General features: G+C 41.2%; 40 protein-coding genes, 2 tRNA genes and 1 CRISPR repeat array. Of the genes, 26 read left to right on the forward strand and 16 right to left on the reverse strand.

Annotation, left to right across the window (positions count from 1 at the left end; translation table 11 throughout):
- The first annotated feature begins 286 nt into the window (after positions 1 to 286).
- On the forward strand, positions 287 to 706 hold the full coding sequence (locus RM049_RS24980; protein ID WP_322706076.1) for a hypothetical protein: 420 nt from the start codon (positions 287 to 289) through the stop codon (positions 704 to 706).
- 110 nt (positions 707 to 816) lie between these two features.
- Here the strand turns inward: RM049_RS24980 and RM049_RS24985 are convergent, their stop codons facing one another.
- Positions 817 to 2,046, reverse strand: coding sequence for a TetR family transcriptional regulator (locus RM049_RS24985; RefSeq protein ID WP_322706077.1), 1,230 nt, complete (start codon positions 2,044 to 2,046; stop codon positions 817 to 819).
- 227 nt (positions 2,047 to 2,273) lie between these two features.
- On the opposite strand from RM049_RS24985, the gene RM049_RS24990 reads away from it, so the two are divergent.
- The 4 genes from RM049_RS24990 to RM049_RS39390 all read left to right on the forward strand — a co-directional run bounded on the left by RM049_RS24990 (position 2,274) and on the right by RM049_RS39390 (position 5,981).
- The gene (locus RM049_RS24990; protein WP_322675601.1) at positions 2,274 to 3,155 is read left to right on the forward strand and encodes an acyl-CoA desaturase; all 882 of its coding nucleotides are present in this window, start codon (positions 2,274 to 2,276) and stop codon (positions 3,153 to 3,155) included.
- A gap of 125 nt (positions 3,156 to 3,280) precedes the next feature.
- The gene (locus tag RM049_RS24995; protein ID WP_322706078.1) at positions 3,281 to 4,114 is read left to right on the forward strand and encodes an Rpn family recombination-promoting nuclease/putative transposase; all 834 of its coding nucleotides are present in this window, start codon (positions 3,281 to 3,283) and stop codon (positions 4,112 to 4,114) included.
- Between the two features lie 187 nt (positions 4,115 to 4,301).
- A complete protein-coding gene (dusB, locus tag RM049_RS25000; RefSeq protein WP_322706079.1) occupies positions 4,302 to 5,357 on the forward strand; it encodes a tRNA dihydrouridine synthase DusB in 1,056 nt (351 codons plus the stop codon).
- Positions 5,358 to 5,507: 150 nt separating this feature from the next.
- The gene (locus tag RM049_RS39390) at positions 5,508 to 5,981 is read left to right on the forward strand and encodes a Uma2 family endonuclease (RefSeq protein ID WP_416212661.1); all 474 of its coding nucleotides are present in this window, start codon (positions 5,508 to 5,510) and stop codon (positions 5,979 to 5,981) included.
- Between the two features lie 54 nt (positions 5,982 to 6,035).
- Positions 6,036 to 7,507: direct repeats of the CRISPR family, unit length 37 nt; unit sequence GTTTCAATCCCTAATAGGGATTTTAGTTAATTGCAAT.
- Between the two features lie 305 nt (positions 7,508 to 7,812).
- Here the strand turns inward: RM049_RS39390 and ald are convergent.
- Entirely contained in the window at positions 7,813 to 8,904 is a 1,092-nt protein-coding gene (ald, locus tag RM049_RS25005; RefSeq protein ID WP_322706080.1) for an alanine dehydrogenase, read from the reverse strand.
- Positions 8,905 to 9,383: 479 nt separating this feature from the next.
- Between ald and RM049_RS25010 the strand changes: the two genes are divergently transcribed.
- The 6 genes from RM049_RS25010 (at position 9,384) to RM049_RS25035 (ending at position 15,607) form a co-directional block, all read left to right on the forward strand.
- Positions 9,384 to 9,554, forward strand: a complete 171-nt coding sequence (locus RM049_RS25010) for a hypothetical protein (protein WP_099099534.1) — start codon at positions 9,384 to 9,386, stop codon at positions 9,552 to 9,554.
- A gap of 365 nt (positions 9,555 to 9,919) precedes the next feature.
- On the forward strand, positions 9,920 to 10,213 hold the full coding sequence (locus RM049_RS25015; protein WP_322675596.1) for a hypothetical protein: 294 nt from the start codon (positions 9,920 to 9,922) through the stop codon (positions 10,211 to 10,213).
- 78 nt (positions 10,214 to 10,291) lie between these two features.
- Positions 10,292 to 11,362, forward strand: a complete 1,071-nt coding sequence (locus tag RM049_RS25020) for a WD40 repeat domain-containing protein (protein ID WP_322690262.1) — start codon at positions 10,292 to 10,294, stop codon at positions 11,360 to 11,362.
- Positions 11,363 to 12,046: 684 nt separating this feature from the next.
- A complete protein-coding gene (locus RM049_RS25025) occupies positions 12,047 to 13,099 on the forward strand; it encodes a permease (protein ID WP_322690263.1) in 1,053 nt (350 codons plus the stop codon).
- A gap of 115 nt (positions 13,100 to 13,214) precedes the next feature.
- Positions 13,215 to 13,988, forward strand: coding sequence for a TIGR03943 family putative permease subunit (locus RM049_RS25030; protein ID WP_322706081.1), 774 nt, complete (start codon positions 13,215 to 13,217; stop codon positions 13,986 to 13,988).
- Between the two features lie 122 nt (positions 13,989 to 14,110).
- Entirely contained in the window at positions 14,111 to 15,607 is a 1,497-nt protein-coding gene (locus RM049_RS25035) for an Ig-like domain-containing protein (protein ID WP_322706082.1), read from the forward strand.
- A gap of 66 nt (positions 15,608 to 15,673) precedes the next feature.
- Here RM049_RS25035 and RM049_RS25040 read toward each other — a convergent pair whose 3' ends face one another.
- The 4 genes from RM049_RS25040 to RM049_RS25055 form a co-directional block, all read right to left on the reverse strand.
- Positions 15,674 to 16,666 carry an RNA ligase (ATP) gene (locus RM049_RS25040; protein ID WP_322706083.1) on the reverse strand — a complete coding sequence of 331 codons (993 nt, stop codon included), beginning with the start codon at positions 16,664 to 16,666 and terminating at the stop codon, positions 15,674 to 15,676.
- A 295-nt stretch (positions 16,667 to 16,961) separates the two neighbouring features.
- Positions 16,962 to 17,753 carry a sulfite exporter TauE/SafE family protein gene (locus RM049_RS25045; protein WP_322690268.1) on the reverse strand — a complete coding sequence of 264 codons (792 nt, stop codon included), beginning with the start codon at positions 17,751 to 17,753 and terminating at the stop codon, positions 16,962 to 16,964.
- Between the two features lie 88 nt (positions 17,754 to 17,841).
- Positions 17,842 to 19,137, reverse strand: a complete 1,296-nt coding sequence (locus tag RM049_RS25050; protein ID WP_322706084.1) for a sulfite oxidase — start codon at positions 19,135 to 19,137, stop codon at positions 17,842 to 17,844.
- A 210-nt stretch (positions 19,138 to 19,347) separates the two neighbouring features.
- On the reverse strand, positions 19,348 to 20,802 hold the full coding sequence (locus RM049_RS25055) for an aminotransferase class V-fold PLP-dependent enzyme (RefSeq protein WP_322706085.1): 1,455 nt from the start codon (positions 20,800 to 20,802) through the stop codon (positions 19,348 to 19,350).
- A 1,018-nt stretch (positions 20,803 to 21,820) separates the two neighbouring features.
- Here RM049_RS25055 and RM049_RS25060 point away from each other — a divergent pair.
- Positions 21,821 to 23,344: a hypothetical protein gene (locus RM049_RS25060; protein ID WP_322706106.1), complete on the forward strand. Its 1,524-nt coding sequence runs from the start codon at positions 21,821 to 21,823 to the stop codon at positions 23,342 to 23,344.
- A 61-nt stretch (positions 23,345 to 23,405) separates the two neighbouring features.
- Here the strand turns inward: RM049_RS25060 and RM049_RS25065 are convergent, their stop codons facing one another.
- Complete coding sequence (locus RM049_RS25065) at positions 23,406 to 25,571, reverse strand: flavin-dependent dehydrogenase (RefSeq protein WP_322706086.1); 2,166 nt, start codon at positions 25,569 to 25,571, stop codon at positions 23,406 to 23,408.
- A gap of 160 nt (positions 25,572 to 25,731) precedes the next feature.
- On the opposite strand from RM049_RS25065, the gene RM049_RS25070 reads away from it, so the two are divergent.
- The 6 genes from RM049_RS25070 to RM049_RS25095 all read left to right on the forward strand — a co-directional run bounded on the left by RM049_RS25070 (position 25,732) and on the right by RM049_RS25095 (position 29,750).
- Positions 25,732 to 25,965 carry a hypothetical protein gene (locus RM049_RS25070; protein WP_322673625.1) on the forward strand — a complete coding sequence of 78 codons (234 nt, stop codon included), beginning with the start codon at positions 25,732 to 25,734 and terminating at the stop codon, positions 25,963 to 25,965.
- A gap of 564 nt (positions 25,966 to 26,529) precedes the next feature.
- Complete coding sequence (locus RM049_RS25075; protein ID WP_416212662.1) at positions 26,530 to 27,657, forward strand: alpha-hydroxy acid oxidase; 1,128 nt, start codon at positions 26,530 to 26,532, stop codon at positions 27,655 to 27,657.
- Between the two features lie 105 nt (positions 27,658 to 27,762).
- Positions 27,763 to 27,846 (forward strand) — tRNA-Leu (locus RM049_RS25080).
- 33 nt (positions 27,847 to 27,879) lie between these two features.
- Positions 27,880 to 28,137 (forward strand): hypothetical protein, encoded by a 258-nt coding sequence (locus RM049_RS25085; RefSeq protein WP_322700346.1) that lies wholly within the window; start codon positions 27,880 to 27,882, stop codon positions 28,135 to 28,137.
- Positions 28,138 to 28,629: 492 nt separating this feature from the next.
- Positions 28,630 to 29,427 carry a WecB/TagA/CpsF family glycosyltransferase gene (locus RM049_RS25090; protein WP_322673623.1) on the forward strand — a complete coding sequence of 266 codons (798 nt, stop codon included), beginning with the start codon at positions 28,630 to 28,632 and terminating at the stop codon, positions 29,425 to 29,427.
- Positions 29,428 to 29,678: 251 nt separating this feature from the next.
- Positions 29,679 to 29,750: transfer RNA gene (locus RM049_RS25095), tRNA-Gln, on the forward strand.
- A gap of 89 nt (positions 29,751 to 29,839) precedes the next feature.
- Here the strand turns inward: RM049_RS25095 and RM049_RS25100 are convergent.
- Positions 29,840 to 30,319 (reverse strand): hypothetical protein, encoded by a 480-nt coding sequence (locus RM049_RS25100; protein WP_322673622.1) that lies wholly within the window; start codon positions 30,317 to 30,319, stop codon positions 29,840 to 29,842.
- Between the two features lie 216 nt (positions 30,320 to 30,535).
- On the opposite strand from RM049_RS25100, the gene RM049_RS25105 reads away from it, so the two are divergent.
- Positions 30,536 to 31,834, forward strand: coding sequence for a hypothetical protein (locus RM049_RS25105; protein WP_322706087.1), 1,299 nt, complete (start codon positions 30,536 to 30,538; stop codon positions 31,832 to 31,834).
- Positions 31,835 to 32,055: 221 nt separating this feature from the next.
- Here the strand turns inward: RM049_RS25105 and RM049_RS25110 are convergent, their stop codons facing one another.
- The 4 genes from RM049_RS25110 to RM049_RS25125 all read right to left on the reverse strand — a co-directional run bounded on the left by RM049_RS25110 (position 32,056) and on the right by RM049_RS25125 (position 38,164).
- Positions 32,056 to 33,201, reverse strand: a complete 1,146-nt coding sequence (locus RM049_RS25110) for a SpoIID/LytB domain-containing protein (RefSeq protein WP_322706088.1) — start codon at positions 33,199 to 33,201, stop codon at positions 32,056 to 32,058.
- A 311-nt stretch (positions 33,202 to 33,512) separates the two neighbouring features.
- Positions 33,513 to 33,950 (reverse strand): hypothetical protein, encoded by a 438-nt coding sequence (locus tag RM049_RS25115; RefSeq protein WP_322706089.1) that lies wholly within the window; start codon positions 33,948 to 33,950, stop codon positions 33,513 to 33,515.
- Between the two features lie 320 nt (positions 33,951 to 34,270).
- A complete protein-coding gene (locus RM049_RS25120) occupies positions 34,271 to 36,463 on the reverse strand; it encodes a polysaccharide biosynthesis tyrosine autokinase (protein WP_322706090.1) in 2,193 nt (730 codons plus the stop codon).
- Positions 36,464 to 37,204: 741 nt separating this feature from the next.
- Positions 37,205 to 38,164, reverse strand: coding sequence for a ribonuclease Z (locus RM049_RS25125; RefSeq protein ID WP_322688814.1), 960 nt, complete (start codon positions 38,162 to 38,164; stop codon positions 37,205 to 37,207).
- A gap of 504 nt (positions 38,165 to 38,668) precedes the next feature.
- Here RM049_RS25125 and RM049_RS25130 point away from each other — a divergent pair.
- The gene (locus RM049_RS25130) at positions 38,669 to 40,417 is read left to right on the forward strand and encodes an endonuclease (RefSeq protein ID WP_322706091.1); all 1,749 of its coding nucleotides are present in this window, start codon (positions 38,669 to 38,671) and stop codon (positions 40,415 to 40,417) included.
- Between the two features lie 202 nt (positions 40,418 to 40,619).
- Here RM049_RS25130 and RM049_RS25135 read toward each other — a convergent pair whose 3' ends face one another.
- Positions 40,620 to 41,039 (reverse strand): hypothetical protein, encoded by a 420-nt coding sequence (locus RM049_RS25135; protein ID WP_322700350.1) that lies wholly within the window; start codon positions 41,037 to 41,039, stop codon positions 40,620 to 40,622.
- A gap of 52 nt (positions 41,040 to 41,091) precedes the next feature.
- The gene (gene cobU, locus RM049_RS25140) at positions 41,092 to 41,667 is read right to left on the reverse strand and encodes a bifunctional adenosylcobinamide kinase/adenosylcobinamide-phosphate guanylyltransferase (RefSeq protein WP_322700351.1); all 576 of its coding nucleotides are present in this window, start codon (positions 41,665 to 41,667) and stop codon (positions 41,092 to 41,094) included.
- A gap of 410 nt (positions 41,668 to 42,077) precedes the next feature.
- On the opposite strand from cobU, the gene RM049_RS25145 reads away from it, so the two are divergent.
- The 6 genes from RM049_RS25145 to RM049_RS25170 all read left to right on the forward strand — a co-directional run bounded on the left by RM049_RS25145 (position 42,078) and on the right by RM049_RS25170 (position 49,190).
- Entirely contained in the window at positions 42,078 to 42,905 is an 828-nt protein-coding gene (locus RM049_RS25145; protein ID WP_322659702.1) for a hypothetical protein, read from the forward strand.
- A 168-nt stretch (positions 42,906 to 43,073) separates the two neighbouring features.
- Positions 43,074 to 44,006, forward strand: coding sequence for a glycosyltransferase family A protein (locus RM049_RS25150; RefSeq protein ID WP_322706092.1), 933 nt, complete (start codon positions 43,074 to 43,076; stop codon positions 44,004 to 44,006).
- Between the two features lie 24 nt (positions 44,007 to 44,030).
- Positions 44,031 to 44,987: a glycosyltransferase family 2 protein gene (locus RM049_RS25155; RefSeq protein WP_322688810.1), complete on the forward strand. Its 957-nt coding sequence runs from the start codon at positions 44,031 to 44,033 to the stop codon at positions 44,985 to 44,987.
- A 2-nt stretch (positions 44,988 to 44,989) separates the two neighbouring features.
- Entirely contained in the window at positions 44,990 to 45,571 is a 582-nt protein-coding gene (gene hpsU / locus RM049_RS25160; RefSeq protein ID WP_322688809.1) for a hormogonium polysaccharide biosynthesis acetyltransferase HpsU, read from the forward strand.
- A gap of 627 nt (positions 45,572 to 46,198) precedes the next feature.
- Entirely contained in the window at positions 46,199 to 48,595 is a 2,397-nt protein-coding gene (locus RM049_RS25165) for a response regulator (RefSeq protein ID WP_322706093.1), read from the forward strand.
- 118 nt (positions 48,596 to 48,713) lie between these two features.
- Positions 48,714 to 49,190, forward strand: a complete 477-nt coding sequence (locus RM049_RS25170) for a hypothetical protein (RefSeq protein WP_322683541.1) — start codon at positions 48,714 to 48,716, stop codon at positions 49,188 to 49,190.
- A 36-nt stretch (positions 49,191 to 49,226) separates the two neighbouring features.
- Here the strand turns inward: RM049_RS25170 and RM049_RS25175 are convergent, their stop codons facing one another.
- Both RM049_RS25175 and RM049_RS25180 read right to left on the reverse strand, forming a co-directional pair.
- Positions 49,227 to 49,625 carry a nuclear transport factor 2 family protein gene (locus RM049_RS25175; protein WP_322706094.1) on the reverse strand — a complete coding sequence of 133 codons (399 nt, stop codon included), beginning with the start codon at positions 49,623 to 49,625 and terminating at the stop codon, positions 49,227 to 49,229.
- 340 nt (positions 49,626 to 49,965) lie between these two features.
- Positions 49,966 to 50,265, reverse strand: coding sequence for a protealysin inhibitor emfourin (locus RM049_RS25180; RefSeq protein WP_322673607.1), 300 nt, complete (start codon positions 50,263 to 50,265; stop codon positions 49,966 to 49,968).
- Between the last annotated feature and the right edge of the window lie 155 nt (positions 50,266 to 50,420).

The raw sequence follows: 50,420 nt of genomic DNA on the forward strand, positions 1-50,420 counted from the left end.
CAAAACGACTTTGGAGTACCTCAAAACGACTTTGAAGTACCTCAAAACGACTTTGAGGTACCTCAAAACGACTTTGAAGTACCTCAAAACGACTTTGAGGTACTTTTTGCTTATTTAATGTTACTTTTTTGACAAGTTTAATAAATACCTCAGTACAATCAACTAAAAATAATTAGGTCGATCTTAATTTGCTTTAATTTTTCCGAATTATCTCTCAGAGAAGTTTATTGTTGCATTGGCTAGAGTACATGCAGTAATCCTATAACTTCCTTCAGGAGCGCATTTTATGGCACGACTAAAACGCAGTTCACCCACTCTCGAAAACGCTCTCCGTCGAATTGCAGGAATGCGATCGATTAGCCCGACGCTAGAATTTGGCAACGGATTAAATTTGACAGACTACGACAGCCGCATCCAAAACTTGCAAACCCAGCTATCTACATACAACACTTTACTCTCTACCCTAGATGAAATGACAGGTCGCCTCTCTCTAATTGAAGAAGAATTGCGCAGCTACTCTGAAAAGATGTTAATGAGTGTGGCAACCCATTATGGCAAAGACAGTTTGCAATATATCCAAGCGGGAGGCAAGCCACGCAAGAAATTATCACGCCGTTCGAGCAACACCCAATCCCCATCTGAGAGTACAGCTACAACCTTGAATGGTGCAAACAATGGTAAAGGAACCTCTATTGTTTTACCTTAATCGTTTAACTGCATCTAATAAATTCTTAATTAAGAATTACGAATTACGAATTACGAATTACGAATTATTCCCTCACTGGCTCTGCGTCCGAGAACACGACCTGATACTCCCTATCCTGGCTTATGATCCAAACGGGTAGCTTGCTCTAGGGCGGCTTTTTCTTTGGCTCGGCGGACATAGGGTTGTAATTGGGTGCGATCGCAACCTGTTAAAATAATCAGGTTTTCTAAGGTAATCCCCCGCATTAACATTTCTACGCGCCAGGTTTGTTGTGCCTGAGCGATCGCTGGCGCTTGTGCTTGGGGAGTTAACAATCCCTCACTCCATACTTGCCAACGTGTCTCCAGTTCTGATTCTGAGATGGGTGTGCCTGTATCATTCAAAAACATGGCTGTTTGAGCATCCTTACGACTTTTCAGCCATTTAATTAAAGGATTATTAGTAAAGGAACCGTAGCGTTTGCCCAAAATCCACTGATTCACGGGTACTTGACGGACAAATCCGGGGATTGTGATTTGCAGGAAGTGCCCTTGACTATCGTAAATTTGGTGCGATCGCTCCAAGCTAGTTATTTCTGTAGCGGATAATCCAGCCCCAAATAATACGTAAGCTAAGGCATAATCTCGTACTCCAAATTTCCTGGCCTGTTGCAGAATTTCGTGAACCAAACTAGCTGGTAAATCAGCTATTTCTGTGGTGGTGAATCCTCCTTGTAAGGAGTTTATTGCTGATTCTGTTGAAGATGACATGGCTCCATGTAAAAACAACTCCACCAAATTTTCGAGAAAATCATCCCGATCCTCCCAAAGTTCGTGAAATTCGCTGGTGAACTCAATTACGGCATATCCCAAAATCATCCCATTTAGCAAACTGGCTAATTTCTCTGCCGGTAAGTAGGTATTTAGGTGTCCTTGCTGGATTACAGTAGCTAAATACTGAGCTACATAACGGTTTGCCTCTGTTACTCCCCTGCCTAGTGCGCGGCGATTTTCTGCCGGGAATTGGTCGGCTTCACCTACCACAGATCGGACGAACTCTGGTACTCGTTCTAATGCATGTAAGCTATCACTTGCATAATCTTTAAGAGCTTGGTAAACATTGCCGGGAGGTGTTGCCCGCCGTACCAGCGATTCACCTAAATCCTTGAAGGCTGCGGACTCTTCCAGCACAGCTAAAAGTAATCCATGCTTATTGCCAAAATTCCGAAATAGAGTCACTTCATTGACTTCGGCTTTTTCGGCAATTTGGCGGGTTGTGGTAGCGCTTACTCCCTGAGCAGAAAACAACTCAAGTGCAGCTTGAATCAGGCGTTGACGAGTGGAAATGAGTTGAGATGACATAGAAAAATGCAAGTGGCACTTGCAGGGGTATCAGAGTTCTGCTAGCATAACAAATGTAAGTGATACTTGCTTTACTCTACCCTACGGGTTCGCCAGTCGCTAATGGGGGAAACCCCCAAGACCGCGCTGGCTCACTGTAACTAACTAGTAAGAGGGTGGATAAATCCTTAGTCGGATTATGCCCAATAAAAAGTAAATCACTTCATCATCCATCAACAGGAATTTTTATGACCGCAAATTTTGGGGCGTTCGCCAAAGGTGTTGGCAAAGCCATCGCTCCTGAGAGAGGCAACTCACCTCAACTCAGTTGGACAAATGTGGTATTTTTTACTACATTTCATGCTTTAGCACTTCTGGCTCCTTGGTTTTTCTCCTGGCCAGCATTAGGTTTGCTAGTGTTTCTCCACTGGTTGTTCGGGAGTATTGGTATTTGCCTGGGATATCACCGACTACTGAGCCATAAAAGTTTCCAAGTTCCTAAGTGGTTAGAGTATGCGATCGCCCTAATTGGAGCGCTGGCTTTACAAGGCGGACCAATTTTTTGGGTAGGTGGACACCGCCAACATCACGCCCACACAGAAGATATCAATTTAGACCCCTACTCTGCCCAAAGAGGCTTTTGGTGGAGCCATATATTGTGGATTTTCTACCCACGTCCAGAATTTTTTGACTATGACACTTATAAAAAATATGCCCCTGACTTAGCCAAACAACCCTTTTATTGTTGGCTAGATCGTTACTTCTTGCTATTGCAAATACCCTTCGGTTTGCTGCTTTATGCATTAGGAGGATGGTCTTTTGTATTCTACGGAGTGTTTCTCAGATGTGTCTTGCTTTGGCATTCAACCTGGTTTGTAAATTCAGCATCACACCTGTGGGGTTATCGCACCTTTGATGCTAATGATGGCGCTCGTAATCTTTGGTGGGTATCCCTCGTCACTTATGGAGAAGGCTGGCACAACAACCATCATACTTATCCCCACATGGCGAAATCTGGGTTCTCTTGGTGGGAAATTGATGTTACTTGGTGGAGCATCTTAGTGTTGCAGACTTTGGGTTTAGCTAAAAAAGTTGTCTCGCGTCCTCCTCAAGGTGCAACTCACGGCTAAATTGCAACTAAACGATCGTGAATTTGTTTGTTATGCCGATTGCTTCTCGCAATCGGCTTACTAATTTTTATCAGTAGTGTTTCACGGTAAAATCTAACGAATTAAATCACCATAGTGCATTAAGTGTGAAAACTGATAGCATTTTTTATCGCCTTTTTCAAGAACTTCCTAGCATCTTTTTTGAATTAATTGGTAATCCACCCCAAACGGCAGAGACTTATCAATTCTCCTCAATTGAAATCAAGCAAACGGCATTTCGTATCGATGGTGTTTTTCTCCCAACACAAGGGGAAGAAAATCCGATTTACTTCGTTGAAGTCCAGTTCCAAGCTGATACAGAAATTTATTCACGCCTATTTTCAGAAATTTTTTTATACTTACACCAAAATAAACCGAAAAATTCTTGGCGAGGAGTAGTTATTTATCCCAATCGCAGTTTAGATACAGCAAATATCAAGAATTACAGTGAATTTTTCACTAGCCAGCGTATCAGTCGCATTTATCTTAATGAATTAGGTGAAACTGCATCATTACCAGTCGGAATTGCTACGATGAAATTAGTCGTCGATGAAGAGGAGACAGCAATTCTAGCTGCTAGGCAGTTAATAGAGAGAACCCAGCAAGAAATCAACATCGAACCACAACGGCGGCAGTTACTAGAATTGATAGAGACAATATTAGTTTATAAGTTTCCAACGATGAGTCGAGAGGAGATTGAAGGTATGTTTGGGTTAAGTGATTTGAAACAAACACGAGTTTATCAAGAAGGTAAACAAGAAGGCAAGCAAGAAGGCAAGCAGGAAGGCAAGCAAGAAGGAGCGCGTGAAGAAAAGTTTAGAATGATACCTTTGTTATTGAGATTGGGATTGAGTTTTGAAGAAACAGCGAAAGAGTTAGGTTTGAGCCTAGAAGAGATTCAGCAAGAAATGCAAAAACAGCCTCCAAGTCAGGATACGTAACCTACAATTACAGCAGAATTCAGAAGTCAAAATGGGCTACGCACCGCTGCGCTAACAGAAGTAAAACAGGCTTTATACTTGGTTTTGAGACTTAGCTTGTGTAACTCACTAACTTGAAATTAGCTGTATCTTTTATCACGGATTTATCTACATATTCTTACTATTTCCCATTCCGATAATTTTTTCTATGATTTCCCTCTCTCCCATTCTGCAAACTAGACTCTCCCAACCCTTAAAGATTGGCTCTTTCGAGGTAAAAAGTCGGGTTCTCCAATCGCCTCTATCTGGAGTGACAGATATGGTGTTTCGCCGGATTGTGCGTCGCTATGCTCCAGATTCGATGATGTATACCGAAATGGTGAATGCTACGGGGTTGCATTATGTTAAGCAGTTACCCAAAATCATGGAGGTAGATCCCAACGAACGCCCAATTAGCATTCAGCTATTTGATTGCCGTCCCGATTTCCTGGCAGAAGCAGCAATCAAGGCAGTTGCCGAAGGTGCTGATACTGTTGATATTAATATGGGTTGTCCGGTAAATAAAATCACTAAAAATGGTGGCGGTTCTTCGTTGTTGCGGCAACCAGAAGTAGCAGAAGCAATTGTGCGGGAAGTGGTGAAAGCTGTTGATGTACCTGTGACAGTAAAAACTCGTATTGGCTGGAATGACAACGAAATTACGATTCTCGACTTTGCCAAGCGGATGGAAGATGCCGGGGCGAAAATGATTACGGTACATGGACGCACTCGCGCCCAAGGGTACAATGGCAATGCCCGTTGGGAATGGATTGCGCGTGTAAAAGAAGTGCTTTCTATCCCAGTGATTGGGAATGGAGATATTTTTTCTGTTGAAGCGGCGGTGAAATGTTTAGAACAAACTGGCGCTGATGGTGTGATGTGTTCGCGTGGAACTTTGGGTTATCCGTTTTTGGTGGGAGAAATCGATCATTTTCTGAAAACAGGAGAGATATTACCATCACCAACCCCAATTGGGCGTTTGGAATGTGCGAGAGATCATTTACAAGCCTTGTGGGAATATAAAGGCGATCGCGGTGTACGTCAAGCCCGTAAGCACATGACTTGGTATGCTAAAGGTTTCGTTGGTGCTGCCGAACTCCGCGGACAGTTAAGTTTAGTTGAAAGAGTAGATCAAGGTTTGGCAATGATTGACCAAGCAATTGAAAAATTAGCTAATGGTTATGAACTAGAGGAAGAAGCAGAAAATAGTTTGGTAATGCTTTAAAAAGTTGATTTTAACCTAGCTTGGGGCGATATAGTTAGTTGCTAAAAATGGCGCGATCGCTTGAATACGACTATTTCAGTTAGGGTTTAAATCTCCTGATGTAACTCTTTTGAATTTTGAATGTTTAACTAGCCCAAATGGAGGCTCACAATGTTAGTTTCCAAACACAATGATGTTGTAACCGTCCCTGAAATCCTTTCATTAGAAGACTTCATGGCAAATCCTCCAGAGGGGATGGAGTGGGTAGACGAGCAATTAGTAGAAAAAACAGGGATGACATTAAAACACAGCGAAATTCAATTGAATATTGGTTTTTACTGGAGAAGTTACATCAATTCCAATCAACAAAGTGGTAAAGTTTACACTGAAGTACCTTGTCGTACATATAAACAGGGTCGCCGTCCTGATGTGGCTTATCTTACGCCTGAATTGGTAACTGAGTTTGGTGATGTTCCCACTTTGCCACAGAGTTTCCCGTTGATTGCTGAGATAGTTTCACCCACCGATTTAGCTGAAGAATTATTTCTCAAAGCGCAGGAGTATTTACAGTCCGGTTGCGAGGAAGTTTGGCTAGTATTTCCTGAAAGCCGATTAGTTTTTGTAATGACTGATAATCAGCAATAGGGATTTTAGTTAATTGCAAAACAATGTAGAGCAATACACCGACCTCGGAACAATGTTTCAATCCCTAATAGGGATTTTAGTTAATTGCAATGGCAAGAGTATTACTCCCCAGCCCTTGATTTGCTGTTTCAATCCCTAATAGGGATTTTAGTTAATTGCAATTTGAGGCTTTTAGGCTAGCGATCGCTAATCATAAGTTTCAATCCCTAATAGGGATTTTAGTTAATTGCAATGTTAAAGTAGGGTTAGCCTCGTCATCTTCATAACTGTTTCAATCCCTAATAGGGATTTTAGTTAATTGCAATAGGTTCTCTTCAGCCAGGATTGCCATTTCAAGCAAGTTTCAATCCCTAATAGGGATTTTAGTTAATTGCAATCATACAAGTTACGGTGGTAATCGATTGGGTGATGTTTCAATCCCTAATAGGGATTTTAGTTAATTGCAATATTGCGATCCCTGCTAAATCAATAATACTATCCCAGTTTCAATCCCTAATAGGGATTTTAGTTAATTGCAATATCGGTTGACCCCATCCCCAAGGAAATCGCTCTTTGTTTCAATCCCTAATAGGGATTTTAGTTAATTGCAATTCAACCACGCTCTGTCAGTACTTTTTAGAAGTCGTGTTTCAATCCCTAATAGGGATTTTAGTTAATTGCAATGTAGCAATGCCCTTGCAAGAAAAAATTCTTGCAGGTTTCAATCCCTAATAGGGATTTTAGTTAATTGCAATGAGGCATTGTTTTTGGCGGGCGACCCTCAGCTTTGCGTTTCAATCCCTAATAGGGATTTTAGTTAATTGCAATTGTGCCTCCTGGCTCAAAGGTAGTAATAGTAGGCGTTTCAATCCCTAATAGGGATTTTAGTTAATTGCAATGTGAAAAGGCAAAATAGATCCGAGATCGCCGTCGTGTTTCAATCCCTAATAGGGATTTTAGTTAATTGCAATATAATCTTACCCGTGTATGGAATTAAAATTATTCGTTTCAATCCCTAATAGGGATTTTAGTTAATTGCAATGTTTCTCACAGTATTCCTTCTAAAATAGTCTTGTAGTAGTTTCAATCCCTAATAGGGATTTTAGTTAATTGCAATGTAAATAAACAAAAATGGAGAACAAAATGCCAGGTTTCAATCCCTAATAGGGATTTTAGTTAATTGCAATCTTTCGCTACCACTTAAATCGTTACGATTTACAAGTTTCAATCCCTAATAGGGATTTTAGTTAATTGCAATATGAGCTACGCCCACCCACGCCATCGCAAGCCTCAGCTGTTTCAATCCCTAATAGGGATTTTAGTTAATTGCAATTTCGCTGTCTAGTTATTTTGTACTGTTTTTCTAGGTTTCAATCCCTAATAGGGATTTTAGTTAATTGCAATCTCATCAGTACTGGGAATTGAGCCACCCAGTAGATGTTTCAATCCCTAATAGGGATTTTAGTTAATTGCAATTCAGCGCAATACCTCTCAACTGTGCGCTGGTCGCGTTTCAATCCCTAATAGGGATTTTAGTTAATTGCAATGCTGGCTTCTGAAAGCGTTGCTGTATTTGGTTTTCAAGGTTCAGTTGCGCGAATGAGTGAATCATAACACAGAGAATCGTCATCTCACAAGATGCAAATCCTTGAAAACCAGTCCCCATAAGGTGCGCGGATGCTTTGAAAGTACCAATGCCCTGAAAGTTTTGTATAGAAGGAGCGTACAGCCTTGTTCGCTCCTTCTGATTTTGTACACCTACCCATCCGCGCATAAAGCAAGAAAATTAGTCTGATTGGCGATCGCTACCTCTATTAAAATGAAATAAGCGATCGCCAAATCCTTGCATACCTTAATTGACCAAATCAGGGAATACCTCTTGCACAGCAGGATGCACTAAGCGATGATTCTGCACATTCACACCCTTAGCTAATGCTGGGTTAACTTCCAGTGCCAAAATTCCTAAATTCGCTAACTGGACAACATAAGGTAATGTACTATTATTAAGTGCCTGAGTTGCTGTCCAAGGTACTGCTCCTGGCATATTAGGAACGCCATAATGCACCACACCTTCTTCAAGGTATACCGGATTTGTATGGGATGTAGGGTGCAAGGTTTCTATGCAACCGCCTTGGTCAACGGCTACATCAACTATCACCGAACCAGGACGCATTTGTTTGACCAATTCGCGGGATACTAATATTGGCGCTCTACGTCCTAACACTAAAACTGCACCGATGAGCAAATCGGCTTCAATGACTGCGGCTTCAATATGAGCAGAGTTGCTGTAAAGCAATTCGACTCTAGAGCCAAAGAGGGTTTCTAAGTAAGACAAACGCTCGACACTCACATCTAAAATCTGCACGCTCGCACCCATGCCTACGGCAATTTTAGCTGCTTCTGTGCCGACAACGCCGCCACCTAAAATTACTACTTTGCCCGGTTTGACTCCAGGGACACCACCTAAAAGTACACCTCTACCACCTTGCTGGCGTTCTAAGAATCTCGCCCCAAATTGTACTGCTAGCCGACCGGCAATTACGCTCATGGGGGTGAGCAAGGGTAATCTGTTAGCACCAGGTTGTTCTACAGTTTCGTAAGCGATCGCAGTTGTGCCACAATCAATTAGATTCTCTGTCAACTTGCGATCGGCTGCTAAGTGTAAATAAGTAAATAATACCTGCCCTTTTTGCAAAAATTTATACTCAGATGTCAGCGGTTCTTTGACTTTAACAACCAATTCCCGATTCCAAGCTTTTTCTGATGTAGGGACAATTTCGGCTCCAGCACTTTTGTAGTCATCATCGGAGAATCCAGCACCATTACCTGCTTGCGTCTCGACGAAGATGCTATGACCATTTTCTCGCAGCACCCGCACACTAGAAGGACTTAACCCTACCCGAAATTCTTGATCCTTGTTTTCCTTGGGAACGCCGATTTCCATATATCGCCTCTGATAATTTTTTTGTTTAACTGTACCCTTCCAATCTCAAGCTTGCTACTTCTATCTTGCTAGTTCCGTATTAGAGATAGCTGGATTAGAGATACCTAATTTCTGTTCTAACTTTCTTAATTCAATCTGAGTAGCCCAAACTCTTACTCTTGACTATTGCCCCAGTATTTATACAATATATAAAGAATAGTAACAATTTATTAAAAAAGCGATTGTATAGCTCCCTAGTAGGGAGCTATTGCTGAATTTTTCAAGTCACCTTGGCATTCCAGCACTGCAATCAGCTTTTAAGTTAACCTGACTTTTCAACGTCATCTGAGAATTTCAAAGTCTCTCTTTTAAAACGAGAGAGATTTAGAGAGGGGTTTTCCAGATACCATGAAAAGTAAGTAGTGATTATCCCTACTTTTCCCGACTTCTACCAGAAGTCTGATATCAAGTCCCGTTTGCCAAAAAAGGTTTCTTAAAAAATGACACAAACACAACCAACAATTACACCTAAACTAGAAGAGCCTAAGTTTGGCTTTAACGAATATGCCGAACGCTTGAATGGTCGAGCTGCAATGATTGGCTTTGGTTTGATGCTGGTGATTGAGTATGTCACTAATCAAGGAGTGCTATCATGGCTGGGTCTGAAGTAGTGCCATCAACAAGCACAATCTTGAAGTTGTAAGCTAGTAATTAAAAGAGTTTCAACCAGCTGGAACAACCAGTTGGTTTTGACTTCAATAATTAATAGCGGAGTACTTCGCTCTAGATAGATTAATTAAACTTATTCATAAATAACTGCCCTAGAATGTAAGCAAGAGAGGAATCGAAATACCTATTAACGATTGAAATATTATAGACTTGCAACTAATATGTGCAAGGCGATTAATGAGTAAATTTCCTCCCCCTACTAAAAAAATCATAACTTAGTATCTGCCTTGAATGAGAAAGGCAAATTATGGGTGAGGTATTCTTGGTAAATATACACAAAAGGTGAACTGGAACCAACCAAGCTGTGATGAATGCTGTATTACCTCGTTTTTTGAAGTCAACCTACCGAAAAGAGCCACTAATCAGTGTGTTGATGACGATGGGCGTTATGGATGCCCTGATTGGCGGATTGAATGATAGCTGGTCGTTGTTTGCTTTTGGTTTGGGAACGGCAGGGATAGCGCTAGGCTTTAAGTTGTGGCGTGTCCAGCAGCGTCGTTCTTTACCAGAGGAGCCTGTAGTGCAACATTATTTGCCCTCTCGTTCTTCTAGTGCGCCTTTACCAATGTTAAGCGTTTCTAAGAAAAAACCACCTCTTTAAGATGTGCAGAGTTATGACTTAAAATAACTCTGCAAAATTTATTGGGTTTAACTGTATCTATAAAAGTGAGGAAAAAGAGTGAGTAGTGAGGGAAGAGGTGGCGGTAATTTTCTGCGGCCGTATATTATCCTGGCATTTATGGCAGCTGTTGCCCTTCCAGTGAGTACCTGGGAAGGGTTTTATATTCATCAAGCTCATGCTGCCATTGAAGTAACGCCAAACTCCCCCCCAGCTAACACTAACTTTGCTAATGCTCAACTACTTTACACACTCATCGGACATAACGGAACCATTAAATCCCTCGCTTTCACTCCAGATAGCAGAATTCTAGTGAGTGGAGGTGCAGAAAACGAGGGTATAATTCGCCTGTGGAATTTAGCAAAGCGCAAAAAGTTAGCGACTATTAACAAAGCACACAAAGCAGCCGTAGAATCTTTAGTGATTTCGCCAGATGGACAAACCCTCGCTAGCTGTAGTGATGACAATACGATTAATCTCTGGAGTCTGAAAAATTTAAAATTTAGCCGCTCTTTTGTCGGACATACCAGTAACGTCTTATCTTTAGCGGTGTCTCCTGATAGTAAAGTTCTCGTCAGTGGAGCTTTAGATGGGATTCGGATGTGGGATTTGCTACAGCAGCGTCCTCTAGGGACTATAGTACGCTTTGATAATTTGATTTATACTCTCGCTATTAGTCCTGATGGACAGACTTTAGCTAGTGGTGATAATAAGGGTGTAATCAAGCTGTGGAATTTGAGTACTGGTAAATTCATCAGTCAATTGCCAGCTCATTCTAGTGCTGTTAGCGCTGTGATCTTTACACCAGATGGACAAACATTAATTAGTGCTAGCCACGATCGCACCATAAAACTGTGGAATATTAATACTGGAGAATTAGTCCGCACTCTTACAGGACATAATAACTGGGTAAATGCGATCGCTCTTAATCCCGATGGACAAACCCTTGCTAGTGCCGGTAGAGATGGAATTAAATTGTGGGATTTAACTACAGGTGAGTTAATAAATACACTGAATGGACATACAGACTGGGTAAGTGCGATCGCTTTTAGTCCAAATGGTAAAATTCTTGCCAGTGGTGGATTCGATCGACAAATCAAGATTTGGGGGATTCCCACAAAACGAAACTAACAGCGATCGAACAAAATAATCGTGAAAGAGTAAACTATATCCCCTATTTCTTTTAAGAAGTCGGGGATATCATTTTGACGCTCCTTTCAAGGCTTTGTGACTTGTCATAGCTCGAATTCTCACTTCATATAGAAACTTAGGCGATCGCTAACGCCGAAAAATTTCCCCAATCATTTCCTGTATCTGCTAAACTTTGGACTTGCCTTTTTAAAGTTTTTGTAGTAAAAAATCAACCAAAGCTCAGATCGAATTTTGCTATAACTAGTCAAAATCAATGATGATAGCAACCAATAACGATGTCTACGATGGACTACGCATACCCCAAATTTTGAAGAACTGTGAATACTTGATGAAAATACAGCCGCACTAATATCTTATCCAGCAAATTACTGTAAGTATAAACATAGGTAATTTCAAATCATTTGTGCAGTTACTTGCCCTCTAGACCGGAACAATTTCTGAACTTAGACAATCTTAGAAATGATCGTTGTCAGTAAATGCACTCAGTTAAAAGTCACGAACTCGTGTGAAGCCAAGGTTTGTAGCGCTTAACTGCTATTTGGAAGATAGGATAACTTGCTACTTAAATAATGTTTAATTTTCCCGAACTGCTTTTGATCCCCATTTCGATAGAATGGCTAGGCAGAACCCTAAAACTAAAAACCGCTTTTGACTGCGACGCTCATGAATCAACTGAACAATGGTTTTACGCTATTTTTAAGTCTGCTAGTCGAGGCGATGCCTTTTTTGCTTCTTGGGGTTTTATTCTCCAGTTTGCTGCTGTTTTTTGTTGATGAGCGCAAACTAGTAGAAAAAATGCCCAAAAACCCGCTGTTGGGTGCTTTAGTTGGCAGTGCGATCGGCTTTTTGTTTCCGGTGTGTGAGTGCGGGAATGTACCGGTAGCGCGGCGATTCCTGATTCAAGGAGTACCCACACCAGTCGCAATTGGTTTTTTGCTAGCAGCACCAACAATTAACCCAGTTGTAATTTGGGCTACTTGGACAGCATTTCGAGATCAGCCAGAAATAGTAGTCTTACGAGTCGTATTTTCCTTAACAATTGCCACAATTATCGGGTATGTTTTCAGTTTTCAAAAGGACTTAAATCCCATAGTCCAACCTGCGATCGCTCGTTATATGAAGTTTAATCCAGCCGCGCAGCCCCAAACCAAACGCCGTGGTAAACCTTACCAAGGACAACAAGAAGAAACAGTACCGAATCTGTTGCAATCCGGGACTTATATCTTAGGAGGAAAAGCAGGTATACCTCTACGGATAGATCCTAATTTAGTACTGCCTACCTCAGTCTCTACTGCTGATAAACCGTTAGCAGCCAAACTGCGCCTAGTTGTGGATAATAGCATCCAAGAATTGCGGGAATTGGGCGGAGTAATGATTTTAGGAAGTGCGATCGCTGCTGCTATTCAAGTCCTAGCTCCCCGTGAATTAATTCTTAGTTTGGGTGCTGGGCCCATTACCTCAATTGTGGTCATGCTGATATTAGCTGTAATAGTATCAATTTGTTCTACAGTCGATTCTTTCTTCGCCCTATCTTTTGCCTCAACCTTTAGCAGCGGTTCATTATTGGCATTTCTGGTGTTTGGGCCAATGATTGACATCAAAAGTGTTGGTTTAATGTTATCTATTTTTAAACCCAAGACTATTTTTTACTTATTTGCTTTAGCAGCACAATTGACATTTGTCTTTACTCTTTTCCTGAACTTGCACGTCTTTTAAGAAAATATTTGTCATTTGTTAGTTGTCCTTTGTCCCTTGTCAGTTGTCCTTTACAAATGACCAATGACTAATACTTCGACTACGCTCAGTACAAGTGACCAATGACTAATGACTAATGACTAACAAAAATCCCAAATCTAAAATCCCAAATCTGTTACTTCCTTGGCTGGATGCTCTAGCAATTACGGCTTGGGGCATTTTGATGCTGAGATATTGGCTAACTAATAAGCTGAACCTGTTGATTCATCCAAATTACTTTTGGTTGGTGATTGTAACTGGTATCAGCTTCATCATTATTGGTTTGTTCAAGATGCAGGAACTTTGGCAACGGCGTCGCCATGATGTTACGCCAAACACCCAGCATATTAGTTTATTTCCCCCTGGTTGGGGCAGTACTTTATTGTTGACTACAGCGATTCTAGGTTTTATCGTTACACCGCAAGTTTTTGCTAGTGACAAAGCACTCCAAAGGGGGGTGACGACTGATTTATTGGGAAGCACACGCGTCAAACCCCAAGCCTTTCGAGTTACTGTTCGTCCAGAGGAGCGATCGCTTGTTGACTGGGTACGCACCGTCAATGTCTATCCTGAGCCAGATACATATACAGGGCAAAAAGTCAAGGTGCAAGGATTTGTGATTCACCCGCCCGATATCGGAAAAGAATATTTGTTTTTAGCACGATTTGTCTTAAGTTGTTGTGCAGCAGATGCTTACCCTGTGGGATTGCCCGTCAAACTACAAAATAATCAAGAGCTTTACCCTGCTGATACATGGCTAGAAGTAGAAGGACAAATGGTGACAGAAAATTTGGCAGATAAACGCCAACTTACCATTGCCGCTACCTCTCTCAAAAAAATTCCTCAGCCACAGAATCCTTATAGTTATTAGTCATTTGTCATTTGTCATTTGTCCTTTGTCATTTGTAGATAACTAACGACCAATGCCCCATGCCCAATGCCCCATGCCCAATGCCCCATGCCCAATGCCCAATGCCCAATGCCCCATAACCAATGACTAAATCTAAAGCATTCCAACCACTGGATCGTATAGCGATCGCACTAATGTTACTGCTGAGTGTGCTGATTGGGTTAATCATCTTGCAAGGTGATGTGGTAACTGCTCGTGTCCGAGAATTTACCTGGCAAAATCAACAAATTGGGGCAGAAGATAATTCCTTCACCCTCACCTTCAGCCGCCCAATGGAAACAAAAAGCGTCGAGGATAACTTGAAAATCGATCCACCCCTAGCAGGTAAATTCAGTTGGGCAGGGCGGCGGATGGTTTATACACTGGTGACACCAGCACCTTATGGCACAAATTATAAAGTGCAGTTACAAGGAGCTAAAGATAAGTTTGCAGAGCAAGAAGGTACAAATCGGCTGATACAGCCCTTTACAGGTAGCTTCCGTACACGCGATCGCGTTATCCTTTACATCGGAACCGACAAAGAAGAACAGGGACGGTTAGTTCTTTACAACTTAACCCAAGAGCAAAAAAGGGTACTTACCCCCAAAGACCTGATAGTAATCGACTTTGAGTCATTTCCTGATGGGGAGAAAATTTTATTTTCTGCTCGCGCCGCAAACAATCAAGACTTACTTTCAGCCCAACTGTATACGGTGACAACAGGCGTTTCTGCTAAATCTGGACAAAAAGCAGAACCAGAAGGCAAAGTTGACCTGACTTTAGATAGTAAAGATTATCAAAACCTGAAATTTGACTTATCACCTGATGGGCAAACTATTGTCATCCAACGGGGAAACAAAACTAATCCTGGTGATTTTGGACTATGGTTTATGCCAGCAACCAGTGATGGTTCAGCAGAAAAACCCACCCCGAAACGCCTAAAAAGCCAGCCGGGAGGAGACTTTATGGTGACACCAGATAGTAAAGCCGTAGCGGTTGCTCAAGGACAGGGAGCAGCCATTTTACCACTGCAAGATGATGCCAGTAAACCTTTGGATTTTCTGCCGCAGTTTGGTTTGGTACAAGCTTTCTCCAAAGATGGCTCTCAAGCCGCGATGGTAAAGTTTAATACAGATTACACGCGGGATTTATTTTTGGTGACAAACCAAGGCGTGCAGAAACAGCTACTAAAAACAACAGGTTCAATTCTCAGTTGCCAATTTGACATCGCCTCACCCACTCTCTACTGCTTGCTTACACAGTTAGTATCGAAGGAACAATACATAGAACAGCCCTATGTAGTGGCAATTGATTTGAAAACCGGGCAACAGAAACCATTGTTAGTACTGCCTCCCGCTCAACGGAATGTGCAAATGAGTTTATCAGCTGACGGTTTGGGCTTGTTATTTGACCAAGTAATACCGCAGACAAATCCCCCAGGATCGTTACCCCCAAACACTTTAAAAACCGATGATGGAGATACAATCGCTACCAGTAGCTTGTGGTTGATGCCTCTATTACCCATCGCTGATGCTACGACTGTTGAAATTAAACCAGAACAACTCCCCTTAGCCGGATTTCATCCCCGCTGGCTACCTTGAGCGAATAATTCCTAATTCGATTTCAGAAGGTTAGTTAAGGTGTCGCCACCAAAAATCAAGTTGAATCTAATGGAGTTCAGTTCCATCTTTACGGAGTAGATAGCGATCGCTAATCAACTTCAAGACTACTCTACCTATTTCTGGATGCGTTTTCTCAATAATCGGTTGCACAACAACGCCTTCCATAATGCAATTGGGACTGACTACACTATTGGCATTATTGAACTGAGACACCGCTTCCCAAGTGTAAGCACCGATATAAAGTACAGGTACTCTCGGCAAAGCAAATTCTTCGCAAAAAGTCACAAAATCGCTGTAATTGAGAAAATAGCTACCGCGACGCACAGCAAATATAGCAATTCCAATATTGCCATTATTCAAGCCATATTTGATATCTTGCACGCCGTAGATTTCACCAAAAATCTGAGTTCCTGGCGGAAGTTTCTGGAAAGCTTCGTTTTCGTTGTAAGCACGAATATAAACTAATTTTTTGTTTACTTCGCTGTTTTTCCAGAAGTAATTATGGCTGCCAATTTTAGTTGTGCCATCAGCATCAACTAAGACAGTGAAGTTAGTTCCATGCAACTTTTCTGTGACAACAACTTCTTCACCTTCCATTAGGATGTTTTTGTAACGTTTCAGATTTTCTGGACTGGGGAATTTGTAATGTCCAATAAAACTCTCTACTTCCCCGCTCATTCCTTGAGGAATTGGATATTCGTACTTTGTTACACCAAAATACTCCGTGTAGTCGTCTCCGACATTTCCCGTAAAGTTTTTACCAACGGGAATAAGCAAACCCTCAGAAAAAATTCCGCGAAGTTTCGCAGCACGTAGTTTTTTTGAGTAGTAGTTACGAATACCAAACTCATCTAAAAAGTTTTCTGGAATAACACTATCAATAGGAAAGTAAAAAGCTAAATCTCCAGGATTCAAGTTACCTTTGACTATAATTACCTGATACCCCATATCTTCAATAGAGGCAATATCAAGCCGATCGGCATTGGGATGAGGATTAATGCTATTGATTTTGACAACTTCAACTTTAAAAATACTCATAGCTTATCTCTTTTCAAAAAAATCTATTTTAGAAAAACTCTAAATTTATTACAAAGTATGTGTGCGTAGCTAGCCGTGCATACTTGTCAAATTAAAGCTGAAACCTTTGAAAACTTAGACTTTGAATCGTTTGTAGTAGTGTGGCAAGGCTAAAATAGTTTTTGAAGCTAAAGGTTCATAGTCGTCTTTAGCTTCAAAAATAAAGCATAAATCTAATGTCTTGCCACGCTACTAGGGTGCATTAGCCTGGGTCTTTGGGTTTAATTAAGTAATCAAACAAATCTGATATTACAAATTATGAATTAGTAATTATTTGTTGATAATTTATCCAAGCTTCCCAAAAAATATAAATTGATAGTATTCCTAAGAAGATACGAAGCACTAAGCTCACAGTATAATCTGGTAGTTTTGGCAATGTGCGAGTACTCATCTGAACGCCTAAAAGACCGCCACATCCCAAAACCATACCTTGAGCAAACAGAATATTTCCCTCTAATGTATGTCCTGTACAGGCAGCTAAAGCAGTGATGACAATCACACCCAAACTAGTCTGAATTGCTACTTTAATTTCCTCTCCTAGTAGCAGCATTTGCAGCGGAACCATAATCGTACCGCCACCTAAGCCAAATAAACCTGCTAAAATTCCTGCTGCTCCACCAGTGCCAATTTTAGAAACTAGTGGGTTAAATACTGGGGCTGTATCCTCTTTTTCCTGTAAGGATAATTGCTTGCGAAGCTCAATAAGATAGATGTTAGCAAGTAGTATGATGCCAAATGTAAAAAGTATTATATAAGATGGTATTTTATTGGCGAAATATACACCTATTCCAGTAGTTAGAAAAGCTGGAATTCCTAAATAAATTACTCGTTTCAAGTCAAAGTAGCCCATCCACCAATTTTGCAAACTTCCAGAAATTGAAGTAATCACAATAGCAAGGCTACTAGTAGCGATCGCCTGAACGGGAGTATAACCTAGCGTGACTAAAAGAGGAATTGTGATAATACCGCCACCTATTCCTAAAAGCCCAGCGATGACTCCAGATATTAAACCCCCACTCACTAAAATCAACCAACTAAAATCAATCATAAATAATTCTTTTTCTAGATAACTGATAGTGCTGAGTGGGCATTGGGCATTGGGCATGGACAAATGACAAATGACTAATGACTAATGACTAATGACTAACTCCCTGGACTGTCACCGGATGGCTAACAATGCCTCCGTAAAGCAATCCAGAGTCATTCCACGGAACTGTACTCGGTTGTGTATTACCTAAATTGTCAGTAGCACGAGCCTGGAGAAAATATTCCCCAGGAAGTGGGTTCCATTCAATGTCCCAGCGTACCCACGCAAATAGAAAATTTGGTTCTCTCAGTCGTGCAAATTGCCAAGTTTTGCCACCATCCAGGCTGACTTCCACACGGACAATCTTTCCTTTCCCAGACCAAGAACGTCCACGTAGTAAGTGGGTTTTAGCAGAAAGCGTAGCTGGCCAAGCCAACTCGAAAGCGCTCTTAACATTTTGATAGGTAATCAGCTTACCTTTATATGGTGCGATCGCTGGGTAATCTGCACCAACTAGCACCATTTGCTCTGTTACCCACTGCGTATATATCGGTGTTTGGGAAACTTCAATTCGCTCAATCCATTTAACGTTGGCGTTTCCTCCCCAACCAGGGAATAACACACGGCACGGCTGACCATGATCTGGAGGTAATGGTTCTCCATTCATTGCGTAGACGACGAGCGAATTATCTGCTAATGCTTTGCTAATTGGAACTACACTGCTGAACTTGGATTTATTTGTCTCCTTAGAGTCCAGCGAATCCACATCTGCACCCTCAACGAGTACGTCTTTCGCTGTGGATTTCAATCCAGCTCGCTCTAATAACATACCAAGTGGTACACCAGTCCACTCAGCCACACCAATAGCCCCAAGTCTCCACCGTGTTCCAGGGAGTGGTGTGTTGTAAGCCTCTTCAAAGAAGCGCCGACCGTTAGCAGCACACTCAATGGCACAAGTGACGGAAATGGATGGCATGGCGATGATTTGATCGTAAGTAAACTCGCAGGGAGCAGAAACGCCAGTTCCATGAATTTGCAAACGCCATGTAGATGGGTCAAAAGGGGGAGGTGTACTGCGGTTGTGAACATAGAACCAATCATTTGGTACTAAATAACCACGCCCATACATCGCTTCCCAGTTCATCTCTAATGTGCCTTTGCTATGAGAGATATACCCTGGTGGCAATGGCTTAAGTATTTTACTGCCTTTAGTTTTAATAGCTGCCTGACTGTGAGCAAGCGCAGGTTCAGCTAATCCCCCGATGGCTGTAGCGCTAACCATAGTAGCTAGTATTTTCAGAAAGCGCTGGCGCGAAATACCCGCATCTGTACTTTTTTGCCAGATGCACTGTTCAACCCGTGCCTTTAGATAATCCTCTTGGTCAAAGAGGTTTTCATCGCTCAAGCTATACCCCCTTATAATTTGTAATTCGTAATTCGTAATTAAGGCACAGAGAATGAAGGGGCAAAGGGAGATGAAAGAGATAAGGGAGACAAGGAGAAAAACCAATGCCCAATGACGGCAGTTGCTCCACTTGGGGAGACCCCATCGCCCTTGGCGTCTCCCCTTGGGAGAAGACCGCACTGCCTCCCCCATGCCCAATGCCCTAAAAAACTAGCTGTTTATTGCTGTCCAAACACCAGTTATCGGATCTTGTGTGTAGTTAGGCAAATAGTGAGCTAATCCGTTTTTAGCTATTTGAGCGATCGCATTTATAAAGCGATCGCAATCTTCTAATGTATTATATACAGCAAAGCTGGCTCGGATAATACTAGGAATGTTCCGTGTAATTCCTCTGTCTACTTCTTGAGCAATCTCACTGTCTTGCTCGTCTGAAACATTCTTGAGTTTGCGAATGTATTCATAAGTGCAGAAAGCCCCAGCCCGAACGCCAATACCGTATTCTTGTGCCAAAATTTCTGCTACTAAGCGTCCGTCAAATCCATCAATATCAAAGGGAATAACATGGGCTAAATTATCTCCCAAAATATGTATTTTGACACCAGGAATCAGCCCAAGCCGTGTATATGTAAATTCAACTAGAGAGTGTTCATACTGAGCAATGCGCTCGCGCCCTACTGCTTCGATAATTTCAATCGCCTTGGCAATAGCGATCGCACCCATTGCGTTTGGTGTTCCGGGGTCATGGGCCCGTTCTGTATAAAAACGCTTGATCTCTAGGTTTCTAGTGATATAAGGCAAGTTTCCACCCCCAATTTGATAAGGGTAGGAGCTATCAAAAAATTCTTTTGGCCCCAGCAAAACCCCGGTTCCATAAGGGGCATACATCTTGTGTCCAGAGAAAGCTACAAAATCTAAATGACATGGATCGTCATCAGCACGCATATCGACTCGTTCGTGCTGAATTAACTGACACACGTCAGCGAATATCTTCGCACCATACCGATGTGCTAAAGCTGCGATTTCGTAAATTGGTGGTCTATAACCTGTAATTGTCGAAGCACCTGTAATAGTTACTAACTTAATTTGCTCGGCTTCGGGGAGATTTTGGTGTGCCTTGAAGATATCTTCAATTTCTGCAATACTTACACTCCCATCTGGCTGTGTTCTGTACTGCACAACCTCGTCTCTAGTAACCCAAGGCAGCAGGTTAGATGAATGCTCGATATCAGAAACTAGAATTTTTCCAGGTTTTTTTGCCCAAAGTGTGGCAGCTCCATTAATTGCTTCTGTTGTATTCTTGGCAAAGATTACATAGTTATTTGAAGATGACCCGACAAAGTCACGAATGATGTTTCGACTGGCGTCATATTCTCGTGTAGTGATGATGGATTTTTGCCCAGAACCTCGATGTACGCTGCCATAGGTGTCAAGCATTTCGTCCACGTACTGCTTGAGGGTTGCAAAGGGTGTGGTTGTAGCTCCATTATCCAAGTTCACGTACTTGGCATAGTTTCCGTTAAGAGTTTTAACCTTGAAAGATAGAGACTCATCTGTAAATAACGGTCTGATTTCTTTGTCCCAAAAGCTGTCACAATTTTCTACAAACTGCGGTAATTTAGCATTCTCTTGCTTGATATTTGCGCTCATTGCAAGTATATCAGTCATCTTTAGCACCCCGATTTTAAATTTTGATTTTTTTGAAAAAGCCTAACTGCTGCAACACTTTATTTCGCGCTACAACCAGATTAATTTTCAGTAATTATGGTCTTTATAATTACTTTACTTATAGTAGAAACCGCGGTTATTACAATTATTCTTTAATAAAAAAATTAAAATTGATATCCGTATTAATGCTTAACTTAAATGTTTTTATTGTAAATTAATATACAGCGTAAATAATGTTATTAAGTAATAAAGTATACTTTAAACAATTTTATTCCAGTCATTAAACAAACTTGACGTATTGAAGATAAGTCGATCGAAAAGCTTATAACTAATAAAACCTGCAATTCCTTACTGGCAATGTATTTATCGAGAAAAAAGTCCTCACTAAGTTGAGATTACTCTTTAAAAAAGTTTTATATTTTACTTAAACGAATTGTTACGTCTTTATTAAGACTTTATAAGTATTTATTCGTATTGAGCGATATCTCTTAAGATTGCAGTTATAGCGAAAGCTCTTAGTTGTTTGCTGACATTAAATAGCGATCGCTTCGGATGAGAGAATTATCATTGAAGAGTAGATACTTGTACGGACATCTATATCTAAATCTAAGTACTCAATCAGGAATTACAAAATGTATTTCAGAAAAAGATCATATTTTATATCTTAAGACAGATGCGATATAAAAAAATAAAGTATATGAAGGCAGTTTTTTATGTAAAAAACTTCATCAGCCAGCCAATACAGTTTAATTTTTAATGTATCGGGTTTCTCCTCGCTCTGGCCTATCTTCAAAGGCGGCCAGAGTTCCCCTTCCACCTCTTCTTGACGGGGCAGAGCATCATAATGTTATAACGGCATCAGTCTAGATACAAAATGGGGAACACCAATTGATAATTAATTGCTGGTGCTTGGAGAGAGTTAAACTTAGCTTCTAGAGCAAACCCTGATTAGACACAGTTGATAAGCAATGCTAATGCCAGCACTGCTAAATATTTTTAAGCAGGTGAGTCCAGAGTGATGAATGAAGCTGACACCTCAAACAAGGGGGCTGTGATGGAATCCCTAAATTCTGCTAATTCGCCACAATCAGAGCAGGCGAATTGTCCCTTTTACTCAGTTGTGCCTAATGACAATATGACAGTTAAGAAACTGCCACTCCTCATGCCAGCTGAAGATACACAATTTTCACAAGATACCACCCAGCAGGACTGGGTTGCAGAGCCTGAAAGCGGCAAACAAGCACTTATTGACTCGGAATTTCAAAAATTGCTGGCATTGAACGAAGAATTACGTGCGGCTAACAAGAAATTGTATGAAGAAGTGGAGCAGCTAAAAGACAACCTAGCTGAATCAGAAAAGGTTTTGCAGTGGCAGAAAACGCGTTCTAGCGTTAGTGAGTCGATGCTCAACCAACACACTCAGGAACTAGCTGCGGCTCAAGAACAGATAAAATCTTTATTTCAACAATTAGAAACTGCTGTACAGACTGTTCAACGTCAGGAAATTTTCACTGATACTTATAAAGCACAGTTACAAATTAGCCAACAACGTCTGGCCCAGTTAGAGCGAGAATGTACGTTGCTACACACTAATAACAACGAACAATCTCAGCAGCTATTGCAGTCCGAAAATGTTTGTCGGGAGTTACGTACTAGACTGATGCGACAACAACGCCAGACGCTGCAATTCAAAGCAGCTTTGGAAAAATGTTTAGATACCTCGGTTCCTAGCTATGACTCCTTAGAGGATGCTGCCAAACATCCTAAAGACATAACTAGTAGCCAAGGAAGATTTTCTAGAAAAGCTCGGTCTTTGTTTCCTAACGCCCAGCCAATTCAACCTTGGTCAGGAGAAGAAGAATCATTAAGTAACGATCTAGATAATTCTTGGGGTGAACCTTCAGCACCAATTCCATTCCAAAGAAATGAAGCTCCTGCAACACCGCCATCATCTCCTTGGAACTGGACAGTTAAGAAAGACACGCCAACACCAACACAACCCGCGCCATCTCCAAAAGTTGATGATCCAGATACAACTGAAGCGGTTTCACCTTCGGATTCATCAAATTTAGATCGGCAATTAGATAGTTTAATCCAAATGTTTTTCACCTCCCAGCCTGCATCTACATCACCACCACCTGCTGCGAAAACGGATGTTAGTGATGTGCCTATTTGGGAGACTTTAGCAACAATCTTAGAAGACGATGAGGAACTAGAAAATCCACACGAGGAAGATTTGAAGGCAGAAATTAATCCTTCTGCAACTACCTCTACTTCTTGGACGACGGATTCTGTGCTTTCACCAGCTAATAACTTACTGCTTTCCTCTAATCTATCTTACACCGAAACGCCTGTTGGAGAAACTGAAGACTACTGGTTAGAAGTTTCTCAATTGTCAGCAAGTGATTTGTCCTCAGAGTCATTAGGTGATAACACCAATGATGACAATTCACCTTCACCAGTAGTTTATCCCCAGCGCCCACCCAAGGGGCGTAAATCATTGGCATCTGTAGAACTGCCGAATTTTCGCCCCAAGAGTTAGGAGAGACGCGATTAATCGCGTCTGTACAAGTGATTAATGCCTAATGTTCCATGCTCCATTCCTAATTCAGAATTCTTGCTTCTGACTTCGGAATTATAGCTTCTGGGTTGGTTTTTGCTACCTGACTTGGCGATCGCGGTTTGCCTGTGGCGATCGCATAATTAATCGCCAATAACCACAGCCACAAGCCTGGATTCCGGGGTTCTAGCCAAGAACCTACCCGGTTTAAGAAGCGCGGCAACCACGGGCTTAATAAAGCATTAACCAGGGCATGACGACCGAAGTTGAAATAACTACCAAGCCATCGCACTAAATCTCTAGGGCCAGCAAGTTCCCAAATCCATAAAAGCAAGGCAGGATTTTTCCTGGCTGCTTTCAGTGCTAAACGGTTAAAGGTTAACCAATCACACCGATCTTTGATGAAGTTATCTGCCACCTCTGGCGGTTCGTCTGCTAACAGCCCAAAAAAGGTATTGAGCATGGAGTTAATCCGTTGTGGTGGTAAAAATTTCCCTGTGGGAACCATCATCCCTTTGGAAAATAGCCAAGTCACGGAAACGTTGCTTTGGTAGGCGCGAATTTGGTTCAAGTGGCGGAAACTCAACAAGTCATGTTTGAGGGCAGTATCCAAGAGCGTTGTTAAGCGCTCTAAGTTGCGAACTAGGGAACCAAAACCGGTGAAAACGAGCGGAGATTGGAGTGATGCTGCATCACCAATCGCCATCAATCGATCGAAGGCAACTGTGCGATCGCGACTCCCCACACTAAAATGCCCTGGTATATACCCAAATGTCGGCTTTTTCCACACCAATTTGTCCATATCGCACCTGCGATACTCTGGCAAAATTGTGAAAAAGTCCTCGTACATTTCCAGCAAAGAACCGGGATTTTCAGCATTGACTTCGTGGTAATGAAATAAATAAATCGTCAGTTCCTCATCTGCTGCGGGAAACAATTCCCAAATCAACTGCCTTCCCCGCGAAATATCCCCATGACTGTAAAGAACATCCCCATATTGGGAATCCCATACCCCTGGTTCAAATCCGCTCTCAATTGCCGCTCCCACTGTCGGACAGACACTATCAAAGGCACGACCACCATTTAATTGCCAAGCGATGGGGGAGGCAGTTCCCATTGCATCTATTAGCAGTCTTCCACTTACTTGCTTCTCAATTTGACTGGGCAAGTGCTTGACTTGCAAAACTACCTGTGATATATCAATATCTGCACGGATAAATTCTGTTTCATCCCAAATTTCACCGCCTGCCGCTTGCAGTTTTTGCCCACACATTTGGAGCCATTTGTCGGAATCCAAGCCTAAATTTAGGACTGTGGGTGTGTGGAGGATGGGCGATCGCAGTTTGGCTGGATTATTAGCATCAAAAAACTTATTGAATCCGTCTTTGTATTCTCTGGCAATGATGGTTTCTAACTCAGCGGGGGTGAGTAAACCCAAGTTAACCAAGCTTTGAATCTCGTCGCGGGAAATATTCCATTCTCGGTTCATCCGCCCAAAGGGCATTCGTTCCACCAGCAAGACTTTATATCCCAGTTTTGCCATCAGTGCTGCATGGATTACGCCTAATGCGCCGCCAATGTAGATGATGTCGTACTGGGCATGGGGCATGGGGGATGGGGCATTGCTTATTTCCCCCCTGCTCCCCTGCTCCTCTGCTCCCCTGCTCCCCTGCTCCTCTGCTCCCCTGCTCCCCTGCGAAAACACCACTTGACGCGGCTGTTGCGGATTCCGCACCCCTTCGCGCCATCGTTGTTCCCACCAATAGGCACGAGTTAGGTCATATTCACCGTTGGGCATTTTCTGAAAATACTTGACGGTAAGGGGGTAAGTAGAGCCTAGTGCGGCAAATATTGATTGCTGGGATAAATCAATTGCTGGCGGTTCTGGGTAATGATGCGGAAAACGGCTTCTGATTTCCTTGGTCAAGCGTTGCAGAATTTGTCCTTCACTGGGAAAAGGTTGTTCTGCCCAGCGAAACACTTTCAGATAGGTAGTTCGTTGCACCGACCAGACAAATACCGAAAGTTCTGTAGGCAAGTTTTCGGAAGGAGCCACTCCAGTATCTGTAGTAGCACTAGCTATTCTAAGGCGAAAGCCTTCCGAAGTAAGCACTTTTTCTCCATTTCCAGGTTCAAAATCTGTTTGTAACCAACTACGCACAGTTTCTGTTTCTGGAGTTGGAACTTCTAAATAAAGGATTTCTTTCATTTTTTCCTGACATCTCCCATCAATCTACTCACTAAGACAGATTTTCTTAAGGCATAAAGTAAGGTAGAGTCCGCCCTATTAGTTTCATAAAGATTCAGTGAAGAAATTTTAAGAGTTTGTCAAATTTATTGTTCATTTTGTATTTCTGTAAACCCACGCCATGAATTATCCCATTCCAGACAGTCCCCAAGAAATTATTGCTCTGCGACAACAGCCGATTGATGAAGAACTAGTTGCCAGTGCGATCGCTGGAGTCATTAAAATTGTCCGCGCTCAGGGTCAATCTTTGGAAGAATTGACCGCTCAGTTGTTAGCAGACGATCCACTACTGGATCGGGAACAACGCCGCTGGTTAAGCCAATTAGTTGCCCAATCCTGGGAAAAGTTCTCCTAAAATCTTGCATAAGATGAAGTTTTGGTCGCAGCATTAGATTTCTATATCTGTACCTAAATGTTGGCGATGCCTGCGGCGGGCTGCGCCTACGCATTTTCGGTATAGGAGTAATAATAATGGTCAGTATGGGATTGGCAATTGGGTTGCTATTTTTGTGTTAGTGGCACAGAAGCCACTAAATTAACCATATCAGCGTTTTACATTGCTTATAAATTTTACAATGTTCTGAAACAGAAAGACCTCTGCTTTACGCCAGAGGTCTTTTTTTGGGAGCAATCTTGATACTATTTGTTGAACAACGCCTCAACACATAAATTAATTGAGCGATCGCTAACTAAGTAAAAATAAATACATTTGCAAGCCTTGACAAAGAATAATCGTAGTCAGCGGCTCTAGCCATTTAAAATCTTATGCAGAGCGATAAATCGCTCACTACGAACAAAAGTTTTATCTCATAGCACAAGCCTTTGTGATTAGGACATCAACAGATGATAAAACTTAGACACAAAAAGACTTTTCACCCAGTCCCCAGTCCCCAGTCCCCAGTCCCTTGCTATAGATTTAATGATGTCTACCGATTTATCTACTAACGATCGCTTTCAACCCATCAATCTTTTTGAGTACGAAAAGCTAGCAAAAGAATATCTATCTCAAACGACACTTGATTACTATAGCAGTGGTGCTTGGGACGAAATCACATTACGAGATAATCGTGCTGCCTTTGAGCGAGTCAAGCTGCGACCTCGAATATTAGTCGATGTGAGCGATCGCAATCTAAGTACCTCCATTTTAGGACAACCCCTGCAACTACCTTTGTTAATTGCACCGATGGCTTTTCAATGTCTAGCCCATCCAGACGGAGAAGTTGCCACGGCCCTAGCTGCTGCATCAGCTGGTGTGGGTATGGTGTTAAGTACAATGGCAACAAAGAGCATTGAAGAAGTGGCGACTGCATGTAATCAGTTTCCAGATTCTCTGCGATGGTTCCAGCTTTACATCCATAAAGACCGGGGATTAACTCGTGCTTTGGTAGAAAAAGCCTATAAAGCAGGTTACAAAGCACTTTGTCTAACTGTGGATGCACCCGTTCTCGGACAGCGCGAGAGAGATAGACGTAATGAATTTGCCTTACCTCATGATTTACATCTGGCTAATCTTGCTAGTATCTCAGGACTAAACATTTCCCATGAAAAAGCCGAATCTGGGTTATTTACCTACTTTACCCAACAGTTAAACCCAGCAGTCACTTGGGACGATTTGGAATGGTTGCAGTCTTTATCTCCATTACCTTTAATTGTTAAAGGAGTTTTACGCTCAGATGATGCCGTGCGGGCTGTAGAATATGGAGCCAAAGCAATTGTTGTTTCCAATCATGGTGGCAGACAACTTGATGGTGCGATCGCTTCTTTAGATGCCCTCGCTGAAATAGTAGCCGCAGTGGATGGTAAGGTAGAAGTAGTGTTGGATGGCGGCATTCGTAGAGGCACAGACATTCTCAAAGCTCTGGCATTAGGAGCAAAAGCAGTACTAATCGGACGACCTATATTGTGGGGACTAGCCATAGCAGGGCAAATCGGCGTATCTCATGTCATTTCACTGTTACAAGATGAGTTAAATGTGGCAATGGCACTTAGCGGCTGTGCCAAAATGCAGGATATTGACCCTAGTTTATTAACCCTGCCACGCTTTTAGTCGGAGAACTGTTAGAAATGTGATTCCAGCAAAACTTTCAGAAATAATTTTCAGACTTGTTACAAAATCCCTTAATTAGAGTATACTAGTTAAGGTTAGATACAAGGGCGGGTGGCGGAATTGGTAGACGCACCACACTCAAAATGTGGCGGCCTTACGGTCATAGGAGTTCGATTCTCCTCCTGCCCACTACCAAACAAGTACTAAAGAGGTTAAAAACTTATGCGCCTGAAAAGATGGGAATCTCCCCGTAAAGAAGGCAGAAATGATAAAGGTAGAGGCGGTTCTGCTAGGAAGCGTCAACTAAAAAAACAAAGGCAAATGTTACGCCAAAGACTTAAAGAAAGTAACAAGCCAGACAATAGCAAAAACGATAGACCAGGGAAAGATAAATTTATCTTTCCCTTATTTTTTGGGCTTTTATTTCAGAAAAAAAGAAAATTTAGAGATTTTTCAATACAGACACTACATTATTATTAAATCTGTAATAAATTTGGAAATTATTATAAGAGAAAAGAAAATTATTATTCCTTAAAATATACTAAATTAATTCAACCTCTTAAGCGCGTATTGACGTATAAAACCCGCAGATTAACTGGTTAGCATTTTACATTTATACTTAAGTAATTAAGTAGTGTATACTACTTAATATACAGTTTTTCTCTAGGAATTTATCGCAATTATAATGCTTGGATGAACTAACTGAAAATTAATTATGAAGGAAGTATGAATTTTGTCAAGCAGTGTCTAAAATCCTTAACATAAAACAGTAAGCTAGGACACAACAGTAAATAATTCTAGTATTACCGATTAAGCCAAAAGTATACTAAAAAGGCAATTGCACCTCCACGTGTTAACTTCCAACAATCACACAAGCTTACAAAAAGTCAGGAGTCATCCAATCTAAATATTAAATCGTTGTGATTGGTCTAGGTAATCTATGAATTGTTTTCTTGGATACAGGAGTTATTGATGGTGGCGAGAGTGCTTCTACCTACTAAAAAAGTGCTTGATTTTCCTATTACTGCTTTACGGTTTGACGAGCAGATACAAACAATACTGAAGTGGGCGAGTAGGCGTGAGAGTAAAACTGTATATGTAGCCAATGTACACATGCTCATTGAAGCCCATTGGAATCCAGAGTTTGCCATCGTATTGCGAAATGCAGATATAGTTACTCCTGATGGTATGCCTCTGGTGTGGATGATGCGAAAAATGGGAGCGCTTTACCAAGACCGTGTGGCAGGGATGGATATTTTTCTCGCCTTGTGTCAGCTAACTCAAACACAAAATCTGAGCATTTTCTTTGTAGGTTCCCAAACAGAAATTCTTTCTAGGATGCAAAACAGGTTAGAGAAAGAATTTCCGCAGATAAAGATTGCGGCAATGGAACCTCTACCCTTTCGTCCCCTAACTGAAATTGAAGACGAAGCCTTGGTTAAAAAGATTAACTCTAGTGGTGCTAGCGCTGTCTTAGTGTCTTTGGGATGTCCCAAACAAGAAAATTGGATAGCTCAACATAAGGGCAAAATACAAGCTGTAATGATTGGACTGGGTGGAGTTTTTCCAGTTTATGCCGGAATTCATAAGCGCGCACCCCGCATAGTTCGAGACTTAGGACTTGAATGGCTGTATCGATGGATTCAAGAACCGCGCCGACTTTGCGGCCGCTATGCTAAGACTATTCCACTCTTTATATGGCTGGCTACTAAGCAACTACTGTCATCAAGTCGGATTGCAGGGGTCTTTCTTCACGAGACTGGAGATTAAAGAAAAAGAAATAGGTTAAGACAGACTCAAAGCGGTTTATTATCAAGAGAACTAGACTTTAGATGCTAAGGAAAAAATCTTCTGCTTGAAGCACGAAGATTCAAGGGTTCACCTGAAGCGATGAAAGAATTCAAGTACAAGGATTCCCACCAATCACTATCCTGCTGTAAAAACCCATTATCTGAAATCAACTATTAAAGTACTTGACATTAACCCAGGACTAAGTGTTATATTAACCATAGTGAAATTATTGGGGCGTCGCCAAGTGGTAAGGCAGCGGGTTTTGGTCTCGCCATCCCTGGGTTCGAATCCTAGCGCCCCAGTTAATCTAAAGACAGGTTATTATACCTGTCTTTTAGAGTATTTAATTGAGTTTTTAAGATGTATTTCAATGCATCTAATTCTGTAAATGTTACTTATCAGGGGATTTGAGAGCTTGATCTAGGGTCTGCCTAGCTAGTTCTGCTTTAGCTCGCGCTTCTTGGTAACGCACATTAGCTTGGGCAAAGTTTTTGAGAACTTTAAAACCTTCCTTGAGTCGAGTCATTTCCTCTTCTGTCACCGAGTCATCGGTAAATAGAATATCAACAGCTTTACGAATTTCCAACGCTTCAGATCGTGACTCCTGAACTTTCAGTTTGAGCGTGGCCAGGTTACTCAGAATCTGGACAGCTTGTGTAATCGTATCTTCACCATTAGCAGTATCAATAGTTGACTCTTTTACCTCAATTAATTGTTGAGGGCCAAATCCTTCTTCCAGTTCCGTGGGTAGCTTACCTGCATCCATCAGTTCCATTAGCTGATCCATTGCTTTATCACGAGCTTTGGATGAATCTTTTCCAGAAACAGTAAGGATAATTTCTGGGCTTTGAGCGAGAGTGTATTGAACCATATTTGAGCAGTAAATTTGCTGATTTAACCAAGCTGAGGCAAGTAATTATATCATTTTGCGTGTCCGATCGTTTGTTGATTGTCTAGTCAATTAAAGAGTTGAAGACCGAACGTCAACACTTTGAATTTTGAATTGTTACCTCTATCCGAGCTAAGTCGCTCAAAATAAAACTTTATACTTAAGAAAAGGAATAATTTTCAATAGGAGGGGAGAGCAATGGCTCCCAGTCCCACCATCATGCAGGCTGTGGAACAACTGGGCTACCGTGTCACCGTTGGTGATGTGGCAACTCAGGCAGGATTGAACGTCGCTGAAGCTAATCAAAGCTTGTTAGCCCTGGCATCTGATGCTGGCGGACATTTACAGGTAGCGGATTCAGGTGATATAGTTTTCCTCTTTCCACAAAATTTTCGAGCAATTTTGCGTAATAAATACTTTCGGCTACGATTGCAGGAATGGTGGAAAAAAGTCTGGAGTGTTCTGTTTTACCTGATTCGCATTTCTTTTGGAATTTTCTTAACTGTTTCCATCGCCCTGATAACTGTTACCATCTTCATAATCATTACCTCTATCAATTCAGACCGTGACGGCGACAATCGGGGCAGTAATTCCGGCGGTGGGGGCTTCTTCTATTTTCCAAATTTATTTTGGTATCTTAGCCCAAATTATGACACCCACTACCAGGAACGCCGACCTGAAAGGCGGGAAGAAAGCAATCTGAATTTCTTTGAAGCTGTGTTTTCGTTTTTGTTTGGCGATGGTAATCCGAACGCCAACTTAGAAGAACGTCGCTGGCAAGAAATTGCTACGGTGATTCGGAGTAACCGTGGTGCAGTTGTAGCAGAACAAATTGCCCCATATTTGGATGACATTGGCGAAGGATACACAAGAGAGTACGAAGATTATATGCTGCCCGTTCTGACGCGGTTTAATGGGCAACCAGGGGTAAGTCCAGAAGGTCAAATTGTTTATTACTTCCCAGAATTGCAGGTGAGTGCAGTTAAAAAGCGCCGTCATGCAATATCAGATCGTTTAGAGGAATTTCCTTGGCGTTTTAGTGCCGCAAGTTCCGGGCAAATTATGCTGAGTGCTGGGTTAGGGATACTAAATTTTGTTGGTGCTTTAGTACTGGGGAGTTTATTGAGAGATGGAACTGTTGCCGTCCAGTTAGGTGGACTGGTAGCTTTTGTACAAGGAATTTATTGGCTGCTATTGGCTTACGGAGTAGGTTTTTTAGGTATACCGTTATTGCGTTATTTCTGGATTGGGTGGCGTAATCGCAAAATAGGCGATCGCAACCGCGATCGCCTTTCCAGAGCAAGGGTATTGGCAAGTCCTGACACACTTTTGCAACAAAAAATCAACTATGCTCAACAATTTGCAACAGAAAAAGTCATTGGCAACGAAGATTTAGTGTATTCTAGCGAAACTGACTTACTCGACCAAGAAGTTGAACGTTCTGCAAAAATTGATGCTGAATGGCAACGGCGCTTAGAACGTGGGAGTGGGGAATAGGAAGCAGAGGGGCAGGGGAGCAGAGGAGCAGGGGAGCAGGGGAAGCAAGGGGACAAGGGGACAAGGGGACAAGGTGACAAGGTGACAAGGTGACAAAAGTTTAGAACTTACAACAAGTCTTTCCCCTTGTCCCCAATTCTCCTTGTCTCCAAGTCCTCTTTCCAATGCCCAATGCCCAATGCCCAATCCCCAATCCCCAATCCCCAATCCCCAATCCCTGATTACTTCGCCTGAATTGGTGTTAGAGCTACACCTTGATAATAATGTCCCAAAATTTGCAGATGGTTCACTCCTTGCCGAGCCAGATTGTACGCCCCCCACTGACTCATGCCTAAAGCATGACCATAGCCAAGCCCTTGCAGTACAAAACTACCATCGCTCCCCTTGGTGACGCTAAATTTGGTACTTTTTAACTTGAGGGCTGTTCGCACTTCTTCACCCTGTAGCACCTTCGTACCCTTGTTACCGACAATTTTTAAAACTTTAACACTGCGAAAAGGTGAGTATGTCTCTGGAATCATCGCCGTCACGCTGCCCACTTCAGGAAATTTAGCGCTAATTTCACTGGGCGAGAAGGTTTTCACCCAATTACACTCACGGATATTTTGATCGTAATCTTGAACCGCACGTAGGTAAGGGAGGGTATTTCCCCAAACATCTTCTACGTTTTCGGTGTGTCCTCCAGAACAAGCGTGGAAGACTGAGAGAATAATCCGGTTTTTGTAAGTTAGTACTTGCCCTAGAGTAGAATCCACTGCGGCGTAAGTAGCAGGAGATTCACTGATGACACCTTTGTAAATTTGCCAGCGATCGGGGGTATTGCCTAAATCGTAAACGGGATTATTTCGTTGTTTTTCTCGTTCGTAGAGGGCGTAAGTGCGGGCTGCGATCGCTTGGGCTTTTAGTGCTTCTTGGGGCCAGCTAGCATCCATTTCCCCACCAAGAACGCTGTAGAGATATTCTTGATCGTCAACCCAGTTAACAGCCGTTAAGCCTTTTTCTGTGGGGACAACCAGAGTTCTGCCTCGATACCAGCGATCGCCAATATAAACAAATCCTTTACCAGTTGGCTCAATCCAAAATAAACCAGACTGCCATTTATCTAAAGCCACTCCGCCAGGAACGGCTTGGGCATAATATGCGCTCATCGCTGGCAACTGTCCGAGAGTCCGGCCAGTACTATCCTTAACAATCCCAGTGGTGGAACTGCCTACTTTTACCTGATTAACACCCCTCTCAATTGCCACGCGTAAAATTACAGACGCTTGGGCTGGGGCAACCAAAGCAATCCACAAAAAGATACTTACCCACCAATGACGTACTTTAATCTGGGAAAATAAAGAGCCTAAGTAAAGTTGGAATTTCATACCGATCATCTAATCACACTAGTATCTAATTGACGCTCTTAACTATGGCGTCTACTACTTTAAGATGAGACAGTTCTCCAACGCAGGAGGTTGCCACCTCCTACTAATTATGCATTTTACTTTAGCTGTCAGGTAGAAATCAGGTGAAGGAGGCTGGGGGAGAATTTCTCTCCTCTACCTGTTTCCAATGCTCAATCCCACTAGTTTTTTCTCTTGTTAGGCATTGCATTAACATCTGCTAAATTAATTGGATGAAAGCGGATAAATGCACAATAAAAAATTCTCATGATTGAGATTAAGTATAAGGTAAATTACCTTATCATCTTCTTCGCTACTTCATTTAAACCGCCTTCTTTAACACAGGTTGCACCGAGATTTTCTGTGTAAGCAGCATAGTCATTGTAATGTTGTCTCTTGATTAACATGACGTTATTATCGCTCCATTTGCCTTTAATTTGGCTGATTTTAAATGTTTTAGGATTAAGAAAATGGTTCAGGTTTCCGCTTAGTTTCCCCCACCAGTAAGAGGCCCCAACCATTCGCGTATCAGTAAACTTAACATTAGACATTTTAACGACTGAATTAGTCTTAGTGTTGAAAGAACATGCAGTATTAGTCTTATTATCCAGTACGATGATCAAATTGTTATTGCTCTCGAAGAATGACAAGTCGTCATTTGTGCTGCTAGCTACAGCAGTTAGGGGCAATAAAAGTACCAAAATATTAAAAGTTACAAATAGTTTTTTCACTAGCTTTGTTTAAATGTGTTAAACAGTTTACTATCTCAGTCGTCCCTAGCACATCAGTATATTTATTTACTTACTTTCTATCCAGTATAGTAGCCTGAATATTGCTAACTGCCAGTCAAGAAAGCTCTGACTGACCTCTTTATCTTAAATATGAGCAGATGCAATCACTTAGTGATGGCGCAAGCACCCACTGAAAGCGATCGCATTGCTCAAATATATTCCGATTCGATTGAGAATACATTCAAAAATCTGTTGCAGTATTAGGGAAAGTGAATCGTCCAAATCTGACTGCTGTGGAAGAGAAACTTTTATTCTTCGATTTACGATGCCAATACCTTTTGAGAATTGCTCGCTTCATTAGCGATAATTCCAATTAAATTCAACTTACTCAAAATTTCTGTTGCTTGAGTCAGTTCAGTTCGAGTCACTTTCCCCATACGCTCTACCATTACAATACCATTGCAAAAAGATGCCACAATCCTGGCATCAACCGTGCCTAAAATAGATGGAGCATCTATTAGTACTAGATCATAACTTTGCTCAAATAGCTCTATTAGTTCCTTCATTCGTTGAGAACTGAGCAACTTCACTGTGTCTTCTGGTTCTGGCCCAGCAGTCAAAATATCAATAGAGGGGTGAATCGGCTGGATGTAATCTTGAAAATGAGTAGTTGTCTCATCAACTAATAACAGAGAGAGTCCCCAATCATTGGATAGTTCCAAGATTTTGTGTAGGCTAGGATTATGTAGGTTAGCATCAATTACTAATACCCGTCTATGCATCCGGGCAGCGCTAGCTACAAGTCCTAATACTAAGGTTGTCTTTCCTTCCCCTGGTAATGCTGAAGTGAACATCAGCGACTTGAATGGTAAGGGGTATTTTAATATTTGAATATTTTGATAAATCATGTCCAAAGTTTCATGGACGGGCAATTTACTGCTGGCTTCTATTACAGAATAATTTGACCTACTTCGGACATTCCAAGGCAGGCCAAATCGCCGTTTTTTGACACCACGTGACGGTAGTTTTGGTACCGATCCTAATATACGTAGGTTCGTCAGTTTCTTTAAATCTTCGGCACAATAAATAGCGTCATTAAACTTTTCCAAAATCAGAGCGGCTAAGATACCTAAAATCGGCCCAATTACTGCTCCTCCAACCAAAAAGAATAATCTGTTGTTGCCCATATAAATACCGGGAGAAGGTTCTGTCAAAACTTGCCAGTTATATCCTTCCTGAGCAATTTTCAGTCCTAATGACTGTTGTGCCTGGATTAGTTGTTCAAGGTTTTTACGACTAGTTTCTACCTTTGGCAACAGACGATTATATTCTGCTATTAAGCTTGGGTATTTGTTTAGCTCAGAGCGTAGTTGCTGTTCTGATTCGACTAAATTTTTTTCATTGGCAGTTAGTCCTAAAACACTTGTCTGTACCAAAACAAACTCATCTACTAGCGTTGGATCGACCCCTAACATTTGTCCTTTAAATAATGGTTTTTCCTTAGTAGTATTAGTAATAGTTTTTACCTCTTCTCGTAAAAGAGAAAGTTGACTTTGGCGTTGCTGTTTTAATTTTTGTACCGATGGGTAATCATCTGTATAGCGGAGCCGCTCCTTAGCCAAAGCTAGTTCAGTCTTTTGAATTTCACTTAATAATGCTTGATAGCGGCTTGACTGATTTAAACGAGAAGAAAGTAGTGTATTCTGCTGAGATGAAGATGCTATTAGTTGCTCTAGATTCTCGTAGCGAGCGTTTACATCTTGAAGATTGGCACGAGTGGTTTGTAATTGTTGTTGAATATCGGCTAGAGATTCTAGCAGAATTTTACTTTGGACTTCGGGATCGAGTAATTTATGTTTTTTGCGAAACTGTTCTAAGTTTTTCTCAGCTTTACTTACCTCTTTTTTCATTTCAGGTAGGCGAGTGTTTACAAAAGCTAATCCCTGATTCAGACGTTCTTTTTGCTGCTGTTTATTGTAGTTTTGATAGACTTTCTGTAGCGCTTGAAGTACTCTTTGTGCTTTTACTGGATCGTCATCATTAAAAGAAACTTTAAATGCTTGATTAAAAACTTTATTTGCTCCTATACCTCCCGCTTCTGGAGTTACTTCTAAAGGTGCTTTTTTGTTATGTTGTTTTTGACCATTGATATCTTCTAAAGTAAGCTCAGGATAATCAGAATGGAGTAAATCTACAGCTTTTTGAAGCAACTTAGAACTCAGCATAAGTTTCATCTGAGTAGTGGAATCAACAACTTGAGAATTTGAATTAGTAACCTGAGTATTTGACTGCGATCCTTGAGATAAATGGGAATTCACCAATATCTGCATATTGCTCTGGTAAGTAGGTTTTGCATTGATAGCCAAGAGGCTAGCAACTGACATAACTACACAGGAAACCCCAAAGATCAGAAAGCGTCGGCGAAGCAAAATAGTAGATAGTTGTCTGATGTCAACTGCGTCTTGTGTTGAAGTAGTAACCTGTTGCTTTTGATTCAGACTAGTCTTAGCCACTATTAAACTCCTCTAATATCGAAACACTATATTTATTTGGAAGATTTATGAGAAATATGAAATGATTTTTTTTACACCTAATACCATTTTAGATTTTGGATTTTAGATTTTGGATTGGAAATTGCCTTGGTGCGTCTGGCTTGGTGTGAATCCATGTGTCGCAATCATTTTTCAAAATGGTATAATAGCTGCGATCGCATACTTAATTCTTCTTCCAACAATGACAAGCTAATTTGGCACAACATTATGCCAACTGGTGCTTTCATGTTCATCAATTCATGCATATAAATTCTGAATCAGTGTTAGAAGGATAAATTTTTAATAAATATTTTATTTAAGGAATAAAAATCTTGACGAAAAATTAATTATTTTTCCTAAGTATTTGAGTATAAAATTATCCAACTCATAATATTACTAGATATATTATAGTTATTTTAATAACTTGTAATAGAAAAAACACATTGATAAAAATATTTAAACCATACTATTTGTATATTATTGATACATCTAGTTAACCGTAAATTGTTGGTTAAATAGTTTACTTACTCAGAAAATAAAGCTACTGTTTATTTGCTTGATTTTATGATTGAGACTATTAAAATCTAAAATAGAACCTGGTTAATTTTAGATTTTAGATTAGAAGCGCTCAGTAGGAAATCTAAAATCTAAAATCGTTAGACTTAGCGTAGCCGTACCCTTCCAGGGAAGCTACGCGTAGCGTTACGCAGGAAAGTCCAAAATTTAAACGCTTACCTTGGTTAACTCTATTTCCCGTCGTCTGGGTACTTCATGAATCATAAAATCGTAAGCCATATCAGTACGGGGAAAAATAGCACGAGCTTCTTTGAGGAGATCCTTCAACTCTAAAGTATTTCCGGGAGCATAGCGGGGACTGAAATGACTCATAATCAGTCGATGCGCGCCAGCAGCTAAAGCTGTTTGCGCTGCCATTGTGGTTGTGGAATGTAACCGCTGGAAAGCCATATCTGCATCTTGATGGGCAAAGGTTGCTTCGTGAATTAATACATCGACATCATGAGCTAATTCCACTGCACCATCACAATAAATTGTATCTGTACAATAGGCAATCTTTCGACCAATTTCTGTAGGGCCGCATAATTGGGTGCCATCAATCACCCGTCCATCCGTAAGGGTAACTGTTTCACCCCGCTTGAGTTGACCGTAAACCCGACCAGGAGGAATTTGCAACGCCTTGGCTTTTTCCACATCAAAGCGTCCGGCTCGGTCTTTTTCGGCTACGCGGTAGCCGAAAGCTGTAATTCGATGATGCAAATTACCGCAGCTAACGGTGAAGTCATTGTCTTCATAAATTATCCCTGGACGGATGGCGTGAACTTTGATCGGGTAAGAAAAATGCGTGTAGGAATAACGTGAGGCGGATTGAATGTAATCATTTAATCCAGGTGGTCCATAGATATCAATTCGTTCCACATTGCCAGCCAAGCCGCAAGTAGCAAGAAGTCCCATCAAGCCAAAGATGTGGTCGCCGTGCATGTGGGTGATAAAAATTCGGGAGAGTTGACTGATTTTCAGTTCACTCCGCATAATTTGATGCTGAGTACCTTCGCCACAGTCAAATAACCACAGTTCTGCCCTTTGGGGTAATCTCAGAGCGACACTGGAAACATTGCGCGATCGCGTGGGTACACCGGAACTCGTCCCTAAGAATGTTATCTGCACAGTGTTCTTTAGTCTTCCTATTGCTCAATTTGCAGCTCTATTTTCTATAGTGGCACGGTTATTGAGCAAAATATTTAGGAATTTGAGCATTGGGCATGGGCCAAAACAGTTCAAAGTTTTATTAGCGGGGCATTTAGCCCGTTCTCAGTCCTGAGTAAAAAAGTAAGATTACCCACTCAGCACTCTTGAGAAGCATAAGGCATTTGTTACTAGTTACGATCGCAATTTAGTATCCGCAAGTGACTAGATAATAAGTTGATAAATACCAAATGACTGCTGTATTATTGGTTGTGTTATGACTTCTTCTTGGGAATCGAAGTACATCTCTTAATACAAACATAAGCTTGCACTCAATACTTGATTTTGGACTGAAACAGATAGATTGTTTTGCTTGTTTTTCTTAGTCAAATGGCTTTAGAAAAACTTCAATTTCTTTGTTTCTCATATCTTCGGAATGGCGCTCCAACTGAGTTAAGTCTCTATTTGCAATTAAGGAGAATGTTCATGAGTTATTTCCGAAAAGTCTTGCATACAGCGTGCTTTATCGTTTTTCTTGCATTCTGGCTTCCTTCAGGAATCGCTCATGGTGTACAAGTTACATCTTTGGTAGGAAGCCCTACGCAATTAACGATTACCACCTTTAATGTTGAAAACCTCGATCCTAAAAAGGAAAACGTCTCTAAGGTTGATGATAGGTCGGCGAGAAACGTCGATGATGATGTGAAAAACGGTAAGTTTGCAGCTTTGGCAAACCAGATTGTTACTAATCTTGAAGCACCAGACATTATTGCTTTGCAAGAAGTACAAGACAATGATGGAGCTGAGTTAAGTTCTGTAGTTGATGCTACTCTGACTGCTGACACTCTGATCAGTTCTATCCAATCTGTAGGAGGCCCAGCCTATGAATATCGGGAAATTCCTCCTCAGAACGGACTTGATGGAGGCCAACCAGGTGGCAATATTCGGGTAGGCTTTTTGTTCAATCCTCAACGAGTTAAGCTACAAAAGCTTGAACGCTTTGCGGACGATCCAGCTTTTTTAAAAAGTCGCAAACCTTTAGTGGGTGAATTTACTTTCAATGATATTCCTATCACCCTAATAAACAATCACTTTGCTTCTAAAAGTGGAGGAGCAGCTTCCAACCCGAAACGGATACAGCAGGCAACAATTGTTAACAAATTTGTCGAAAATCGCTTAACTACTGACCCAAATGCAAATATTGTCGTTCTTGGCGATTTAAACGATACTCCAGACTCCCAGCCGATTAAAATTCTTGAAGGAAATCAGCTGAAAAATTTGGTAAACAAAATTCCTGAAGATGACCGCTTCTCTTATGTCTTTCAAGGGAATAAGGAACAAATTGACCAAATCCTGATTACCCCAAATTTGTTTAACAATGGAAATCCTGAGATCAATGCTGTTCACGTTAACGCAGGGATTTCTAGAGTAGTCAGCGATCATGACCCTGTGATTGCTCGATTTACTCTATCAGCGATTGGTGAGACTACTCCCATTCCATCAGTCCCAGTTAGCAGTCCTGAACCACCAGTTACACCAGGCACAATTCTTTCTGGTGTTACAGGAGACGATTTACTGGAAAAACTAGACAGCCTTTACTCCCCTCGTGCTAGCCTCGGATATGGTAGCGCCCGTGATTTGCTCTACACCAAAATAGATAACCAAGGCGGTACAGTAACGGACATCTACGCTGGTTACAGTGTTCCGATCGACCCAAATTCAGATAAACCCAGAGAGGAAGCAGCACAACGCAAAATCAATGCTGAACACGTCTGGCCGCAGAGTATGGGAGCTGAGGGCCCAGCAAAAAGCGATTTGCATAACCTCTTTGCTTCACGTGTGGAAATTAACAGCGATCGCGCCAACTTTCCATTTGGAGATATTCCTGATAATCAAACTACGTCTTGGTATCTCGATGATGATGAACTAAGTTTCCAACCAAGTCCGCAGGATATTGACAAATACAGTGAATTCAGACGGGGATTTTTTGAACCACGGGAGGCAAAGAAAGGAGATATTGCTCGCGTAATATTCTATTTCCGCACAGTCTACCCAGAACTGGCAAATGCAAGCTTCTTTGAAGCACAAAAGGATACTCTCTGTAAGTGGCAAGCAGACGATCCAATTGATGCTGGTGAGGTAGCACGCAGTCATGCGATCGCTAAAACACCCCAAGGTAATGATAATCCCTTTGTATTAGATTCTACCCTGCCACAACGAACCTACTGCAACTAAAAAATACATAGGTCTTAACTCTATCCTGGTGGGAAGAGTTTTAGACCTGCATTTTTGATAAATTGAGCAGATGGGTTTTTCGACAGCCGTTGAAGTTGCAATTGGTTTTATAGGGAACTCCAAAAAATAAATTATCCCGCTTGAAGTTGCTGACTGTTAATTGTGGGATATTTTTTTCTTTGGAAGTCCCATAGCAATTTTTTTATGTAATATTCTTTACAAGCCGATCGCGAATTGTTTGGAGTTGGTTTTGAGTTTTAATTGGCTCTCGCGGTGCTGGCAATTCAGTATTCGGCCAGTTAGGTAAATCATTGCAGGGACATAACAACGCCGGCATCCCGACGTTTCGCGCGGCTATTGGCATACTGCATCGGCTGCAAGGTAGCATATTCCATGTTGGCGTCAACAATTCAGCAATAGTTTCATGTGTACCCTCAAGGTAACAATCACCCGATTGCGATGAAATAATTTTTTGCCAGCATTCTTCAAATTCTTCACTATAGCGATCGCCATTTAGCACCGATTGGGGCAAAAAGCTTGCCTCACCGTTGCCCGTAATCACTCTCTTACCCAACTGAAACCAGTAGGCAAGGTATTTTCTTACTTCTTGTTTGGTTGCCATATTACAATTCTAGATTTTAGATTTTAGATTTTGGATTAATTTGAATCAACAGTTAAGAATCTTGACTCCTGAATGTTCCAGCATCAACTCTATTTGGCAATGGCGAACCAAGGATGCTGAGATTGAGAACATGGCCGCCAGTCACTAAATAAACAGTTTCGCTAAGTGTTGCTAGCTGGCGTACTAAAGAACCGAGGCGATCGCGGAACATCCTTCCAAGGGGATAAGCTGGGATCACACCCCAACCCACTTCTTCTGCTACAAACAGCATATCAGCAGCAACCAATTCCACCGTCTCTAATAATTCTGCAAGGGTATTTTCCCAGCTAGATTCATCCTGTTCTAGGAGATTGGCAACCCAAGTCCCTAAAGAATCAACTAAGAGGCAAGTATAGGGTTTGGCATCAGCAAGGGTAGCAGACAGTTCCACAGGTACAGATAAAGTTACCCAGTCTTGGGGACGACGTTGTTGGTGTTCTAAAATGCGTTGGTGCCACTCTTGGTCATCTGGGTTATCGGTGGCTGTTGCTATATAAACAACTGCTTTTCCTGACTGCATAGCTAAAGTTTCTGCCCATTCACTTTTACCAGATCGTGCTGGCCCTGTTACTAAGATGATTTTACCCAAAGTTTTTTACTGAGTATTTTAACAAGAGAGGCAGGAGGCAAAGGGCAGGAGGCAGAAGGCAGAAGGAATATTGCCGTCGCCTCCTATGGTTATTATCGCAAGTAAGCTTGTGGTTTAAGTCCTCTAGCAAAATCTACAATTTCGTGGTCTGGAATTAGATGGGGTTAAGAGCAACAGATAAATTCCAATCTCCTGCCTCCTGCCTCCTGCCTCCTCTACATACCCACGGTTACAATTGATCGCCACATTTTTTTACTTCATGGGTGAGATTTTTGGTTTCAAATAACTTTTAAGGGATAAAATTAGCACCAGCATCATTAGATGCTACAACTGGCAAAAGCCAAAAATCCCAACTACCCCATTCTTAATTATTCAATACTACTGGGGACAGCAAACTTTAGGATGTCTTTATGAACGCAGGCTTAAAACGCATTGAAGCAACTCTACACGATTTAGGGAATCGCGGCACTGCCTCTACTGCCGAAACAACTGATTCGACAACAAAACGGCCTTTCTCCTTTAGAATCAGCGTCGGAGCTAACGAACCTACAGAAAGTACACAAATTCCATCCTCTCAGGATGAGGAAGTAAAGTCACAAGGACAAACAGTTGACTTAAGCGTAAATACTGAAAATTATTCTCCTTCTGACCAAAATTTCTTTCCTCACCATGAATCTGTGCAGACCTTTCAAGCAGAAGAGAATGGTAACAAAACACCCAGCCTACCCAAGTTGAAAACTCCCACTTTTAGTAGCCATCGCCACGGAGCGAATCCAGCATTGGCAATGAATCTATTGCAAGAAATTCAGGAAACTGTTGCTGGTTGGCAAACAGAATTGCAAAATATTTTGAAACAAATTCAGGATATTTACTTAGAAGGGCCAATTGTCAATGGCTGGTTAGAATCCAATCCCCCCGAACCAGAACCAGGAGGAACTGCGACACTGCGCCATGCAGAAGTTGACCGCCTGATGAACTACGTAGAAGAAATTTGTGCCACTGGTGGAAAAGTATCTTATCAATCATCTATTACTGGCTATCGCCTCTGTGGTGTAGACGATACTGGTAAAGTTTGGTCGCGTCCATGTCCACCGGATCAGGTTCCCAATGTTAGTATGGCGATCGCTCGTTACCAAAAGTTACGTCAACTGTTAGGGCGCAAGCAATCTTTGGAAACCCGCCTTAGTCAACTGGCGCAAACTCTTGTAGTTTTACACAGTCATATTCAACAAACGTAAAGTTTTAAAGATTATTTCCGAAGAAACTCGGTTGGTAGGTCGGTAACTTTTGGTTTAGATTAACTCTCAGCAGTTATAGCGTTGGATTTAAGATTTTAATCTAAAATCGTTCGACTGAGCGTAGCATTCCGTAGGAAAGCCCCAAATCTCAAATCCAAAATTAAATCTATGCCAGACATCCAAATCTCTGCCATTATCTGTACTCACAATCGAGATACCTATTTAGGGGCTGCAATTGATAGTCTTTTAGCACAGGATTTTGCTGCTGATTTTGAAATTGTGATAGTTGATAATGGATCTATCGATCGCACTCGTGAGGTTGTAGAACAAAGAAGCCACAATCCGCGCCTGAAGTATGTTTTTGAACCCACCATTGGTTTATCTGTCGCCCGTAACACGGGTGCAAAGGTAGCCAGTGGTGATATTCTTGCTTATCTAGATGATGATGCCGTTGCCAGTAAGGGCTGGCTACAAGTTTTATATTCTGCCTATTACAATAATTCTAAGCTAGCGATCGCAGGTGGCAAAGTCACTCTCCTGTGGCCTCCAGGAATTCAACAACCACGGTGGCTATCTCCAGGGCTAGCTGCAAATCTGGGTGCATACGACTTAGGTGACAGTAACATCTACATTGAGCAACCTGGCTCAACACCCAGAGGCTTAAATTACTCTATCCGCCGCAGTTTCCTCGAAGAAATTGGCGGTTTCGATCCCCATCTCGGTCGAGTGGGTAAAAATTTATTATCTAACGAAGAACTGCAAATGACCGAATTTGCTCTACAGCGTGGTTGGCAAGTTGCTTATCTTCCCGAAGCACTCGTCGCTCACAATGTAGCCCCAGAACGCCTCCAACGCTCCTGGTTTTTAAACCGAGGCTGGTGGCAGGGTATCAGTGAATGCTATCGAGAACAACTCGCTGGTAAAGCTGGGATCGCTCAATTACAGCGAGGTAGCGAACGGTTTGTGCGAGGCTTGTATAAGGCTTTACAGTATTTCTCCGATCCAGCAGAACGGTTTGACAAACTGGTGTATGCTTACGGTCAGATTGGTTACTTAAATGCTGCTATTCAGGGTCTTTTATCTACATCAAATAAGAAATAACCAGTAACATAATTTTTACTCAATATGTCATCTAAAATACCAGTTTCAGTACTAATTCCGGCAAAAAATGAACAAGCTAACTTGCCTGCTTGCCTTACTAGCCTCAGCAGAGCAGATGAAATATTTGTAGTAGATTCTCAAAGTACTGACAACAGCATTGAGATTGCTAAAAGTTACGGTGTAAATGTCGTACAATTCAACTTCAATGGACGCTGGCCTAAAAAGAAAAATTGGTCTTTAGATAATTTGCCTTTTCGTAATGAATGGGTGCTAATTGTAGATTGTGATGAGCGCATCACCCCCGAACTTTGGTCAGAAATTGAGCAAGTAATTAAAAATGATGAATATACAGGTTATTATCTCAACCGCCGCGTATTTTTCTTAGGAAAATGGATTCGTTATGGCGGGAAATATCCTGATTGGAATCTACGTTTATTTCAACATAAAAAAGGTCGCTACGAAAATCTAAATACAGAAGATATTCCTAATACTGGTGATAACGAAGTTCACGAACACGTGATTTTGCAAGGGAAAGTTGGGTATCTCAAAAATGATATGCTCCACGAAGACTTCCGCGACCTTTACCACTGGTTAGAACGGCACAACAGATATTCCAACTGGGAAGCCAGGGTTTATTTTAATATTCTTACAGGTAAAGATGATAGTGGTACTATCGGCGCTAATCTATTTGGCGATGCCGTACAACGCAAAAGATTTTTGAAAAAAGTTTGGGTACACCTACCATTTAAACCCGTTTTGCGGTTTGTTTTATTTTATATAATTCAACGCGGTTTTTTAGATGGCAAAGCAGGATATATCTATGCACGTTTACTCAGTCAATATGAATATCAAATTGGCGTTAAACTTTACGAATTACGCAACTGTGGTGGTCACTTAAATACTGCAACTACGCCGAAGGAGGGAGCAGGTGAGCAGGGGAGCAGAGAAGCAGAAGCAAAGCTATTGACCATTGATTCCTGACAATGACTAATGACCAACCTTTCGTAGATTTACGCAAATATGACCAATCTTGGTTTGCCCGGGGGCGTCCAAGTTGGTATGTTTTATTATGGTGGTTTGTACAAGCGATCGCCTTTCCTCTAACTCCTCAACCGTTAAATATTGTACGTTGTGCTTTGCTACGATTATTTGGCGCTCGTATCGGCAAAGGTGTATTAATTCGACCTACAGCCCGATTTACCTACCCCTGGAAAGTTACCATTGGTAACTACAGTTGGATTGGAGATAACGTAGTTTTATATAGCCTCGATCGGATCGAAGTCGGCGAACATTGCGTAGTTTCCCAAAAAAGTTACCTGTGTACTGGTACTCACGATCTCCAAGATCCTGCCTTTGGGTTGAAAACAGCAAGTATCACCATTGAAAATGGTGCATGGGTAGCGGCTGATTGTTTTGTTGGGCCAGGAGTGCAAATCGGGGCTAATGCTGTAATTGGCGCTCGGAGTAGTGTTTTTACTAATATGCCTTCTGGGCAGGTTTGTTGGGGAAGTCCCTGTCACCCCAAAACGGCTCGGCTAAAACTCGATCCCTCCACAACTCCATAGATTTATTTATAGATAAACATAGTAAAGGCGTGCAGCTAGCTGTGCGCCCTTAACTTTTCCATATATATATTTATTTGTTTTTGGAAAGAGAATAAAAGTGCGATCGCTATATAGCTTTTTCTAATAAGAATGAGGTATAGGACTCCTATTTTATTTTTGAACAAGACTCAGTACGGATCTATGCCTTCTTTCCTGTTCCCTGCCCACGCAAGTAAATTCTCCGAATCAAACCGGATTCCTATATATACTTCATCACTTGGAAACCGCTATTTTGTGGAAATAGTTTACTTTTATTTAATTAAATCTTTTTAATTTAAGTCTAAAATTTGTGTGTATCTAAAAAATTGGCAGAAAGTATGGTATCTCAAATCAGCCAAGAGACATTTTAAATAGCAAAATTATTTTTGCTATTCCAACAAGTAGGCGATCGAGTGCCATCTGCCACACATCTTCATCAACTTGCTAAAGCAGGAGTTACGCAAACAATAGCTGAAACCCTGATTTTTAGATAGGAGTAATTTATGAATTGCCCCTACCACCTGTAGTTTTACGTAAGTATTTTAAAGATTTTATTTTCAATAAAAATCAATTATAGAAGTTTTCAAATAAATTTAATAAGAGGCAAGTATGAATGTTAATATAAATGAAAAACCTGTTATTTTAATAGTCGATGATACTCCTGTTAATTTACAAGTATTATTTGATTTTTTAGATTATTACAGCTTTCAAGTTTTAGTATCTGAAGATGGACAAAGTGCCATTCAAATGGCAGAATATGCTTCACCTGACCTGATTTTACTGGATGTATTAATGCCAGGAATTGACGGTTTTGAGACTTGTAGACTTTTGAAAAAAAATACAGCTACTCAAGATATTCCCGTAATATTTATAACTGCCATGAGTGACAAGGTAGATAAAGTTAAAGGTTTGAATATTGGGGCTGTAGATTACATTACCAAACCTTTAGAATCTCAAGAAGTTTTAGCTAGGATAAATACCCATTTACGTTTACGGAACCTCACAAAAAAACTCACAGAGCAAAATAACCGTTTAGAGATCGAAATCTTGGAGCGCCAGCGGGTAGAGGAAAAACTACGATGTCATTCAGATGCATTAGATGAGTGGAACAATCGCTATCAAGCACTAATTCAAGCAAGTGGTCAGATTCTCTACGACTGGCACTTGCATACCAATGAGATTAAATATGATGGCAATGTAGAGCGAATATTAGGTTACTCTATGCCTGAGATGTTGGGAGGTTTGAACCGCTGGTTAGAATTGATTCATTCTGACGATCGCAGCTTTTTTAACAAAGAGATTAACCGGGTTTTATCCACAAAAGAGCGATTCCATCTTGAATTTCGCGTATGTCGTAAAGATGGCACTTATATCACAGTTGAGAACAATGGGTATATCTTTTTAGACTCTACAGGTAAAGTTGCTCGAATGGCGGGCTTTGTAATTGATATTACCGAACAGCAAGCTGCGTTACGCGATCGCAAAGATGCAGAACAGAAAATCCGCGAGCAAGCTGCTTTGCTTAACATCACCACAGACGCGATTATCGTTCAAAATTTGATTAACCAAATTCAATTTTGGAATCAAGGGGCTGAACATCTCTACGGCTGGATGGCAGAAGAAGTAGTGGGCAAGAATGCAAATCAGCTTTTTTATCAAAAGCAAAGTTTTTGGCAATTGAAAAACATCCAGGAAACTTTAGCTGAGAGTGGTGCGTGGCAAGGTGAGTTATATCAAGTCACAAAACAAGGCAAAGAAATCATCGTTGCTAGTCGCTGGACACTAGTAAATGATGATGAGGGGCAAGCCAAATCCATCCTGATTGTCAACTCCGACATCACAGAGAAAAAGCAACTTGAAGCCCAGTTTCTCCGGGCCCAGCGGATGGAGAGTCTTGGCACTCTAGCAAGTGGCATCGCTCATGACCTCAACAATGCACTGACACCGATGATGATGACAGTACAACTTTTAGAGGCAAAGCTGCCGGATGAAAATAGTCAGAAATGGCTGACAATTATGGAAACTAATATTAAACGTGCAGCAGATTTAGTTAAACAAGTGCTATGGTTTTCACGTGGCTCTGTAGGTAACTTTAAAACCTTACAGATACGGAATTCAATTTTAGAAATCGAAAACATTGTTAAGCAAACATTTTCCAGAGCTATTGAAATCCACATTGATGTTCCTGGGCAAAACCTGTGGGATGTCTTTGGTGATGCAACTCAGATACACCAAGTGCTGATGAACCTCTGCATTAATGCTCGTGATGCTATGCCTCATGGCGGTATCCTAAAGATTTCTGCGAAGAATTTCTGGGTTGATAGCCATTATGCCCGGATGAATATTGATGCTAAGGCGGGTTCTTATGTGATGATTACCGTGCGCGATACAGGTATAGGAATTAAAAGAGAAATAATAGATAGAATTTTTGAGCCATTTTTCACAACAAAAGAAGTAGGTAAAGGTACAGGGCTTGGTCTTTCAACAGTCCTTGGCATTATCAAAAGCCACAGCGGTTTTGTGAATGTAGTTAGTGAAGTGGGCAAAGGTACAGAGTTTCAAGTTTGCTTACCCGTAACGCAAACAATCGAAGCAGATAGTAAATTAGCTAGATATCAGGAATTACCAGCAGGGCATGGAGAATTAATTCTCGTTGTTGATGATGAAGATTCAATTCGAGAGGTTACTCAAACCTGGTTAGAACAAAATGCCTATAAAGTTTTAGTGGCTAGTGATGGTATTGATGCGATCGCACTATATACAAAACATCAACAAGAAATTAGTGTGGTGTTAGTTGATATGATGATGCCATCTATGGATGGGCCAACAACTATCAATGTATTGAAAAAAATTAATCCAGATATCAAAATTATTGGTGTTAGTGGATTAGCCTCCAATCATGAAATGATTAAAAACCTTGGTAATAGTGTTAAAACCCTTTTGTCCAAGCCCTACACCTCAAGCGACTTATTAATAAATTTACAGATGGTGATTAGCACAAAGTAGAGTTTGTCATTAGTCATTGGTCATTAGTCATTAGTGAATAACTAATTCCCAATGCCCAAGCAAAATGGTCAGTAGCAGTGGTAATATGTTTTTATGGCTGCTCTAATCCTTGCTATTGATGAACAAACTATTGGATGAAACGCTGTCAATCAAAATTGCTGAACAGATAAACAGCAGAGCTAGCACTCCGTTTGATAATGCTTATAAAGCAGCATTATCTACTGAGGGAGCAAAGTATATTCAGGGATTTTTAGCTTTTGCTGGAAAACCATATAGACCGATCGAACACAGTTGGATTGAGCTAGACGATACCTCTGATGTCCGGATTATCGATCCCACGTTACCTCACCTGAACAAAAATCCTCAAGAAATCTGGTATTTTGCAGCACATAGTTTGACTGTTAAAAAACTGAAAGCCATTATTGAAGAATCAAAAGAAGATTATCCAGAAGACGATCCATTGCCAATTTATGGCGATCCACCTTATGAATATTACGGTGATGTAATGTTGGGTGGTCAAGATTATCTGGCAGCATATCAAGCCGCAGAGGCTAAGTGCAGAGAAATTAACGAACTCAACCCTGAGAGTAACTAATAAAAATGAATTAAATAATTCATAATTCCGACTGATTTAATACGATTTACCATCGCTGCCAAAATATTCCCTATACCCACAAATTTTGTCTCCACGCACATCAAAAGAAACTGCTACCCGATTTCTGTAAGGCTGTCCGAATAAAAGCCCCTCGTCCCGAAACTCAAAGACAGCAGTCGTTTCATTACTAGTAATACGGTCTAGACCAATCAGCTTCAACCCAGGACTAAAGGATTCAGAAACGTACTCGAAAAATTCTCTAGCTCTTTCTTTTCCCACGTTTAAACCGTGGAATTTTGCCATTGGAAACCAAAGGGTGAAATCTTCTGTGAGCATATCTAACAATGCTTCCCACTCTCCTGTTGCCATACCATGCGTTAGACCCTCAAATGCCTGTTGAGCAACTTTTAAAGTATTTTCTGAATTTTGTGTCATTTTACCCTCGCCTGGATATAAACTAATACCGTGTTGCTTAAAATCTCACTACCACTGTGCCACAATTCTGAGTACTGAGGAGATATTCTACAGTGTTAGGTATAGATTTTATGCCTTGAAACTGTGTTGATTCAAGAGCAACTTTGGGTTTATCCGTGTAGAAGAAGTTTAAGAAGCGATCGCGTGTCTCTGTATTATTTATAATAAAGTACAAGAAAGTTTTTTGCGTATTTTGGAGATAAAACCAACCACTACTAAATATCCTCGCATCGGCAAATTTGCAACACAGGTATCAAATACCCCTTTGCTTACACTCAAAAATTAAATTAATCAATTATTTTTACTTTTTCTGTGCTACCATCTGTAGCCATTCAATTAGGGGTCTTAAGGTTCCTGGCAATGCTGACTCACTGACAGTCACTGTATGTTGCTTGCCGTTATCTTCTACTGTTAATTTATATTGAAAGCGATCGCTCTGGGGATTTGGCGAAGTAATTAGTTCCGGTAGCCTAAATAAATCAGCAACTTCCACTAGTTGGGGAAGTGTGGCAGCTTCATGTGGCGGGAGAGTATCTGTATCAACGGTTGTCTTCTTAGTAATTCCAGCAAAGCCACCCGTGCGTTCAAGTGATACCCGCATTTTTTTGCTCTCCGTTGTGTTATTTAGTTGAAATACATACTAAGACTGGGAGATGATACTTCTCAACTCCCAGTTTAACAACAACAAACAACACATCTCAAAAGTTAGAAGTTAAGAGTTAGGAGTTAGAAGTTAAGAAAAAACTCCTAACTCCT

The organism is Nostoc sp. DedQUE04, from assembly GCF_034530995.1.
Taxonomy (GTDB): domain Bacteria; phylum Cyanobacteriota; class Cyanobacteriia; order Cyanobacteriales; family Nostocaceae; genus Nostoc.

What these genes read in the sequence shown, in the direction of transcription:
- RM049_RS25010 (WP_099099534.1), top strand. Translation starts at nt 9,384, where the DNA reads ATGACACAAACACAACCAACAATTACACCTAAACTAGAAGAGCCTAAG.
- RM049_RS25180 (WP_322673607.1), bottom strand. Translation starts at nt 50,265, where the DNA reads ATGCGGGTATCACTTGAACGCACGGGTGGCTTTGCTGGAATTACTAAG.
- RM049_RS25015 (WP_322675596.1), top strand. Translation starts at nt 9,920, where the DNA reads ATGAATGCTGTATTACCTCGTTTTTTGAAGTCAACCTACCGAAAAGAG.
- RM049_RS25175 (WP_322706094.1), bottom strand. Translation starts at nt 49,625, where the DNA reads ATGACACAAAATTCAGAAAATACTTTAAAAGTTGCTCAACAGGCATTT.
- RM049_RS25035 (WP_322706082.1), top strand. Translation starts at nt 14,111, where the DNA reads ATGACTAAATCTAAAGCATTCCAACCACTGGATCGTATAGCGATCGCA.
- RM049_RS25075 (WP_416212662.1), top strand. Translation starts at nt 26,530, where the DNA reads ATGATGTCTACCGATTTATCTACTAACGATCGCTTTCAACCCATCAAT.
- RM049_RS39390 (WP_416212661.1), top strand. Translation starts at nt 5,508, where the DNA reads ATGTTAGTTTCCAAACACAATGATGTTGTAACCGTCCCTGAAATCCTT.
- RM049_RS25025 (WP_322690263.1), top strand. Translation starts at nt 12,047, where the DNA reads ATGAATCAACTGAACAATGGTTTTACGCTATTTTTAAGTCTGCTAGTC.
- RM049_RS25070 (WP_322673625.1), top strand. Translation starts at nt 25,732, where the DNA reads ATGAATTATCCCATTCCAGACAGTCCCCAAGAAATTATTGCTCTGCGA.
- RM049_RS24985 (WP_322706077.1), bottom strand. Translation starts at nt 2,046, where the DNA reads ATGTCATCTCAACTCATTTCCACTCGTCAACGCCTGATTCAAGCTGCA.
- RM049_RS25045 (WP_322690268.1), bottom strand. Translation starts at nt 17,753, where the DNA reads ATGATTGATTTTAGTTGGTTGATTTTAGTGAGTGGGGGTTTAATATCT.
- RM049_RS25165 (WP_322706093.1), top strand. Translation starts at nt 46,199, where the DNA reads ATGAATGTTAATATAAATGAAAAACCTGTTATTTTAATAGTCGATGAT.
- RM049_RS24980 (WP_322706076.1), top strand. Translation starts at nt 287, where the DNA reads ATGGCACGACTAAAACGCAGTTCACCCACTCTCGAAAACGCTCTCCGT.
- RM049_RS25065 (WP_322706086.1), bottom strand. Translation starts at nt 25,571, where the DNA reads ATGAAAGAAATCCTTTATTTAGAAGTTCCAACTCCAGAAACAGAAACT.
- RM049_RS25060 (WP_322706106.1), top strand. Translation starts at nt 21,821, where the DNA reads ATGAATGAAGCTGACACCTCAAACAAGGGGGCTGTGATGGAATCCCTA.
- RM049_RS25100 (WP_322673622.1), bottom strand. Translation starts at nt 30,319, where the DNA reads ATGGTTCAATACACTCTCGCTCAAAGCCCAGAAATTATCCTTACTGTT.
- RM049_RS25145 (WP_322659702.1), top strand. Translation starts at nt 42,078, where the DNA reads ATGAACGCAGGCTTAAAACGCATTGAAGCAACTCTACACGATTTAGGG.
- hpsU (WP_322688809.1), top strand. Translation starts at nt 44,990, where the DNA reads ATGACTAATGACCAACCTTTCGTAGATTTACGCAAATATGACCAATCT.
- RM049_RS25085 (WP_322700346.1), top strand. Translation starts at nt 27,880, where the DNA reads ATGCGCCTGAAAAGATGGGAATCTCCCCGTAAAGAAGGCAGAAATGAT.
- RM049_RS24990 (WP_322675601.1), top strand. Translation starts at nt 2,274, where the DNA reads ATGACCGCAAATTTTGGGGCGTTCGCCAAAGGTGTTGGCAAAGCCATC.
- RM049_RS25055 (WP_322706085.1), bottom strand. Translation starts at nt 20,802, where the DNA reads ATGACTGATATACTTGCAATGAGCGCAAATATCAAGCAAGAGAATGCT.
- RM049_RS25090 (WP_322673623.1), top strand. Translation starts at nt 28,630, where the DNA reads ATGGTGGCGAGAGTGCTTCTACCTACTAAAAAAGTGCTTGATTTTCCT.
- dusB (WP_322706079.1), top strand. Translation starts at nt 4,302, where the DNA reads ATGATTTCCCTCTCTCCCATTCTGCAAACTAGACTCTCCCAACCCTTA.
- RM049_RS25170 (WP_322683541.1), top strand. Translation starts at nt 48,714, where the DNA reads ATGAACAAACTATTGGATGAAACGCTGTCAATCAAAATTGCTGAACAG.
- RM049_RS25105 (WP_322706087.1), top strand. Translation starts at nt 30,536, where the DNA reads ATGGCTCCCAGTCCCACCATCATGCAGGCTGTGGAACAACTGGGCTAC.
- RM049_RS25110 (WP_322706088.1), bottom strand. Translation starts at nt 33,201, where the DNA reads ATGAAATTCCAACTTTACTTAGGCTCTTTATTTTCCCAGATTAAAGTA.
- RM049_RS25155 (WP_322688810.1), top strand. Translation starts at nt 44,031, where the DNA reads ATGTCATCTAAAATACCAGTTTCAGTACTAATTCCGGCAAAAAATGAA.
- RM049_RS25150 (WP_322706092.1), top strand. Translation starts at nt 43,074, where the DNA reads ATGCCAGACATCCAAATCTCTGCCATTATCTGTACTCACAATCGAGAT.
- RM049_RS25040 (WP_322706083.1), bottom strand. Translation starts at nt 16,666, where the DNA reads ATGAGTATTTTTAAAGTTGAAGTTGTCAAAATCAATAGCATTAATCCT.
- RM049_RS25030 (WP_322706081.1), top strand. Translation starts at nt 13,215, where the DNA reads ATGACTAACAAAAATCCCAAATCTAAAATCCCAAATCTGTTACTTCCT.
- RM049_RS25130 (WP_322706091.1), top strand. Translation starts at nt 38,669, where the DNA reads ATGAGTTATTTCCGAAAAGTCTTGCATACAGCGTGCTTTATCGTTTTT.
- RM049_RS25135 (WP_322700350.1), bottom strand. Translation starts at nt 41,039, where the DNA reads ATGGCAACCAAACAAGAAGTAAGAAAATACCTTGCCTACTGGTTTCAG.
- ald (WP_322706080.1), bottom strand. Translation starts at nt 8,904, where the DNA reads ATGGAAATCGGCGTTCCCAAGGAAAACAAGGATCAAGAATTTCGGGTA.